This is a genomic window from Kitasatospora sp. NPDC034035 (assembly GCF_055575755.1).
This window is the reverse complement of record NZ_JBVISA010000014.1, coordinates 1-56,403: the sequence shown is the minus strand read 5'-3', so window position 1 is coordinate 56,403 and position 56,403 is coordinate 1. Positions and strand designations below refer to the sequence as shown.

The following is a 56,403-nucleotide window of genomic DNA, read 5'->3' as shown; positions in this document are numbered from 1 at the left end:
GGCTGCCCGGCGGCGGGGCGAGGCCCTCGGTGGGCGGGGTGCGGACGGCGGCAGGCGGGGCGCGCAAGGGCGGCAAGGGCCTGCGCGGCATCCGCGAGCGCGCCACGCTGCTCGGCGGGGAGTCGACGGCTGGGGCGGCGGAGGACGGGAGCGGGGAGTGGGTGCTGACCGTCCGGCTGCCCCTACGCTTGGGCTCGTGACGAACGATCTTGTGGCGGACAGCCCGAGCGGGGGTGCGCGGGGATGGCCGGAGATGTGCGCGGGATGACCGGGGGTGCGCGGGGGATGGCCGGGGGCGCTACGGGGATGACGGACATCCTGCTCGCCGACGACGAGGAGCTGGTCCGGGCCGGCATGCGGGCCGTCCTGGAGGCGCAGGGCGACCTGCGGGTCGTCGGCGAGGCGGCCGACGGCGCGGAGGCGGTCGCCCTGGCGCGTGAACTGCGCCCGCACGTCGTGCTGATGGACGTCCGGATGCCCGTGATGGACGGACTGGCGGCCACCCGTGAGCTGCTGCGCCCCGTCGCCCCGGGGGAGCGGCCGCCGCGGATTCTGGTCGTGACCACCTTCGAGAACGACGACTACGTCTACCAGGCGCTGCGTGCGGGCGCCGACGGCTTCCTGCTCAAGCGCTCCCGCGCGGCCGAGATCGCCCACGCGGTACGGCTGGCGGCGGCGGGTGAGTCGCTGCTGTTCCCGGCCGCGATCCGCCGCCTGGCCGCCGGGCACGGCAACCCGACCGCCCGCGCCGCCATGGAGCGGGCGGCGTTGACCGAGCGGGAGGCGGAGGTGCTGCGGCTGGTCGCCCGGGGCCTCAGCAACGGGGAGATCGCCGAGCAGCTGTTCCTCGGTGTGCAGACGGTGAAGACGCACGTCAGCAGCGTGCTGGCGAAGCTGGGTGCGCGCGACCGCACCCAGGCGGTGATCGCCGCGTACGAGTCGGGGTTCGTCGAGCCGTCGGAGTAGTCCCCGTAGCCCCCCGTAGCACCCGTAGCCCCCATGGTCTTCGGGCCCCGTGGCCTCCGTGGCCTCCGTGGGCCCGGCAGGGGGCGGCGGGTGGCGGCTCAGGCCGGGTAGGCGTGGGTCTGGGTGGCCTTGACCGAGGCCCAGACCGTGACCCCCAGCGCCAGTTCCAGCTCCGCGACGGCGGCCGGGGTGAGGTCGGCGGCCATCGGCAGGTCGCCGGCCAGGTCCGCGCGGACCCGGTCGCCGTGCAGGTCCAGGCCGGTGACCTCGACCTGCCACAGGTTGCGCGCGCTGGACCGCGGCCGCTCCCGGTAGAGGGTCACCGCGGACGGCGGGAAGGCGACGAACGCCGGGCCGTCCAGTTCCTCGGCGGTGGCCAGGACGGTGCCGTCCGGGAGCGTGACATGCGTCCCCTCGGCCCGGCCCTGGTACAGGTTCAGCCCGACCAGGCGGGCGATGTAGTCGGTGCGCGGCCGCCGGGCCACCTCGGCCGGGCTGCCGGACTGCACCTCGTGCCCGTGCTCGATCACCACCAGCCGGTCGGCCAGCACCATCGCGTCCAGCGGGTCGTGTGTCACCAGCACCGCCACCGCGTCGAACTCGGCCAGGTGGCGCCGCAGTTGGGACCGTACGTCGAGGCGGGTGCGGGCGTCCAGGGCGGCCAGCGGCTCGTCCAGCAGGAGCAGTCGGGGGCGGACGGCGAGCGCCCGGGCCAGCGCCACCCGCTGCGCCTGACCGCCGGAGAGCCGGCCGGGGCGGACCGAGGCGTGGTCGGCCAGGCCCATCCGCTCCAGCCAGGCGGCGGCCTCGGCCCGGGCCGCGCGCTTGGGGCGGCCCTGGCAGCGCGGGCCGAACGCGATGTTGTCGAGCGCGCTGAGATGCGGGAAGAGCAGGTAGTCCTGGAACACCACGCCGACCGGCCGCTCCTCGGCGGGGGTGTGCACGCGCCCGGCCGGGTCCTCCAGGGTGTCGCCGTCCAGGCGCAGGTGGCCACCGGAGAGCGGGAGCAGGCCGGCGAGGGCGCGCAGCGCGGTGGACTTGCCGGCACCGTTCGGGCCGAGCAGCGCGATCACCTCGCCGGGGGCGGCGGTGAGGGCGAGGTCGAGGGTGAACGCGGCGCGGTCGACCCGTAGCCGGGCGTCGAGGGCGGCGCTCGGGAGGCGTTCGGTGTGCGCGGGGTTCGAGGTGCTCATCGGGTCGGCGTCCAGGCGTTTCGGGCGTCTCGGGTGTCTCGGGTGTCTCGGGTCGGTGTCCGGGCGTTCACGGGGGCGTCCGAGGAGGCGCGGGCGGGGGCGGGCGGTGTCACGGGGTCGACAGCCAGCGGTCGCGCAGGCCGACCAGGACGGCGACGGAGACCACGAGCAGTACCAGCGACAACGCGATCGCGGCCTGCGGGTCGGACTCCATGGCCAGGTAGACGGCCAGCGGCATGGTCTGGGTGCGTCCCGGGAAGTTGCCCGCGAAGGTGATCGTCGCGCCGAACTCGCCGAGCGCCCGGGCCCAGGCCAGCACGGCCCCGGCGGCGATCCCCGGTGCGATCATCGGCAGGGTGACCCGCCGGAACGCGGTCAGCCGGGAGGCGCCCAGGGTCGCGGCGGCCTCCTCGTAACGGGGGTCGGCGGCCCGCAGCGCGCCCTCGACGCTGATCACCAGGAACGGCATCGCCACGAACGCCTCGGCGATCACGACCCCGGTGGTGGTGAACGGCAGCGTGACGCCGAAGGCTGAGTCCAGCCAGGAGCCGACGATGCCGCGCCGCCCGAGCACCAGCAGCAGCGCCACACCGCCGACCACCGGAGGCAGTACCAGCGGCAGGGTGACCAGCGCCCGGATCACCCGTCGGCCCGGCAGCTCGGTGCGGGCGAGCAGCCAGGCCAGCGGGACCCCGAGGACCAGCGACACGGCGGTCGCCGCCGTCGCGCTGATCAGCGACAGGCGCAGCGCGTCCCAGACGGCGGGGCTGGTGAGCTGCTCGGACAGGGCGCTCCACGGCGCCCGGACCAGGAGGCCGACCAGCGGGAGGATCAGGAACGCCAGCCCGAGCAGCGCCGGGAGCAGCAGGGTGACCGGGACGCGGTGCGTGCGCGACCGGCGCCGGCGGCGCGGCAGGACCTGCGCGGGTCCTGCCGCGTCGCCGGCGGTCCGGTCCCGGCGGTCCTGGGGGCCGCGGCTCGCGCGCTGCTTCCCGGGGCCGGTGGTGCGGTCGCTCACGGTGCCTGGAAGCCCGCCGCGGTCAGCACCTGCTTGGCCTCGGGCGACTGGATGTACGCGACGAAGGCGGCGGCGCCGTCCTTGTTCGGTGCCTTGGCGAGGGCGGCGATCGGGTAGTCGTTCACGGCCTTGTCGGCCTCGGGGAAGTCCACACCGTCGATCTTCGCAGCATCGGCCTGCACGTCGGTCTTGTACACCAGTGAGGCGTCGACCTCGCCCAGTTCGACCTTGGTGAGCGCGCCCTTGACGTCCTGCTCCAGGGTGACCGGGGTGAGGTCGACGCCGGCGGCCTTGAGCGCGGTCTGCGCGGCGGCGCCGCAGGGCACCTCCTTTGCGCACAGCGCGACCTTCACACCGGAGCCGGTGAGGTCCTTGAGGCCCGCGATGTGCTTGGGATTGCCCTTGGGGACGGCGATGGTGAGCGTGTTCTTGACGAAGGTCGCCGGCTGGCCGCTCGCGCCGCCCGCGTCGGTCACGGTCTTCATGGTGGCCGGGCTGGCGGCGGCGAACACGTCCGCCGGGGCACCGGAGTTGATGCTGGTCGCGAGGCTGGAGCTGCCGCCGAAGTTGAAGGTGACCTTGCTGCCGGGGTTGGCCGCCTCGAACTTCTTGCCCAGCTCGGTGAAGCTCTCCTTGAGCGAGGCGGCGGCGAAGACGGTGATGGCGCCGCCGGCCTTCGGCACACCGCCACCCGCGGCGGCGGAGGACCCGGAGGAGGAGGCGGTCGACGCCGCGGAGCCGGAGGACTTGCCGCCGTCGCTGCCGCAGGCGGTGACCCCGAGGCTGAGGGCGAGAGCCGCTGCGGCGACGGCGAGTCTGCGGGTGGTGCCGGTCGTACGGGTGCTCATCGGTGATTCCCCTCCGGGGTGCGCGCCGGAAGGGGCGCGAGGGACTGGCCGCAGCTGCGGCCATTACGGCGATCATAGTGCCGCAAATGCGAGCGATAAATCCTCTGTTGCTTCGCACAGGCGGGGACGGGTGGGGGCCGCGGGCCTGCTGTGGGATGGCTCAAACGGGCGCGGTGGGGGTGGCCGACGGGGTGGTCGACAGGGTGGTTGGCAGTGGTCGACAGGGTGGTTGGCGGGATGGCGCGGGCGTGGGCGGCGGGGCGGCGGGGCGGCGCGGTGATGTCGTGGGCGTGGGGTGATGTCGGGGGCGTGGGGCGGCGTGGGGTGAGGTCGGGGCGTGCGGAAAATGCGTCGCGCCAAGGCGGTCGAGCGGTCAGAGTGGTCGCCGTCCGTACACACGACCGAGCTGCGCGTGCGAGCCACCACGGCCGCGGAAGCGCGCCGCCACGGTCGGACCAAGGGGAGGAGTCCGTCCATGTCCACGCTGCGCGTCACCGTCGAGAAGCTGACCATCCTGGAGCACCCGAACGCCGATGCTCTGGAGCTCGCACAGGTCGGCCTCTACCGGGCGGTGGTCGCGAGGGGCGCGTACCGGACCGGAGACCACGCCGTCTACATTCCCGAACAGTCCGTCCTCCCCGAGGAGTTGATCGCGGAGCTCGGCCTGACCGGCAAGCTGGCCGGCTCCCGGGCGAACCGGGTGAGGGCGGTACGGCTGCGCGGTGAGCTGTCCCAGGGCATCGTCTGCCGGCCCGCCGCACTCGCCGACACCGACCTGGCGGCCGCGGCCGAGCAGGGCGCGGACTTCGCCGAGCTGCTCGGCGTGGTCAAGTGGCAGCCGCCGGTGCCGACCTCGATGAGCGGCGACGTGGTCAGCGCTCCGGACCTGCTGCCCTGGGTGGACATCGAGAACCTCAAGCGCTACCCCGACGTCTTCGAGCCCGGCGAGCCGGTGGTGCTGACCGAGAAGCTGCACGGCAGCTGCTGCCTGGTCACGTACACCGCCGAGACCGGCGAGGTGCAGGTGTCGTCCAAGGGGATCGGTGCGAAGGGGCTGGCGCTGGCCGAGGACGAGCGCAACCTCTACTGGCGGGCGGTGCGCGCGTACGACATCCCGGCGGTGGCGGCCCGGCTGGCGGAGCGGCTCGGCGCCGAGCGGGTCGGTATCTTCGGCGAGGTCTTCGGCGAGGGCGTGCAGGACTTGGCCTACGGGGTCTCCGCGCGCGCCGGGCGGCCCGGGTACGCGGCGTTCGACGTGTCGGCCGTGGTGGACGGGCGGCTGACCTGGCTGTCCGCGCCCGAACTGCTGGACGGTGAGCTGCCGTTGGTGCCCGAGCTGTGGCGCGGGCCGTTCGACCCGGAGACCGTGCTGGCGCACGCCCACGGCAAGGAGACCTGCTCCGGGCGCGAACTCCACCTGCGCGAGGGCGTGGTGGTGCGGCCGGTGACCGAGCGCTGGAGCATGAAGCTCGGCGGGCGGGCGATCGCCAAGGTGGTCAGCGACGCCTACCTGACGCGCAAGGGCGGCACCGAGTACGAGTAGGCCGAGAGGCCGACGGGACCGGCTGCCTTGGCTGTCCCGTCGCCGCGCTGGCCGCGGTGGCTGCGCCGGCCGCGCCGGCTGTCCTGACGGCACTGGTTGCACGATCCTTCCGGCATTGACTACCCGTCAGTAGAGTTGTCGGTGCGCATCCCTGTGCAGAAGGAGTCACCCATGGCCACCGAAACCGTCATACCCGGACCGGTCGGCAATCCGCTGGTCGGGTCGCTGTTCGACCTCACCCGCCGGCCGCTGCGCACCTACCTCGCGGCCCGCCGCGACCACGGCGACGTGGTGCGGCTGCAGGCCGGCCCGCCCGGACTGCGGGTCGAGTTCTACGCGGTGTTCTCCCCGGACGGGGTCCAGAAGGTGCTGGGCGGGGAGGCGGCCAACTTCCGCAAGGAGAGTGCCTTCTACGACGAGCTGCGGACCAGCGTCGGCAATGGCCTGCTGACCAGCCAGGACGAGGACTACCAGCGCCAGCGCCGACTGATCCAGCCGCTGTTCACCCACCGCCGGGTGGACGGCTACGCGGACGTGATCGCGCGGGAGGCGCAGTCGCTCACCGAGCGCTGGCGCGCGGTGCCGGACGGGGTGGTGGACGCGGCGGAGGAGATGTCGCGGTTCGCGATGCGGGCGGTCGCGCGGATCCTCTTCGGCGCGGACGTGGAGGAAGCGGTCGAGGTGGTCCACCACAACTTCCCGCTGCTCGGCGAGTACGTCAAGGAGCGCGGTTTCGCCCCGGTCCGGGTCCCGCGCACCTGGCCGACCCCGGGCAACCGGCGCGGCCTCGGCGCCCAGCGGGCGCTGTACGAGGTCTGTGACCGGATCATCGCGGAGCGCGCCGCGCGCGGGGACAACGAGGACGCGGACGACCTGCTCACGCTGCTGGGGCGGGCGCGCGGCGAGGACGGGGAACGGCTGGACCCGGACGAACTCCGCGACCAGGTCCTGGTGTTCCTGATCGCCGGGCACGAGACCACGGCCACCTCGCTGGCCTTTGCGCTGCACCTGCTGGCCAAGCATCCGGAGCACCGGAAGCTCGCCCAGGAGGAGGCGCGGACCGTCCTGGCCGGGCGGGCGCCGACGGCGGCGGACCTGGAGGCACTGCCCTACATCACCCGGGTGCTGAAGGAGGCGATGCGGCTCTACCCGGCGGCGTCGCTGGTCGGCCGGCGGGCGGTCGACGAGACCGTCATCGACGGGTACGTCATCCCGGCGGGGGCCCAGGTCGTCGTCGCGCCGCTGGTCACCCACCGGCACCCCGGCCACTGGGCGGACCCGGAGCGCTTCGACCCGGACCGCTTCCTGCCGGAGGAGGAGAAGGCCCGGCACCGCTACGCCTGGTTCCCGTTCGGCGGTGGGCCGCGGGCGTGCATCGGGCAGCACTTCTCGATGCTGGAGTCGGTGCTGAGCCTGGCGGTGCTGCTGCGGGACTTCGAGGTGGAGGCGGTGGACCGGCGGGTCGCGCTCGCCCAGGGGATCACGCTGCGGGCGGCGAGCCCGATGCGGATCCGGGTGGCGGCCGCGGGCTGAGCTGGTTCGGCGGTCGGCGGTCGGCGGTCGGCGGTCGGCGGTCGGCGTTCAACTTTCAGCGGACAGATGACAGATGTCAAACTCTGTTATCCGTCCGCTGTTTGTTGTTTGCCGCCTGCCGTCCGGGCATACGACCGGGTCATTCGAACACACCGCCCGTCGCTCGTGGGCAGCTTTTCAGATCTTCGGGTGGCGGTTTCCGGCCCCTCGATAGCGTCCCACGCACCCCAGGCCGAAAGCGCACATGCGAATGGCATATGACGAGACCGGGTCCCCACGGATCTGACAGCGCCTCGCCGCCGATCGCATGGAGTCCGCCCGGCCCGGGGAGCCCGGGCGCACCGCGAACCGCCCCGGGCCCGACCGGTCGACCGGAGGTCCCATGGGCACCCTCAACCCCCTCAGTCTCGGCTGGCTGACCCCCGCCCTCTCGTACCTGATGGCCTGCGCCGGCGCCGCCCTCGGGCTGCGCTGCACGCTGCGCGGTCTGGCCGCGAGCGGTGCCGCCCGGCGGAACTGGCTGGTCACGGCCGCCGCCGCGATCGGCTCCGGCATCTGGACCATGCACTTCGTCGCCATGTTCGGGTTCGCCGTCGACGGCACCGAGCTGCGCTACAACGTCCCGCTGACCGTCCTCAGCCTCGTGGTCGCGGTGCTGGTCACCGGCCTCGGTCTGACCGTGGTCTGCTACGGCGCGCACCGCGGCCTCTCCCTGCTGGCGGGCGGTGTCACCACCGGCCTCGGCGTCGCCGCGATGCACTACCTGGGCATGGCCGCCGTACGAATGCACGGCGCTCTGAGCTACGACGCCGGGACGGTCGCGCTGTCCGTACTGGTCGCGGTCGGCGCCGCCACGGCCGCGCTCTGGGCCGCCGTGACCATCCGCAACGTCTACGCGGCCGGGGCCGCCGCGCTGGCCATGGGCCTCGCCGTCAGCTGCATGCACTACACCGGCATGGCCGCCGTGCACGTCCGGTTGGAGCCGGGCCGGGGCGGCCTCGGCGGGGCCGGCGCGATGGAGTTCGTCTTCCCGCTGGCCGTCGGCCTCGGCTCGTTCCTCTTCCTCGCCTCGGCCTTCGTCGCGCTCTCGCCGACCGCCCAGGAGCGGGCCGGCTACCGGGAGGCGGGCGAGCTGGCCATCGAGGAGCTCCCCGCCACTGCCGCGCCCCCCGTGCCCGAACCGCCCGAGCCCGCTCTCCCCGGAGTCGAGCGCCACGACGCGGAGCACCACGACCGCGCCGCCTGAGCGCGGCAACCTGAGCGCGGCCACCTGAGCGCGGCCACCTGGACACTGCGTGCCCGGGCGCGTCAGGCCTCGTGCGGCTCCCGACCACTCCGCCTCCGCCTCCGCCCGCCCCTGCCCCGCCCGAAAGGCTCCTCATCCATGCGAGAAGACCGCGGTACCGCCCCCGGTGCCCGTCGGGGTGCCCATGCCGGGCCGCCCGCCCGTCCACCGCGGCCCGGCACATGGCTGCACGGGCTGCACGGGCTGCGCCCCCGGACCGTCCGGGCCCGGATCATCGCCCTGCTGATGGTCCCGGTCGTCTCGATCATCGCCCTGTGGGGGTTCGCCACCGTCACCACCGCCCAGGGCGTCTGGGATCTGCTGCGCCAGCGCGACGCCCAGCGCACCGTGCTCACCCCCGTCGCCGGGACCATCGTCGGGCTGCAGGCCGAACGCGCCGCAGCCGGTCAGCTGCTGGCCGCCCCGGCGACCGCCCCCACCGAGGCCCGGGTGAGCGCCCTGCGCGAGGCCTCGGCCACCACCGACCGCGCGATCACCCCGCTGTACCCCGATCCCCGGCACCCCGACCAGGGCTACAACCGCGCCGACGCCCAGGGCCTCGGTGGTGACGCCGCCGCCCGCCTGGACGCCCTCGGCGCCGCCCTCGCGGCCCTGCCCGAGCTGCGCGGGCGCGTGCTGGCCAGGAGCGTCGGCTGGCCCGAGGTGTACGCCGCGTACGGCGAGGCGGTGGACCGGGCGCTTGCCGCGGCCGGCGCCGTCACCCTGCTGCAGGACCATCCGGCCGCCGCCGACAGGAGGGCGCTGCTGGAGCTGGCCCGCTCCCGCGAACTGCTGGCCCGCGAGGACGCGCTGCTGCGAGTCGCCCAGCTCACCGGCGCGCTCGGCGACGACCAGCTGCGCGAGTTCTCCGGCACGGCCTTCGCCCGGCGGGAGTTCGAGCGGAGCTCCGCCGCCGACCTGCGCCCCGCCGACCGGGCGGCGCTGCTCGCCGTCACCGGCGGCCAGGATCATCGCGAGCTGGTCGGGTACGAGGAGAGGGTCCGTGCCGCCGACGGTCGGACGGCCGTCGCCGCGGTGCCGGCGGACCGGTGGGCGGTGGTCGCCGGGAATGTCGTGAGCGGCCTGCGCGCCATCGAGGGCCAGGCCGGACGGGTTGCCTCCGATCGCCAGAGTCCTTACGCCCTGGGCCTGTTCACCCCAGCCGGGATGGCCGTGCTGCTCGGTCTGGTCGGCGTGGTCGCCTCGCTGGTGATCTCGGTGCAGGTCGGGCGCGGACTGGTGACCGACCTGATCGGCCTGCGCAATACGGCGCTTGAGCTGGCCGGTCGCAAACTGCCCGCCACCATCCGGAAGTTGCGGGCGGGCGAGGAGGTGGACATCGAGGCCGAGGCGCCGGGGCCGGTGGGCGGGGGTGACGAGATCGGCCAGGTGCACCGGGCGCTCGGCACCGTCCTGCGGGCGGCCGTCACGGCGGCGGTCGAGCGGGCCGAGGTGTTGTCCGGGGTATCCGGGGTGTTCGTCAACCTCGCGCGGCGCAGCCAGGTCCTGGTGCACCGCCAACTCACCCTGCTGGACGCGATGGAGCGCCGCACCGAGGACCCGTCCGAGCTGGCCGACCTGTTCCGGCTCGACCACCTCACCACCCGCATGCGCCGCCACGCCGAGGGCCTGATCATCCTCTCCGGCGCCGCCCCCGGCCGGGCCTGGCGCAGGCCCGTCCCGCTGGTGGACGTGGTGCGCGCAGCCGTCTCGGAGGTCGAGGAGTACGCCCGGGTCGAGGTGCACCCGCTGCCGCGCGCCGCCGTCGCCGGGCACGCCGTCGCGGACCTCACCCACCTGGTCGCCGAGCTGGTCGAGAACGCCACCGGCTTCTCCCCGCCGCGCACCCGGGTGCACATCCGGGGCGAACAGGTCGGCACCGGCTACGCGTTGGAGATCGAGGACCGCGGCCTCGGCATGGGCCCGGAGGCCCTGGCCGCCGCCAACCGCCGGATCGCCACGGCCGAGCAGACCGACCTCTTCGACAGCGACCGGCTCGGCCTGTTCGTGGTCAGCCGGCTCGCCCGGCGGCAGGACGTCAAGGTCTCGCTGGTGACCTCCGCGTACGGCGGCACCACCGCGGTGGTCCTGCTGCCCACCGCGCTGCTGACCGACGGGGCGGCGGACGGGCTGCGTCAACCGTACGATCCGGTGCCGGAGCCGGGCGTCGCACCGGTCGATCCTGCCGCACCGGTCCCGGTCAAGCGCGCGTACCCGGGTTGGGTCGAGCGGGAGTTCGGCCCGACGGGCGGGGACAGCCTGCGCGATGCGGGGAGTGAAGGACTTCCGGCGGTGGGTGGGCCACCGCCGGAGGATGGGGCACTGCCGCCGTTCGGCGTCCGGGGGAGCGACCCCGGGCCGGCGCGCCGCACCCCCATCCGGGCCTCGAGTGCCCGGGTGGCCGGCCCGGCTGCGGACGGGGGCCCGGGTGCCGCCCTCCGTCCGCAGTCCGGGCCGCCGCAGCCGTACCGAAGGAGCCTGGAGTCGGAGTCGGATCCGCAGCCGGATCAGGTGCCCGCCGATCGCCAACTCGATGCAGGGCGCCAGGAGTTGCCGCGTCGGACCCGTCAGGCGAGCCTCGTTCCGCAGCTGCGCGAGGCCCCGACCGGACCGGGCCCCCGCCCCCGCCGTATGACCGCCGCCACCGCCGGACCGCCCACGGCGCCGGGTACGGGCCCCGAACGTCGCGCCCACGAGGGTGGCGGTCATGAGGGCCGCAGCCCCGAGGCGGCGCGTGCGGCGATGGCGGCCTTCCAGGAAGGGTGGGCGCGCGGCCTGCGCCCCGAGGGCGGACGGTACGACCGTCTCGCGGACCGGCCCGCCGGCCGACCCACCGCTCAGCAGCCCGCCGACCTCCCACCGCCGCAGGGCCCGCGCGGTCCCCTGTTCCCGCCCCGACCCGAAGGAGAGCGCCCGTGATCGGCACCACCCACCGCGCAGGAGAACTGAACTGGCTCCTCGACGAGCTGGTCCGGCGCGCCCCCGAGGTCCGCTTCGCCGTGATGCTCTCCGCCGACGGACTGGCCACGGGCGCCTCGGCCGGCCTGCCGCGCGAGGACGGCGAGCACCTGGCCGCCATCGCCTCCGGCTTCCACAGCCTGGCCAAGGGCGCCGGACGCCACTTCGGCGCGGGCGAAGTCCGGCAGACCATGGTCGAGTTGGAGGGCGGCTACCTGTTGGTCGCGGCCGCCGGGGAGGGCACCTGCCTGGCCGTGTTCGCCACCGCCCGGGCCGACCTCGGTCTGATCGCCTACGAGATGGCCGGACTGGTCCGCCGGGTCGGGGAGCACCTGAGCACCCCGGCGCGCGCGGTGGACGGCTGGTGAGCCCGGTGCCCCGCCCGTCCGCCGAGGGGCCGTCTGCCGAGCGGCCGTCCCGCGAGGGGTGGTCCGCCGAGCGACATCCGGAACACCCGCCGGCCGAGGCCGGGCGACACCCCCGCAACCCGCTCGCTGCCGCCCACCGGGCCCGCTGGTACGACGAGGAGGCCGGCCCGCTGGTCCGCCCGTACGCCATGACGCGGGGGCGCACCGGGGCCGGCGGGCAACAGCTCGACCTGATCGCCGTCGTCGTCAGCGTCCTGCCCGACCCGGCGCTCGTCCCGGACGCGCCCGAGCCGCCGGTCGGTCCCGAACAGGCGCGCATCCACGCGCTGTGCCGGGGCACCCCGCTGTCCGTGGCCGAGCTCGCCGCCGACCTCGACCTGCCGGTGGGCGTCGTACGGGTGCTGCTCGGCGACCTGCTGGCGGCCGGACTCATCCGGGTCAACCGCCCCGTCCCGCCCGCCCTGCTCCCCGACGAGCGCATCCTCCAGGAGGTCATCCATGGACTCCGCGCACTCTGACCACCGATCCGGTCCGTCCGATCCGGCCTGCTGGTCTCACCCGTCCGACCCGTCCGACCCGTCCGACCCGTCCGACCCGTCCGGGGCTTCCGGGTCTTCCGGAGCGTCGGTGGCGGAGGACCCCGACGGCACCGTGCTCGCGCTCAAGATCCTGGTGGCGGGCGGCTTCGGGGTCGGCAAGACGACGCTGGTCGGCGCGGTCAGCGAGATCCGCCCGCTGCGCACCGAGGAGCGGCTGACCGAGGTCGGGCGCGGGGTGGACGACCTCGACGGTGTGGAGCGCAAGAGCACCACGACGGTGGCGATGGACTTCGGGCGGATCACCATCCGGGAGGGTCTGGCGGTCTACCTCTTCGGCACTCCGGGGCAGGACCGCTTCTGGTTCCTCTGGGACGAGTTGGCCCAGGGCGCGCTGGGTGCCGTGGTGCTCGCCGACACCCGCCGCCTGACGGACTGCTTCCCGGCCGTCGACTTCTTCGAGCACCGGGGCATCCCGTTCGTGGTCGCGGTCAACCGGTTCGCCGGGGCCGGGGAGTTCGGCCCGGACGAGGTTGCCCGCGCGCTGGACCTGGACACCGGCACGCCCGTGCTGCTCTGCGACGCGCGCCACCGGTCGTCGGGGAAGGAGGTGCTGATCAACCTGGTCGAGCACGCCGGCCGGGTGCGCGCCGCCCGGCTGCTCGCGGACGCCGCGCCGGCGGGGTTCGGGTGAGGTGGTGTCGGTGTGACGGGCGTCGGCGGTCAGATGACAGCTTTCGGATAACAGCGTTCAGCTGACAGAGTTCAGCCGACAACTGACAGCTGACAGATTTCGAAATCTGTCAGCTGTCAGTTGGTACCTGTTACCTGTCGCCCCTCACCCCGCCGACCGTCGGCCGCCGTCCGCGCCGGGGCCGCCAGGTCGCAGGGGCACGTTCAGCTGTGCCACTGGAAGACGATCTTCGTCCAGGCGGACCCCGGGCAGTTGCCCCAGACGTCCCAGGCCTCCGGCCGCGCGCCGATCCACAGGCCGGTGGTGTGCGTGCCGTTGGCACAGTAGGTGATGGTGCGCAGCCAGCCGGAGTAGATGTTGCAGTAGCCCTCCCAGCGCCAGCCGTAGTTCGCGGTGATGACGCAGTGGTAGGGCGCGGCGGCGACGGTGTTCGACGCCGCGATGGACCCGGGGGTGATGCTCTGGTCCGGGGCGGGCGCCGCCGCGGCCGGCAGGGTGGTGGTCCCGAGCACGCCGAGGGTGGCCGCGGCGGCCATCCCGAACGTGGCGATCTTCCTGGCGATGCAGCCTCGCATGGTGCTTCTCCTTGCTGGACGGTTCTCAATGGGTGGAGCGCCCCGGCCGTCCGGATGCGTGGGCGGGGACGAATTCCCGCTCCCCGTACGGCCGGTGACGTATTGCATACGAATGACTGCGAACAGTGAGACGACGAACTATGATGTGACCTGTGTCACAACGGCTCCGATTGGGCTGCGACCAGGCCCGATCGGGCGTTCGGGGTGCCGATTCCCGGGGAGAGCGGCATGGCGGATTGCGGCGGTCGACGAGTGGGCGGCGGGCCGGAAAAGGGTTTCGGCCCGTGCGAGAACGGCGGTCAACCGGCCGATTTCAACCGGCTGTTCACCGATCTGCTGCCCCGCCTCCAGCAGGCGGCCGCCTCGCTCACCGGAAGTCCGCTCGCCGCCGGGGACGTCGTCCACGACGTCTACCTGCGGATCGCCCGCCGGCCGGAGCGCTTCCTCGGCCATCCGCAGCCGTACGCCTACGCGTTCACCGCGATGGTGAACATCCTGCGCGACCAGTGGCGCCGGGAGCGCCGGAGGGTCCCGATGCCCGAGGTGCCGGAGGCGGGCGAACGGGCCGGGCGGGGCCGCGCGATGCCCGATCCCCGGGCGGGTGGGATGGCCGAGCTGCAGGCGCGCTGGGAGGTGGTCCGGCTGCTGGGCTTCCTGACCGCCAAGCAGGCCCGCGCGGTGGCGCTGGTCGACCTCGACGGCTACAGCGTCGACGAGGCCGCCGAACTGCTCGGGCTGCACCGCAGCACCCTGGCCGTCACCCGCCGCCGGGCCCACGGGCGGCTGCGCGCCGTCCTCGAACGGGAGCGCGAACGGGAGCGTGGGCGGGAGGGTGAGCGGGAGGGTGAGCGGGGCGCGGACTGCGGTCGTCCGCCGCCCGCCGCGCGGCGGCCCGACGCACCGAGCTGACGGCAAGTCAGCTGATGCGCCGCCCCGGCCCGTACGCTCAAATCGTGATCACGTACGAGGACCGCCGCTTGCGTGCCCTGGCCGAGGGCGGCCGCTGGCACGAGCTGCTCGCCGCCTACCGGCAGGGCCGGGCGGCCGCCGTGGTCGAAGCGGGGGAGGAGACCGCGGCGGCCCTGACCGCGCCGCTCGGCCATCTGATCGCCTACGCGGCGCCGCCCGAGCTGGCCGTCCGGTTGTTCGACCGGGACGGCGGCGAGGGGACGGTCGCCGGGGTGGCCGACCACGACGCCGGCCCGCTGTGGGAGGTGCTCGCGACCCGGCACTCCTGGCTGCGGCTGGCGCCGCTGCTCGGCCCGGCCCCGGTGCGCCGGCTGGTCGCGCACACCCGGGTGCTGCTCGGCGAGGACCTCTCGTACGGGGCCGAGCCCGATCCGGAGGGTGTGCCGCTGCGGCTGGAGCCGTGGGAGGCGGCGGGGTGGGAGGAGCCGGCGCGGGTGCGGGAGTACCTGCCCGGCGGAGGCGCGCGGAGCGCGCTGCTGACCCTGCCGGCCAGCCGGGAGGGCCTGGGCGAGGTGGAGCTGCCGGCGCCCGTGGCGCGGGCCGACGGTCGGCCGGTCGGGCAGCGGGTCACCCGGGCGCTGGCCGAGCTGGGCGCGCTGGCGCCGTGGGCGGAGGTGGTCTGTGTCCGCGGCCAGGCCCCGCTGGCGGCCGCGCTGCTGGCCCGTGGCCGCCGGGTGGTCGGCGGGTACCTGCCGTTCGCGCTCGCCTACCCGGCGCTGGTACGGGCCGCCGCCGTCGGACGGGCGCAGGGCTGCGCGCACGGGCGGCTGGGGCTGTGGCGGGCGCTGGCGGCGATGGCCGGGGCGGACGGGCCGGCGCCGGGTGAGGTGAACGCGCTGGTGGCCCGGATGCGCTGCTTCACCTGGCACGAGCCGGCGGCCGGGCTGCACCACCTGCACGTCGCGCTGGAGGATCCGGCCAGCGGGGTGGCCTGGGCGGTCAGCGGCTCGCAGGAGCTGTGACGGGCGGCCCATGGCGTCGGGGCCGGGGGACGGAAGGGCCCCCGGCCCGGCGCCGTTTCCGGGGGATGGGGGAGGCGCCGGACCGGGGGAGTGAAGGGGACGCGCGGTCGCTCAGGCGGCGGCGGGCGCGGCGCCCCGGGCGGGGGCGGTCTCGGGCTCCTCCTCCGGCGCCGGGCCGCCTTCGCCGTGGCCGTCGGTGTCGTGGCCGTCGACCAGGGTCAGCTCGTCGAACGGCACCTCGCCGGCCAGCACCCGGTGGGCGCGCTCGGTGTCGAGCTCACCGGTCCAGTGCCCGATCAGCACGGTGGCGACGGCATTGCCCGCGAAGTTGGTGAGCGCGCGGGCCTCGGACATGAAGCGGTCGATGCCGACGATCAGGCCGACCCCGTCCACCAGCGCGGGCTTGTGCGACTGCAGCCCGCCCGCGAGGGTGGCCAGGCCGGCGCCGGTGACCCCGGCCGCGCCCTTGCTCGCGATCACCATGAACACCAGCAGAGAGAGCTGCTCGCCGATCGACATCGGCTTGTCCATCGCCTCGGAGATGAAGATCGAGGACATGGTGAGGTAGATCGCGGTGCCGTCGAGGTTGAAGCTGTAGCCGGTCGGCACGGTGATGCCGACGACCGGGCGGCTGACGCCCAGGTGCTCCATCTTGGCGATCAGGCGCGGCAGCGCGCTCTCGGAGGAGGAGGTCGAGAGGATGAGCAGGAACTCGCGGCCGAGGTACTTCAGCAGCGCGAACACATTGACCCCGGCGACCAGGCGCAGCAGCGTGCCCAGCACCACGACGACGAACAGCGCGCAGGTCAGGTAGAAGCCGATCATGATGACCGCGAGGCTCTTCAGCGCGGCCGTGCCGGTGGCGCCGACCACGGCGGCCATCGCCCCGAAGGCGCCGATCGGCGCGACCCACATGATCATCGCCATGACGCGGAAGACCAGCCGCTGCACGTGTTCGATCCCGCGCAGCACCGGGGCGCCGACCGGGCCCATCGCCTGCAGGGCGAAGCCGGTGAGCAGGGCGACCAGCAGGGTCTGCAGCACCTTGCCCTGGGTGAGGGCCGAGAACATGGTGTCGGGGATCATCCCGAGCAGGAAGTCGGCAGTCGACTGGGCTCCGCCGGCCGCCGCCTGGGCGTGGCCGGACTTGGCCAGCGCGGCGGTCAGGTGCAGGCCGCCGCCGGGCTCCAGCAGGTTGCCGACGACCAGGCCGATGGCCAGTGCGACGGTCGACATGACGAGGAAGTAGCCGAGGGCCAGGCCGCCGACCTTGCCGACCTTCGCCGCCTTGGTCACCGAGCCGATGCCCAGCACGATGGTGCAGAAGATCACCGGGCTGATCATCATCTTGATCAGATTGACGAACCCGGTGCCGACCGGCTTCAGCTCCACGGCGAAGCCGGGGGCGGCCAGCCCGACCACCACGCCCGCGATCACCGCGGCGATCACGGCGAGGTAGAGGTAGTGGGTCCGGTCCTTGTGTCTGGGTCCCCCCGCCGTTGCGGCTCCAGCGATCGACATCTGCGGCTCCTTCGCCCTGCAGTCCTGGCGGCCCCGGGTGGTGGGCCGCTCCGAACTATGTGCCGAGGCGTGACGGAGGTCACGTTTGCGTTCATAGAGTTCACGATCGGTGCAGCAGGGTCGGCCGAGCGGCCCGTGGTGCACACTGGCTGGCATGTCCGAGCGCACCGCCCCCACCGCCCCGCGCCGACGGCTCTCCCTGCTCCGCCTGCTCCGTCCGTCCCGCCTGCTCCGTCCGTCGAGGTTGCCCCGTCCGTCGGGTGTGCCCCGCAGGTTGCCCCGGCGCCTTCCCCGTCGGCTGGTCCGCAGCCTGGCCGGGCAGCTGTTCGTCGTCCAGGTGGTGATCGTCGCCGCCGTGGTCGCGGGCGGCGCGGTGCTTGCGTACCTCTTCACCGCCGACCGGAACGAGGACGCGGCCCGCCGCCAGGTCACCGCGGTCGCCCACGCCGTCGCCGACTCGCCGTCCGTCCGGGCCGCGGTCACCGGCCCGGACCCGACCACGGTGCTCCAGCCGTACGTCGAGCAGGTGCGGACGGACACCGGGGTCTCCTTCATCACCGTCATGGACACCGACGGCGTGCGCTGGACCCACCCGCTGCCCGAGCAGATCGGCAAGCGCTACCTCGGACACATCGACTGGGCGCTCGCCGGGCAGACCCGCAGCGAGACGTACACCGGCACGCTCGGCCCGTCCGTCCGGGTGGTCACGCCGGTATGGGACGACCGGCACCGGGTGATCGCGCTGGTCAGCGCGGGCCGCACCGTCGAGTCGATCTCCGCGCAGCTCAGCGGCCCGCTGATGGCCCTGGTCGGGGTGGCGGTGGCCGCGCTCGCGCTCGGCGGAGTCGGCACCTATCTCGCCAACTCCCGGCTGCGGCGGCACACTCACGGCATGGGGCCGGACGAGCTCAGCCACCTCTACGAGTACCACCAGGCCACGTTGCGCTCGGTGCGCGAGGGACTGGTCCTGCTGGACCGCTCGCACCGGGTCGTGCTGTGCAACGACGCCGCCCGCGAACTGCTCGGCCTGGCAGGCGACGTGGACGGGCGACCGGTGGCGGAACTGGACCTGCCGGAGGCGCTGGTGGCGGCCGTCCTGGGTGAAGAGCCGGTCCGGGACGAGGTGCACCTGACCGCCGAGCGGGTCGTGGTGCTCAACACCTCCACCATCGGCACTGGCCTCGGCCGGGTGGTCACCCTCCGGGACCACACCGAACTGCAGGCGCTCAGTGGCGAGTTGGACTCCGTCCGCGGCTTCACCGAGGCGCTCGGTGCCCAGGCGCACGAGGCCGCCAACCGGTTGCACGCGGTCGTCTCGCTGATCGAACTCGGCCGCCACGAACAGGCGGTGGAGTTCGCCACCGCCGAACTCGAGCTCGCCCAGCAGCTCACCGACCGGGTGGTCGCCGCGGTGGGCGAGCCGGTGCTCGCCGCGCTGCTGCTCGGCAAGGCCTCCCAAGCCGCCGAGCGGGGCGTGGAGTTGACCCTCACCGAGGACAGCAGGATCGACGACGGGGTGCTCCCGCCCGGGCTCTCCGCCCGGGACCTGATCACCGTCCTCGGCAACCTGATCGACAACGCCGTGGACGCCGCCATCGCCGGAGCCGCGCAGAGCCCCGTCCCGCCGGAGGTCACCGTCACGGCGCGGGTCGATGGCGGTGGGTTCTCGGGCGGTGGCCCCGCGGGCGGCGATGGCTCCTCGGAGGACGGCGGCTCCTCGGGCGGCGGTGGCTCCTCGGACAGCGCTGGTGGTGAGGGCACGGACGGCGACTGTCTGCTGCTGCGGGTCGCCGACACCGGCGCGGGCATCGACCCCTCGGCCGTCGAGGACGTGTTCCGGCGCGGCTGGAGCACCAAGCAGGACGGCCGCGGGCACGGCCTCGGGCTGGCGCTGGTCGCCCAGGCCGCTCGGCGCAACGGCGGCACCGTCGAGGTCGGGCGCGAGCGCGGCGCGGTGCTGACGGTCCGGCTGCCACTGGCCGGCCGACCGGGGGACCCGGGGGAGTCGGGGGAGTCGGAGATGTCGGAGGAACCGCAGGGGTCGGGAGGGCCGAGAGGGCGTGAGCCGGAGGGGCGGGAGCGGCAAGGACGCGAGCCGGAAGGGGTTCGGGCATGACCTCGCGCCACGAAACCGAGCCGCCGGGGATCTCCGTCCTGGTCGTCGAGGACGACCCGGTGGCGGCCGCCGCGCACACCCTGTACGTCGAGCGCGAGCCCGGTTTCCACGCCGTCGGCACCGTCCACAGCTGCGCGGACGCGCTGCGCTTCCTGGACCGGGCCCGCGCCGCCGGGACTCCCGTCGACCTCACCCTGCTCGACCTCTACCTGCCGGACGGCCACGGGCTGCAGCTGTGCCGTACGCTGCGCGCCGCCGGCCACAGTACCGACGTCATCGCGGTGACCTCGGCGCGCGACCTCGCGATGGTCCGGCAGGCGGTCTCGGCCGGGGTCGTGCAGTACCTGCTGAAGCCGTTCAGTGCCGCCGCCCTGCACGACCGGCTGGAGCGTTACGCCCGCTACCGCGACAGTCTGGGGCGCACCGGCGAGGCCACCGGCCAGGACGAGGTCGACCAGGCGTTCGCCCTGCTCCGCACCCCCGAGCGCAGCACCCTGCCGAAGGGGCTGAGCGCGCCCACCCTGGACACCGTCGCCTCGGTGCTGCGGGAGGCCGCGACCGGGCTGTCGGCGGCGGCCGCGGGCGCCGCCGCCGGGGTCTCGCGGATCACCGCGCGGCGCTACCTGGAGCACCTGGTGGACACCGGGCGGGCGGTGCGGGAGCCGCAGTACGGCAACGTCGGGCGGCCGGAACTCTGCTACCGGTGGAAGGCGAAGCCCTGAGGACCGGACGCGAGGCCGGGCGGGCCGGGTGGGGCGTGACCTTTCGGTGCGGCGGTCGTTGAGAACGGCAGGGGGAGTCGGAGGAGGGCGTGGGGCGGAACCGGGGGAGGTTCACCCGCTCGGGTGATTCTGGGTGACCCGCGGGCATTCCGCCAGGTCAGGAGCGATAAAGTTAGGCTTACCTAACTTCTTCTGGGGGTTGTCGTGTCGCTCGCTGCCGTACCTGCCCAGGCCGCCTCCGGAGCCCCGGCTCAGACCCCGCCCCCGGCCACCGGTGAGGCCATCCTGCGCCGTCAGCGCGTCCGCGAATCCGCCGCCAGAACGTACGCCCGCTCCTTCCCGATCGTCCCGGTCCGCGCCAACGGCATGACCGTCGAGGGCGCCGACGGGCGGCGCTACCTGGACTGCCTCTCCGGCGCCGGCACGCTCGCCCTCGGCCACAACCACCCGGTGGTGCTGGAAGCCATCCGCCGCACCCTCGACAGCGGCGCCCCGCTGCACCTGCTCGACCTCGCCACCGCCGAGAAGGACGACTTCACCAGCGCTCTGTTCGAGAGCCTGCCCGCCGAGTTCGCCACCCGCGCCCGGGTGCACTTCTGCGGCCCGGCCGGGACGGACGCCGTCGAGGCCGCGCTCAAGCTGATGCAGACCGCCACCGGCCGCCCCGGCGCGCTCGCCTTCACCGGCGCGTACCACGGCATGACCGCCGGCGCCCTCGCGCTCACCGGCAACGTCGCCGTCAAGGAGCCGCTGCCGAGCGGCGGCGAGGTCGTCCGACTGCCCTACCCGTACGGCTACCGCTGCCCGTTCGGGGTCGGCGGCGAAGCGGGCGCCGACCTCGCCGCGACGTACGTCGAGCGGCTGCTGGACGACCCGGCGGGCGGTGTGGTGCCGCCCGCCGCGATGATCCTGGAGGCCGTCCAGGGCGAGGGCGGCGTCGTTCCCGCCCCCGACGGCTGGCTGCGCGAGATGCGCCGGATCACCACCGAGCGCGGCATCCCGCTGATCGTGGACGAGGTGCAGACCGGCGTCGGCCGGACCGGCGCAATGTGGGCGGTCGAGCACAGCGGAATCGTCCCGGACGCGATGGTGCTCTCCAAGGCCATCGGCGGCAGCCTGCCGCTCGCCGTCGTCGTCTACCGCGAGGACTACGACGGCTGGCGGCCCGGCGCCCACACCGGCACCTTCCGCGGCAACACCCTCGCCATGGCCGCCGGAGCCGCGACCCTGCGGTACGTCGCGGCGCACGGCCTGGCCGAACGGGCGGCCGTCGTCGGCGAGCGGATGACGGCCCGGCTGCGCGAACTCGCGGGCGAACTGCCGGTGATCGGCGACGTGCGCGGGCGGGGGCTGATGCTGGGGGTCGAACTGGTCGACCCGACGGCCGAGGCCGACGCCTGCGGGGCCCACCCGGCGGACCCGGCGCTCGCCGTCCGGGTGCGGGAGGCGTGCCTGGCGCGGGGGCTGATCGTCGAACTCGGCGGGCGCCACGACGCGGTACTTCGGCTGCTCCCGCCGCTCACCATCACGGACGAGCAGGTGGCGGCGGTACTGGAGCGGCTCGCGGACGCGATCGCGGCGGCTTCTTCTTCTTTGGTGGAGGCTCCTGGGGCTGGGGCTGGGGCTGGGGCTGGGGCTGGGGCTGGGGCTGGGGCTGCGGCGGCGTCGCCGTCGGCGCGTGGTGCGGGGAAGGCCGAGCGGTGAGCGGGCCCGGAACCGGACCGGTCGGGCTGCCGGGGGGCGAGGTCGCGCCGGACGCCCTGTCCGGCGGTGCGGCCGGGCCCGGTGCGCTCGGGCCACTGCTGGCCACCGTCCTCGACGCCCTGGACACCGGCACCGCCATGCGCTCCGGACCACTGCCGGCCGGCAGCCCCGCCGAGATCGCCGCGCTGGTCGGCGACGCCCTGGCCGCCGCCCGCGGCCGCGACGCGCTCGCCCGCCTCACCGAACTCCTCGCCTACGGCGCCGCCGACCCCGCCGACCCCGCCTGCGCCGCCCACCTGCACTGCCCGCCGCTCGCCGTCGCCGCCGCGGCCGACCTCGCCGTGAGCGCCCTCAACCCGTCACAGGACTCCTGGGACCAGGCCCCCGCCGCCACGGCGCTCGAGACCGCGCTGCTCGCGGAACTCGCCGAACTGGTCGGCTACGACCCCCGGCGCTCCACCGGGGTCCTCACCTCCGGCGGCACCGAGTCCAACCTGATGGGGCTCATGCTCGCGCGCGACCAGAAACTCGACGGCATCGTGGAGCTGGACGGGATCCCGGCGGGCGCCCGGCCGTGCATCTTCGCCTCCGAAGCCGCGCACTTCTCCGTCCAGCGCGCCGCCGCACTCCTCGGACTCGGCGAACGGGCCGTCGTCCCCGTCCCCGTCGACCGTCAACTCCGGATGCGGGAAGACGAGTTGGAGCGGGCACTGGCCGAGGCCGGCTGGGCGGGACGGACCCCGATCGCCGTCGTCGCCACCGCCGGCACCACCGACACCGGAGCCGTCGACCCGCTGGCCGCCGCCGCCGACCTCGCCGGACGGTACGGCGCCTGGCTGCACGTCGACGCCGCGTACGGCGGCGGGGCGCTGCTCTCCGACCGGCTCGCCCCGCTGCTCGACGGCATCGCCCGCGCCGACTCGGTCTCCCTCGACTGGCACAAGCTCGGCTGGCAACCGGCCGCCGCCGGGATCTTCCTGGTCCGCCGCGCCGAAACGTACGTCTCACTCGCCCGCCGTGCCGAATACCTCAACCCCGTCGACGACGAACAGGCCGGCTACCCCAGCCTGCTCGGCCGCTCCCTGCGCACCACCCGCCGCGCCGACGCCTTCAAACTCGCCGTCACCCTGCGCACCCTCGGGCGAGAGGGCCTCGGCCGCCTCGTCGACACCTGCCACGACCTCGCCCACGTCGCCGCCGACGCCATCCGCGCCGACCCCTCCCTCGAACTGCACGCCGACCCCGTCCTCACCGCTGTCCTCTTCCGCTACCGCCCGCAGGGTGTGACGGACGGGGAGGCACTCGACGAGCTGAACGGCCGACTGCGGCGGCTGTTGCTGCGCAGCGGGCGGGCGGTGGTCGGGCGCACGGAACTGCCGGGGGCGGGGCCGGGCCGAGTGCGGTTGAAGCTGACGCTGCTCAACCCGCACACGACAGCCGGGGAGGTCGGGACGCTGCTGCGGGAGGTGGTGGGCGCGGGTCGCAAGGTGGCGGGCGAACGGGCGGGGTAGCGGCTCCTCCAGAGGCGCCGTGCTCCACTCGTCGTGCTTCAAGCGTCGCGGTTCGGGCGTCGTGGTTCACGTATCGCGGCTCGGGCGTCACACGGTTCGTGTGGCGCCCTTTCTTCTGTTCCCAAATCAGAAGCCTTTTTCCGGAGCGGTGTTGGAGGAAGTGACACTGGCGTGGGAGGCTGTTCGGGGCTATCGGACCGTGCCCTGACAATGTCCGTGGACATAGCTTCGCGAGGGTGTACAGGCTGTTTCCGGCCGCCCGGTGATCACATTCCGCCAACCCCCGGGTAGGGCTTGCGGAGATCCCGAAGAGCGGCGGTAACTTCATGTGGCCGCAGCCCCACCATGCGCACACGGCACCCCGGGGTAGGTCGCCTGATCAGGCACTCGTCGCCCAGGCGCGGTGATCACTCCCTGGCATCCGGGTGAACTCCGCCTATCCGCCGTGCATTTCTGTGAACCCCGGTAAATCCACGTGAACCCCCGTCCTGTGACCATGCTGTGAAGCGGAGGCAAGGCATGCGCGAAACCATCCCGGACGACGAGCCGATAACCACCCCGGCGGGCCTGTACGAGGCCCTCCCGTACTCCCGTCGGTGCCGGGAGATCTGGCAGCGGGGCGAGCACCTGCTCATCGGTGTCAGTCCGGGGAACAGCTATTTCAGTCACCGCCGGATCGCCGAACTCATCGGGTGGGGGCTGGAGTTCTTCGAGCGCATCGACATCGTGTACGCCGACCTCCATGTCGCGACCCAGTTCGAGGCCTTCGGCCACACCCCCGAGCACGCGCAGCGGCGGGCCGCCAAGGAGGTCAAGGCCACCGCCCGCCGGATCGACCGGGGCGTGGCGGATTCCGGCTCCCAGAGTGCCGTACGGGTGCACGCCCTGTCCGACTTCACCGCCGACGACGCCTACCGGCGGCTGCATCGCCAGGCCGTCGACGGCCTGCGGACCGACCCGGTGTACCGGGCCGCTGCGGAGGGCATGGCGCGCGGCTTCCTGACCGCCCGGCTGGACGAGGGACTGGCTCCCAACGAGCCCCAACTCGCCGCCGGACTGCGCTACATCACGGCCGAGCTGCCGTTCTTCCTGGACACCCCGGCGCTACTCGGGGTGTCGTCCTCGGTCAGCTGCTACCACCTGCAGCTGCCGCTCACGCCAGTCCTGTTCGGGCGGGACGAGGGGATGCGGGCGGCGGCGGGCCAGGCCTACGCGGTGGTCCGGCCGGCCCACGTGCCCTCGGTTCCGGCCGTCCTCGCGTCCGAGCTGCCGGCGGCGGGGCGCGAACCGGTCGTGACCGGAGCCGCGCCGGTCGGAGCCGGTCCCGCCCGGGCCGCATAGCCAACTCCCTGTCCCTCTCCGGGCTTACCGCCGCTTCACCCAAGGAGCCACACGTGACGGAACTGCTGACGACCGACCTGACCTTCCCGCTCTCCAGGCGGGGCGACGTGCTCCCCGAGGAGGCCAACCGGCTGCGCGAGCAGCAACCGATCGCCCGGGTCCGCACCATGACCGGCGACCCCGCCTGGCTGGTCAGCAGCTACGAGCTGGCCGAGCAGGTGTTGGAGGACGAACGGTTCAGCCTCAAGGACACCGCCAACCCCGGTGTCCCGCGCCAGTACGCGCTGACCATCCCGCCGGAGGTGGTCAACAACATGGGCAACATCAACAGCGCCGGGCTGCGCAACGCCGTCATGAAGACGCTCTCCCCGCGTGCCGACAAGGAACTCGACGGCTGGCTGCAGGCCGAAGCCCACCGCCTGATCGACGCATTGGACATGCAGGGCGCGCCCGGCGAACTGCGCGACGGCTTCACCGAGCCGTACTCGGCCGCGCTGCACTGCCGACTGCTCGGCATCCCGTCCGACGACTGGCGGCGGCTGATGTCCGGAATCGACGTGGCCTTCCTGACCAGCCCGGTGCCCTTCGAGGGGGCAACGCCCAACTGGTACAGGGATCTCGGCTACATGCTGGGGAAGCTCAACGCCGATCCGGAGCCGGTGGACGGGCTGCTCGGGCGGTTCGCCTGGCTGCGCCGCTCCCCGGACGTCTCGGACCGGGTGAGCGACGAACTGCTCGCCACCGTCGCCCTGTCGCTGTTCGGCGCGGGCGCGGTGTCCACCTCGGCCTTCCTGCTGAACGCCGTCATCTATCTGTGTGAACAGCCCGAACTCGCCGAGCGGTTGCGGCGGGAGCCCGCGCTGATCGGCCGCGCGGTGGACGAGCTGCTGCGGGTCAACCTGTCGATCGGTGACGCGCTGCCGCGGCTGGCGCTCGCGGACGTCCAGGTGGGCGATGTCCTGGTGCGGGAGGGCGAGTTGGTGCTCGTCCTGGTCGAGGGTGCCAACCACGACCCGGCGGTCTTCCCGGACCCGGAGCGGATCGACTTCGACCGGACGGAGAACCCGCACCTCGCCTTCGGGGCCGGCCGCCACTTCTGCCCGGCCTCGGCGCTCGGCCGTACGCACGCCGAGATCGCCGTTACCGCCCTGGTCGAGCGGCTGCCGAAGCTGCGGCTCGCCCTGCCCGTCGAGCAGCTGGCCTGGCGGCCGGGGTTCATCAAGCGCATGCCGGAGCGGCTGCCGGTGGTGTGGTGACGCGGTGCTGCCGGTGGCTGCGCGGGGTCAGGCGCCCATGAGGACGTCGCGGGCCAGCTCCCACGTGGCCGGGTCGGCGGCGACGAGGAGGCCGTCCTCGCAGCCGGGGGCCTCGGGGCGGTAGGGGCTGCCGTCCAGCCGGGCGGACACGCCGCCGGCCTCGGTGACGAGCAGGGAGCCGGGGGCGTGGTCCCAGGGGAGGGTGCGCCAGTACAGGATGAAGTCGAACCGGCCCTCGGCGATGTCCGGGTACTCGACCCCGGCGGCGTTCCGGCCGGGGCGGATCTCGCCGAACACGGAGCAGTTGGCTTCGAGGCGGTGGCGGTGGTCCGGTTCGAGGAAGCGGCTCTTCAGGACGCCGGTCAGCTTGGCGGGGTCGGCCGGTGCCGGCGGGCGGGTGAGGCGCCCGCCGTCGCGCCAGGCTCCGGCGCCCAGTTCGGCGCGGTAGGCGGTGGCGGTCGCGGGCTGCCAGATCCAGGAGGCCACGGTCTGGCCGGCGCGGACGAGGGAGCACATCACGGCGTAATCGGGGCGGCCGGCGACGAAGTTGGAGGTGCCGTCGACCGGGTCGACCAGCCAGGCGGCGGGCTCGTCGTGGAGGGCGCGGGCGAGCGAGGGGTCGGCGGCGACGGCCTCCTCGCCGACCACGGGCACCGGCAGCAGCTCGTACAGGCGGCGGGCGATGATGGCCTCGGCCTCACGGTCGGCGATCGTCACGACCTCGCCGGGTGCCTTCTCCATCACCTCGCCGGCGGCCAGCGCCCGGAAGCGCGGTTCCACCGCCTCGGCCGATGCCTCGGCGAGTATCTCCGCCACCTTGTCCATCAGCACGTTCGCGCTCCCTTCGCTGCTTACCACTGTCGCACGAGTGTGCGGAGGGGGCTGCGGCGGACGGGGGAGGCGAACAGCTGACAGCTGACGGATGACAGATGTTGAAATCTGTTATCTGTTATCTGTCAGCCGTTATCTGTCGTCTGTCGACTGAACTCCGTCAGCCGTCAGCCGTCAGCCGTCAGCCGTCAGCCGTCAGCCGCCAGCCGCCAGCCGCCAGCCGTCGCCCGTTCGCCCTCACCCGCCCAGGTAGTGGAAGCCCGGGCGCGGGTGCATCAGGAACTCGTGGTGCGAGATGTTCCACGCGTACGCGCCCGCCATGGCGAACAGCACCCGGTCCGCCGCCCGCAGCCCCTCCGCGCCGTCGGCCGCCTGGGCGAGGACGTCCTTCGGGGTGCAGAGCTGCCCGGCCAGGGTGGCGCGGCCGGTGGTGACGGCGGGGCGTGGCCACGGGTGCGGCCAGGCGTCCACCGCAAGCACCTCGAAGGGCTGGGAGTGCCCCCGGGTTGCCGGGGTGCGCAGGTGGTGGGTGCCGCCGCGGACCACCGCGAAGTCCTCGCCGTGGCTCTGCTTCACGTCCAGCACCTCGGTCGCGTACCAGCCGCAGTAGGCGGTGAGCGCCCGGCCCGGTTCGATCCGCAGGGTGAGGCCGGGGTGGTCGTCGAGCAGCTTGGCCAGGCCCTCTCCGAAGGCCGTCCAGTCGAAGCGCGCCGCCGGGTCCTGGTAGTCCACGGCCATCCCGCCGCCGATGTTGACCTCCTCGAGCGGGAAGCCGTGCCGCTCGGCGAGCGCGGCCGACCAGGCGACGATCTGCGACGCGACCGACAGCTGTTCCGCTGCCGCGAGCCCGCTCGCCAGGTGGGCGTGCACGCCGCGCAGGCGCAACTGTCGCGCCGACGGGCCGCCGTCGGTGAGCAGCCGGACGCACCGTTCGGCCTGCTCCGGGTCCAGGCCGAACGGTGTCGGCCGTCCGCCCATCGCCAGCGGCACGGCGTCGAGCGCGTCCGTGGTGACGGCCAGGTTGACCCGCAGCAGTACGTCCACGACCGTTTCCGGCCGGTCCGCGAGCGCGGCGGCGAGGCGGTGCAGTTCCTGCTCGCTCTCGATGTGCCAGCGGTGCACCCCGGCCGCCACCGCGGCGGCGATCTCGGCCGGGGTCTTGCCCGGTCCGCCGAACGCCAGTGGGGCGTCCGGCACGGCGGCCCGCACGTGCGCCAACTCGCCGCCGCTGGAGACCTCGTAGCCGTCGACCGCGTCGCGCAGCGCGATGAGCAGCGGCGCCTCCGGGTTGGCCTTGGCGGCGTAGTACAGCTCGACCCGCTCGGGCAGCGCGGCCCGGACGGCGGCGGCGTGCTCGCGCAGTGCGGCCAGGTCGTAGACGTAGGCGGGCAGTTCGTCGGGCACGAGGGCGGCGACGTGGCTGCGGACGGTTTCGGCGGCGCGGTCGGTCTCGGTGGCGCGGACGGTCTCGGTCATCGGGCGATGCTCCCGGCGGGAAGGCGGACGGGCATGCGGGCGGCCTCGGCGAGGACGGAGCCGGCCAGCGGGGAGGGCATCCGGACGTAGCCGGCCTCGCGGTCGGCCTTGCGCTCCCAGCGGGTCAGCAGGTTGGCCTTGGCGGGCAGTGGGACGCCGGCGAGCAGGGCGCGCAGCCGGGGCGGGCAGCCGTGGGCGGTGCCGTACTCCTCCAGGGTGTCCCGGACGGCCTGCCAGAGCGCGCATTCCAGCTCGGGGTGCCGGTCGGCGAGGGCGGCGAGCAGCTCGGATACGTGGTTGACGAGCAGGCAGTAGACCACCCGGTCCCAGCCGCGCTCGGCGTCGTACGTCATCGGTCCGGCCACCTCGGGCGGGAGGGCGGCGAGGATGTCGGCGTTGTGCTCGGGGACGAGCTTGGTGCCTTCCAGGTCGCGGAGGAGCACCTGGACCGGGTGCCCGGTGGCGTCCACGCCGATGAGCACGTTCTGCAGGTGCGGCTCCAGCACCACGCCGTGGTCGAAGTAGGCGGCCAGGACCGGCGGGAGGAGCAGCCGCAGGTAGGCGCGCCACCATTCCAGCGCCGCCGCGCCGTCCGGAACCATGTCCGAACTGCCGCCCAGCAGGCGGGAGATGTGCGCGGAGCTGGTCGGGTGCTCGTCGGCGACGGCGGCCGCGAGCAGTGGGGTGACGCCGGGGCGCAGCACGCCGCCGAAGCCCTCGCGGACGATCAGGCCGAAGCCCTCGTACAGCGCCCGGTCGGGGTGGCCGTCGGCGCCGGGCAGGGCGAGGGTGCGGAAGGCCGGTTCGCGGAGCATCGCCGCGTCGGGGAAGCGCCGGGCGAGGTCGGCGAGCGCCGGGGCGAGCAGTCGGGTGAGCGCGACGGCGCCGGTGAGCTCGTAAGCGGCGTTCTTGCGCAGGCAGTTGGTGATGCGGACGTTGAGGCTGAACTTCAGGAAGGCGTCGGCACCGTGCAGGGTTCGCACGGACGCGGTGGCGGTGAACCGCTCGCCGCGCGGGCCGAGGTCGAGGACATCGCCTCGGGCCATGGCGTCGGGCAACAGCGGGTGGTCGCCGATGAGTTGGTACTGCCAGGGATGGACGGGCAGCAGCCGGTAGCCGTCCGGCACCTCGCCGAGGCCGTCCAGCAGCGCGCTGACGCTCCCGTCCAGCGACTCCTCGGCCAGCAGTTCGGGGCGGACGGCGAGGTGGCGCAGGGGGAAGTCCGCGCGGGACTCCGGGGCGTACCGGCGCCAGTCGCCGCGGGCGGCGGAGCGGGACTTGGGGGCCGGGTGGAAACGGTGTCCGAACAGCAGGGCCTGCTCGGACTCCAGGTAGCGGTCGGCGCCGGCGGCCGGACGGCGGGCGAGGCCCTGGCGGACCCCGTCGTGGCTGGACGCCACCTGGTCGAGGAACTCCTCGTTGACCGTGCCGGTGCGCAGCTCCAGCTCGTCCTGGACGTACCCGGCCAGCTCCTGCCAACCCAACTCGGCCCAGTCGCCATCCCGTTCGACCTCGACCGGCCCGGTGAAGCGGTGTGCGCCGAGCAGCGAGGTACGGCGCAGGGCGACCCGCAGCAGGGCGCCGCGGCGGGGCAGCCGCAGCAGCAGACGGCCGTCGTCGGCGGCGGTCTGGTGCTCGGGCGCGGAGACCTCGCGCAGCAGGCAGTTCAGCAGGGTGTGGGCCACCGCCTCGTCGGCGGTGGGCAGTTCGCCGGTGCTCGGGCCCGCACCGATGCGGTGCGCGTGGGTGATCGGTGCGTGGGCGATCGGTGCGTGGGTGATCGGTGCGTCGGCGATCGGCGCGGGGGCGGTCGGCTCGTGGGCCGTCGGCTTGTCGGTCATCTGCTCGGCGGTCATCGGCGACTCCAGCGCTGGCGGAGGGACGGGAGGGTGAGTGCGGTGGCCGCGACGGCGGCCAGCAGGGCGGCGGCGGTTCCGGCCACCACGGGGGCGGCGGCGCCGAATCGCCCGTTGGCCAGCGCGGCGACGGCGCCGGCGGCGACGGCGCCACCCTTGGAGACGAGTTCGAGGGTGCCGAACATCCGGCCGGGCGCGCGCCCCTTGGCGGCCCCGGCGGCGAGCACGGCGAGGCACACGAGGCCCAGGGTGAGCCCGGCCCCGAGCAGCAGTCGGACGGCGATGAACACGGGCAGCGAGTACGCGACGGCGTGTCCGGCCAGGCCGAGCGCGACGAAGCCGAAGCCGAGCGCGATGCCGGTGCGCGGACGGGAGCCGAACACGGTGTGGGTGCGGGCGGCGAACACCAGGTAGCACAGGTGCGGCAGGGCGAAGAGCACGCCGGTGGTGATGCCGTCCACACCGGGCAGGCGCTGTTCGGCGAGGGCGATGAGGTACGGGAAGGAGATGACCGTCGCGAAGACGAAGGCGAACTCGAAGACGTAGAGCGTCAGGAGCGATGCCGAGACGGTCTTCTCGGACGCCCGGCCCGCGGTGGCCTCCGGGGCCTCGGGGCACTCGGGTTCGGGCAGCAGCGAGAGGAACACCGCGGCCGTGAGCGGGAGCACGGCCATCACCAGGTACTGGCGGTGCGGGTTGATCCACGGGGAGAGTGCCCCGACCAGGATCGGCGCGGCCACCAGGGCCGCCCGCGCGCTGCCCTGCATGAGGGTGAGCGCGCGGGAGAGTCGACTCCCGTCGAGTGCGGCGGCCAGGTAGCCGTTGGTGGCGGCGAAGGTGCCGCCGAGGAAGCCCTGGAGGACCAGTGCGAGGGTGAAGGCGGGCAGGCTGTCGGCGGCTCCGGCCAGCAGGAAGGAGACGGTGAGCCCGAGTTGGGCGCGCAGCAGCAGCCGCTTGCGGCCGAAGCGGTCGGCCAGCCGGCCCCACAGCGGCGCGCCGATCCCGCTGAACACCGTCGGCACGATGTACAGCACGCCGGCCCAGCGGGCCTGGGGGTCGCCGAGTCCGGGCAGGATCGCGGTCAGGTACGGCGGCAGGCCGAGCGCAGCGAAGGATGCGACGAAGTAGCAGGCCGCGACGGCGTGCACCTGGCGTCGGCCGAGCCCGCCGGACTGCGCGGCCGAGGGCTGCGACTGCTGCGGCAGGGTCTCCACGGTCATCGGGTGGTCCCGTCGGCGTGCGCGGCGTCGCGTACGGCACCCCGCGCGGGGTCGCGTGCGGCGTCGCGCAGGTGGTCGCCCGGCTGGTCGCGCAGGTAGTTGGGGCCGCTGGTGTAGTGCTTGTTGATGTCGGCGGCGCCCGAGCGCTTCTTGCTGAGCAGCGTGCCGGCGGTGACCATGGCCTTGACCGGCAGACGCTCGGCGTCCAGCAGTGCCGCCCGCAGCGGCTCGCCCACCGGCCCGAGCCGTTCGATGGCCTCCGCCGTGCGCTTGCGCAACAGGGCAAGGGCGTCCGGGAGTTCGGCTCGGCCGTGGTCGGCGAGGCCGAAGGCGAGCGAGCCGGTGCAGAGGTGGCCGGTGATGGTGGCGAACAGGTCGGTGAGGGCCCGGTCGTCGTCGCCGAAGATCCGCTGGTCGTCGAACTCGGCTGCGGAAGGGGCGAGTTCACCGAGGGCCGCGGTCATCCGGGCGGTGTGCACGCGCGGGCCGTCGTCGTCCTTGTAGAGCAACCGCAGGCCGTCCCGGTCGAGCACCAGCGAGGTGTTCTGCTGGTGCGACTCCAGGGCGATGCCGTAGCCGAACAGCGTGGTCTGCCAGTCCAGCAGCACCTCCAGCAGGGCGTCGTAGCAGGCCAGGACGTCGCCGCCGTGGTAGCGGTCGGCGAGGTGGTCGATGACCAGGCGGCCGTCCGGTGCGGGGGCCGACAAGGCGGCCAGCGGGAGGGTCGACGCCCCCTCCAACCCGGCCGGGTAGCGGCGCAGCAGGACGGCCAGCAGCTCGTGCCCGGCGTGCGCCCAGGTCTGCTCGTCGGCGTGCAGGATCCGGCCGGCGAACCGAGGCTCGCGCTCCAGGACGGCCTCGAACAGCCGCTGGCCGGCCGCGCCGTCGACCAGTGTGCCGGGCTTGATCGTGCGGCGGTTGAGGCGGCCCAGGGTGGCGGTGGCGAGCGGGAGTTTGAGGTGGCAGGCGGGGTCGTCGGCGACGGCGACGGTGCGCATGGACAGGGTCGGAACGACGGTCAGGTACGGCCGTTCGGCGAGCACCGCGCGGTCGGCCAGGCCGGTGGCCGCCAGTGCCTCGTCCAGCGGCGCGCCGACGGTGAGCGGGTGGACCGGCAGGGTGGTCCAGCCGTCGCCGGGGCACTGGTCGGCGAGGCCGAGCCAGGCCGGGGTGGGCCACCAGCTGGGCAGTGGCCGCTCGCCGTGGACGGTCAGCGCGTCGGTTGGCACGGCCAGCCAGCGCAGTTCGAAAGCCGAGTGGAACTCGGGTGCGTAGGAACGCAGTTGGGGATCAGTGAGGCCGGAGCGGCCGCGCGCGGTCGGGTAGACCGGGTGATCGAGGTAGGCGGCCAGGGTGTCGTAGCCGAGGGCGGCGGCGAGGCCGGTCCAGTCGGTCGGGTCGGCGCCGTACAGGTCGGTCAGCCGGTCGTGCACCTCGGCGCGGGCCCGCTCGTGCAGCTCCATGGTGGTCAGGGTCTGCCGGCACTCCTCGGCAAAGTCCGCCCAGCCGGGCCGGTCCTCGGCCTCGGCCAGCCCGGCGAGGGCCGCCACGACGGTGTCCGGGCCGGTGATCCGGTGCCCGTCGAGCTCCAGCATCGGCAGTCGGGCGGCGTACTCGCACTGGAAGCCCTCCGGGGCCACCGGCAGGGCGAGTCGCAGCTCGGCGACGGTCAGCCAGGGGCCGTCCGGACGCCCCTCGACGGCGCCGCTGGTTCGCAGGCCGAGGACGTCCTCGCGGAGCAGGGCGGAGAGCACCCGCAGGGTGAGCTGCTCGGCGGCGGTGGTGGGACGGCCCTGGCTCGTGGCGCGGGGGTCGCTCATCGGGCGGGCGTCGCTGGTGGGGTGGACGTCGCTCATCGGGTGGACGTCGCCGGTGGGGTGGACGTCGCTCATCGGGTGGACGTCGCCGGTGGGGCGGGCCTCGGCGGCTGCGGGCCGGTCTCCGGCGGTCACGGGGTGATCTCCCACCGGTTGGCGGCGAGGAAACGGGCGACGGCGGCGTCCACCGCGCCCTGGTCGGCGCCGACGGCCCAGATGACGCCCAGGTAGTCGCGGTTGGTGCGGTAGTGCTCGTGGCGTTCGCCGAGCGCGCGCAGCGGGCAGTATGCGAGCCGGACGCCGTCGTGCACCTCGTCGGACGGACCGGGGGCGGCGGTCAGGACGCCGGCGCGGGCGGCGAACACCGCCTCGTTACGGGCCCGGCGGGGGGTGGCGGCGCACCGCTCGGCCAGGTCGGCGGGCAGTTCGCGGCCCAGGTGGACGCCGAGGATGAGCTCGAACAGGGGTATGTCGAGGATCTCGGCGAGCATCAGGTCGCACTGGTCGCCGATGGCGCGGTAGTTGACCTCGATGATGCGGGCGCGGCCGTCCGGCTGGAGGACGAACTCGGTGTGGCAGGCGCCGAGTCCCACACCGAGCGCGTCGAGTTGGGCGAACACCTGGTCGACCACCGGCTGAGGGTGCGCCGGGACGAAGGTGAGCACCTCCTCGATGAAGTCCGGCGGCGGGGAGAGCCGGGTGCGGAAGCCGCCGAGGACGTGTCGGCGGCGGCCGTCGCCGAGGGTCTCCAGGGTGTACAGCTGCCCGTCCAGGAACTCCTCGACCACCAGGGTCGCTCCGGCCCTGCGGTGCTGGATCTCCTGGCAGCGCTGGGCGAGTTCGGCGGCGTCGGCGACCAGGGTGACGTCCTCGCTGGCCACCCCTTCGCGCGGTTTGACCACGCAGGGGAACGGCGGGTCCAGCTCGGCCGGGTCCTGCCCGGGGGCCAACTCGGCGGACCAGACGGTGTCCTGGCCGGTCAGCGCGAGGTGGCGGCGCAGCTGGCCCTTGTCCTTGGCGCGCAGCGCGGCCTTCCAGTCCTTGGCCGGGAGGCCGAAGTACTCGGCGGCCAGGGCGGTCTGGGTCTGCAGGTGGTCGCTGTTGCTGAACACCGCGTCGGGCGCGTGGTCGGGGGAGGCCAGGGCACGGCGGGAGACCAGGCTGACGACGGCGCGGAAGTCGCGCACGTCGCACTCCAGGACTTCGGGCGCCGCGAAGGGGAGCGCGGCGTAGGCCTGCCGGTGGGGTTCGGCGCAGTCGGTGAGGACGGTGACGTCGAGCCCGAGCCGGGCGGCGGCGGGCAGGAAGCCGGCGGTGACCGAGTCGGTGGGGTTCAGGGCGAGCAGGTAGAGCCGCATGGAGAGTCCTCGGAGGGATGGCGGAGGAGGGTGGGCGAACGGATGACAGCTGACAACTTTCGAAATCTGTTACATGTCATCTGTCGGCTGCCAGCTGTTGTCGGTCAGCTGTCGGTTGTCAGCTGTCATCCGTTCGCCGGCGTTCGCGGGACGACTACTGGGGCGCGTCCACACCCGCGGCCTTGGCGATGTCGACGAGCATCGCGTCGGCGGCCTGGACGCCGATGCCGGACATCCAGGTCTCGTCCGGGACGTTGAACACCTTGTTGTTCTTGACGGCGTTCAGGCCCTGCCAGACCGGGGTCTGCTGGACCTCGCTCTCCTTGGTCTTGGTCGGGTCGTCGGCGGTGGTGACGAACACCAGGTCGGCGTCGGCCTGGTTGATCTGCTCGGCGCTGACCTCGACGATGTTCTGGTCCACGTCCTGCGAGGCCGGGCGGGCCAGGCCGACGTCCTTGAGCACCACGCCGCTGTAGGAGGACTTGGCGTACAGGCGGGTGGGCCCGGCCACGAAGCGGACCACCGACGCGGTCGGCATGGTCCCGTTGAACTTGGCCTTGATCTCCTCGCCGAGCTTCTTCGCCCGCGCCTCGTAGTCCGCGAGCGCCTTCTTGGCCTCTTCCTCCTTGCCGAGCGCCTGGGCGTACAGCGCCAGGTTCTCCTTCCACGGGAACCCGGTGGTCTCGGCCAGCACGGTCGGGGCGATCGCGTTCAGCTGGGAGTACACCTTGGCGTGGCGGACCTTGGAGGAGAGGATCAGGTCGGGCTTGAGGGAGGCGATCAGCTCCAGGTTCGGCTCGTTCATCGGGCCGACGTCCTTGGTGTCCTTGATCTTGTCCTTGAGGTAATTGGGGAACCCGCCCTCGGTCTTCATGTGCGGGGACACCGCGCCGACCGGCGTGATGCCGAGCAGGGTGACGTCGTCCAGCTCGCCGCTGTCCAGGACGACGACGCGCTTGGGCCGACTCTTGAGCTCGGCGGTGCCGGCGGCGTGCTTGACGCTGCGCGGGAACCCGGCGGCGGTGCCGGCCGAGGCGGAGGCCGCGGAGTCGCCGCCGGACTTGGCACCGTCCCCGCTGCTGCCGCAGGCGGCGAGCAGGGTGGTCGAGAGGGCGACGGCGAGGGCGGCGACGGGGAGTCGGCGGTTCATCGGGGTTCCTTGGATCGGGTCGAACGGGGGGACGGGTGAGGGAAGTTCAGGGCGCCACGGAGTCAGCGGACGCAGCGGAAGCAGTTGAAGCAGCGGAGGAAGTGGAGCCGGTGGAGGCAGCGGGGGCGGCAGCGGAGGCGGCACCGGAGCACCGTGCCCGATTCCGTGCCCGATTCCGCGCCCGCGGCACGACCAGAGGCGTGCCGGTCTCCGGGTCGGGCACGATCCGGCACGGCACCTGGAAGACGGTCTCCACCAGCTCGGCCGTCAGCACCTCCGACGGCGGACCGGCGGCCGCGAGCCGCCCGTCCTTGAGCACCACCAGGTGGTCGGCGTACCGGGCGGCCTGCCCGAGGTCGTGCAGCACCATGACGACGGTGCGTCCGGCCTCGGCGTGCAGGTCGGCGACCAGGTCGAGCACGTCGAGCTGGTGACGCAGGTCCAGGAAGGTGGTCGGCTCGTCGAGCAGCAGCAGGTCGGTCTCCTGGGCGAGCGCGAGCGCGATCCAAACCCGCTGACGCTGCCCGCCGGAGAGTCGGTCGACCTGCCGGTCGCGCAGCTCGGCGGTGCCGGTGCGCTCCAGCGCCTCCTCGACGGCGGCCTGGTCGGCCTTGGACCACGGGCTGAGCATCCGCTGGTGCGGGTACCGTCCGAGCCGTACCAGCGCCTCGACGGTGACTGCCTCCGGTGTGACCGGTTGCTGCGGAAGCAGGCCCATCCGCTTGGCGAGTGCCCGGGCGGGCATCCGGTGGATGTCCGCGCCGTCCAGGGTGACGGTGCCGGCGGCCGGGTCGAGCAGTCGGACGAGCCCGCGCAGCAGCGTCGACTTGCCGCAGGCGTTCGGTCCGACGATCGCGGTGACGGCGTTGCCGGGCAGTTCGAGGTCGAGCCCCTCGACGATGGTGCGGTCGCCGTAGCGCAGGCCGAGGCCCCGGGCGGCCAGCCGGTTCGCGGGCACAGCGGCGGGCACGGCGGCGGCCACAGCGGAGGTCGCGGGGGAGGTCCCGGCAGCGGGCACGGCGGAGGTCTCCGGGGACGTTGCGGCGGCGGGCACGGCGATGGCCGCGGTGGAGGTCTCGACGGAGGTCATCAGCTGCTCCTCTGGGGAAGCCGGCCCTGGCGGATCATCAGCACCAGGAGCCAGGGCGCGCCGAGGGTGGCGGTGACGGCACCGACCGGCAGGCCGTGGACGGGGATCACGTGGAGCACCAGGAGGTCGGCGGAGAGCAGCAGCACGGCGCCGGTGAGCGCGGTGAGGCCGAGCGTGCCGAGGGTGGGCGGCCCGGCGAGCAGCCGGACGAGGTGCGGGACGGCGAGCGCGACGAAGGCGACCGGCCCGGTGAGGGCGGCGGCCAGCGAGGCGAGGGTGATGGTGAGCAGCAGCAGCCAGAGCCGGTCGCGGGCCGGGTTGAGGCCGAGGCTGCCGGCGGAGTCGTCGCCGAGGTCGAGCACGGCGATCCGCCGCTGACAGAGCAGGGCGCCGACGGCGGTCAGCGCGATGGCGGAGCCGCCGATCCACACCTCGGTCCAGTTGCGGCCGTAGAGCGAGCCAGTGGTCCACTGCAGCGCCGAGGAGGCCAGCTCGGCCGGGAACCGTACGATCATCAGGTTCACGGCGGCGGCCAGGCCCTGCTGCACCGCCAGGCCGACCAGCACCAGCCGGGTGACGGCCATCTTCGAGCGCCAGGCGAAGCCGCCGAGCAGCAGCGCCGCGAGCAGCCCGCCGCCGACCGCGGCCAGCGGGATCAGCTGCTGGGAGGCACCGGTGGCGAGCATCAGCACCGCGCCGAAGGAGGCGCCGCCGGTGATGCCGATGGTGTCGGGGGCGGCCAGCGGGTTGCGGAACAGCCGCTGCAGCATCGAGCCGGCCATCGCCAGTCCGGCGCCCGCGATCAGGGCGGAGACGACGCGGGGCGCGCGGAACTGCTGCACCACCAGGACGTTGCCGGGATCGCCCTGTCCGACGAGCGCGCGCAGCGCGTCCCAGACGGGGATGCCGACCTGCCCGGTGCCGAGCGCGACCCCGGTCAGCAGCACCAGCAGCGCGGCGGCGACCAGCGACCAGACGGCGGTACGGGTCCGGCGGCGGGAGAGGGCCCGGGCGGGGAGGAGGAGCGCGGTCACCGGGCCACCTTCCGGGCCAGCACCGCGAGCAGCGGTGCGCCGAGGAAGGCCGTGACGATGCCGACCTCGATCTCGGACGGGCGGACCACCAGTCGGCCGAGCACGTCGGCGGTGAGCAGCAGCAACGGACCGGCGATCAGACAGCCGGGCAGTAGCCAGCGGTGGTCGTTGCCGAGCAGCGGGCGGACCAGGTGCGGGGCGGCCAGTCCGATGAACGCCACCGGCCCGGCGACGGCCACCGCACTGCCCGCGAGCAGGACGACGGCGAGCCCCCCGGCCACCCGGATCCGGGCCACCGGCACGCCCAGCGACTGCGCGGTCTCGTCACCGAGGGCCAGCGCGTTGAGCGCGGGCGAGATGGCGAGGGCGCCGACCAGACCGAGCGCGAGGAAGGGCAGGACGGGGGTGAGGGCGTCCAGGTGCCGCCCGGCGATCGAGCCGACCAGCCAGAACCGGGCCTCGTCCAGAGTGCGGTGACTGGCCAGCATCAGCGCCGAGGTCCAGGAGGTGAGCACCACGGTGAGTACGGTGCCGCCGAGCGCGAGCCGGACCGGGTCCAGGTCCCCGCCGCGCCGGGACATCGCGTACGCGGCGACGGCGGCGACAGCCGCGCCGGCGAAGGCGAACCAGACGTACTCGACCGGCCGGGAGAGGTCCAGCACGTAGATCGCGGCGACCACGGCGAGGCTCGCGCCCGCGTTGATGCCGAGGGTGACCGGGGAGGCCAACGGGTTGCGGGTGACGCCCTGGGCGACCGCCCCGGCGACGCCGAGCGCGGCCCCGACGGCCAGCCCGATGAGCGTGCGCGGGACCCGAAGGCCCGTCACCACATCGGCGTCACCGCCGTGGGCGGCGCCGGTGAGGGCGTCGACGACGGCGGACAGCGGAATGGATCGGGAGCCCAGGGCCAGGCTCAGGGCCGCACACAGCACGAGCGCGCACACGCCGGCGGCCAGCAGCAAGGGCTGCCGGACCGCCGAGGCACGAGGCGTCGCCGGGGCTGTGGAGGCCGACGGTTCGGTTCTCAGCACGAGGCGATATCTTAGGTTAGGTTTACCTAAGTTCGTCAAGGCGGGGTTCGTTTGCCCCCGACCGGTCCCGATTGACCCCCCGACTGCCCCCCGACCGATCCGGCGTGCCGGATCAATGTGTCGATCGGCGAGGTCCTGCGTGGTCGCCGAGCGACATGAGGCATTGTAAGGTGAGCCTCACCTTAATCGATCATACGGAATCGATCTCGGGAGTGTCGATGGTTCCCGGAACACCCCTGCCCGTCGTGCCTCGCGGCGCCCTGCCGCTCGCGGCGTCCACCGCGCTCGTCGGCGACTACCGGCGGCTGCTGGAGCTGTGCCCGGTGCTGGAGCTGCGCCTGCTCGACGCTGCCGAGCCCGCCCCGCGCGCCGCCGACGGCTGGTACTCCGGAGCCGAACTCGCCACCGACGAACGGGCGCTGGCCGCCGTCCTGGCCGGCGAGGAGGACCGCATCGCCGCCGAGCACGGCCGCGCCCCGCGACCGCACGTCACCGCCTCCCGGCTGCTGCACCACTACGTCTGGTCGACCTGCCTGATCGTCGCCGGCCCCTGGCACCTCGCCCGGCGGGTCCCCGTCGTCGACCCCGCCGACCTCTGGCTGCACGCCCCCACCGGCGCGCTCGCGCTGCGTCCACGCGGTCACGTGACCCTCCCTGGCGACGACGAGCTCCGTGCCGAACTGCGGGCCGCCGTGGTCGCGCACGTCGAGCCGGTGCTCGCGGCGCTCGCCGGGCCCACCCGGCGCCGCGACCGGGCGCTCTGGGGCATGGTGACGGACGATCTGGCCTCCGCCATCTGGTACCTCGGCCGGATGCTCGGCGAGGCGGACAGCGCCGCCTCGAAGGACACTGCCTCGAAGGAAGCCGCTGCGGAGGACGCCGCCGTCGCCGCCGCCGAGGCCGTCCTGCCCGGCGGCACCCAGCCGCTCCCGGGCGCCGCCGACTTCCGCCGCCTGCGCACCCCCGACGGGCGGGCCCACCACACCCGCACCCGGCTCGGCTGCTGCCTCTACTACGCGGTCAAGCCCGAGGCCGTCGCCTGCCTGACCTGCCCGCGCACCACCGACGAGGAACGGCTGCAACGGCTCTGACGGCCCGGCCGTATCCCTGGCGGCCCTGACGGACCGTCCGCAACCGTGCGGCGCACCGGGGTTCGTTGTCAGTGGCATCGGCTATGGTCACCCGCATGATCGATTCCACCATGCGGGTCCGGATCGCCCGCCCCTCGCGCGACCTCGCGGCGGCCGAGCGCTTCCATGTCGGCGGCCTCGGTCTCGACGTGCTGTGGCGCACCACCGAGCGGGTGTCCGGCGAGCACGACCTGCTCATGGTCGGCCCGCCCGGCGGCTCCTGGCACTTCGAACTCACCCACGACCCGGAGCGGCCGCTGGAGCCCACCCCGACGCCGGACGACCTGTTCGTCGTCTACCTCGGCACGCCGGTGGACGAGGCCCTGGTCGCCCGGCTGGAGGCGGCCGGCGGCACCCGGGTCAAGGCCCACAACCCGTACTGGGACGAGTTCGGCGTGACGATAGCCGACCCGGACGGCTACCGGCTGGTGCTCTGCTCCCGCACCTGGGGGAGTTGACCGGTCGGGCCCGTTCAGCTCCCGTCGCGCGGCGCCGGGCCGGGCGCAGGGTCTCCGGTCCCGCCGGGCAGCACCGCCACGCCCCGGTCCAGGTCCACGCCGAAGTGCGGCGGTGATCCGGCCTGCGCGTCGTCCCGCAGCGCCAGTTGCTCCTTCTTCTGCTCGACCTGTATCCGCTTTCCCGGGCTGAACAGCGCGTGCAACTCGTCCATCCCGCCGACGCCGAAGCCCACCCCGGGCCCGCGCTGCCGCTGACGCGGTGACGCCTCGTCCCGGATCTGCCACGCCGCCAGCACGGCCAGTCCCAGCACTGCCGCCACTGCCGCCACCACACCCACGATCAACCCCATGTCCGCTCAACGCCGCACCGGGGCAGGGGCGTTCCCCGAAGGCCCGTTCGGATCGGGTGCCGCGCCGACCGGTTACGCTGCCGCACGAACGGAAGGAGCGCCCTCACCATGACCGTGCGCGGAACCCTCGTGAACATCCGGACGGCGGACGGCACTGCCGACGCCTACCTCGCCCACCCCGACGACGATCGGGCCCACCCGGGCGTCCTCCTCTACATGGACGCCTTCGGGCTCCGGCCGCATCTGAAGAGCACGGCCGACCGCCTGGCCGCGGCCGGGTACACCGTGCTCGTCCCCAACGCCTACTACCGGAACGGCCGCGCGCCGGTCGTCGAACTGCCCGAGTTCATCGACCCGGAGCGCGACGACGCGCTCTTCGACCGGCTCATCCCGCTGCTCGCCACCCTCACCCCCGACGTGACCGAGCGCGACGCGGACGCCTACCTGCGCTGGTTCGCCGAGTCCCCGCTGGTCCAGGACGGCCCGGTCGGCCTCACCGGCTACTGCCGCGGCGCCCTCCTCGCCCTGCGCACCGCCGCCAGCCACCCGGACCGGATCGCTGTGGCGGCCGGCTTCCACGGCGGCAACCTCGCCACCGAGCGCCCTGACAGCCCGCACCTGGGCGCCCACCGGATCACCGCCGAGCTGTACTTCGGCCACGCCGGCCAGGACGAGTCGCTGCCGCCCGAGCAGATCGACCGGCTCGCCGAGGCCCTCACCGCCGCCGGCGTCCGGTACCGGGCCGAGGTGTACACCGGCGCCCTGCACGGATACACCCAGGCCGACACCATCCGCTACGACGCGGCCGCCGACGAACGGCACTGGGAGGCGCTGCTCGGCCTGCTGAAGCGCGTCCTGCCGGCCTGAGGCCCGTCCGCGGGTCCGCCCATGTCCGGTTTCCGCCGACCTGCCCGCCGGCTCGCCTGCCCGCCCCGGCCGCGTCCGGCCCCGCCGGCACGGTCCGCGCCCGATCTGTTGGCCTCCGGTTCATTGCCCGGACCGACGGAGTTCGGGCGTCGGAGCGGACCGGCGGGCAACGTCGGGTGCCTGACGAGGAGTCGGGTCGCGTCGCGCTGGGCATCGGGGTAACGACCGCGGGCATCGGGGGAACGGGACCGAGCGACGGATCCAGGGGGCCGTACGTGCACATCATGCAAGGCAAGCGGGGGACGCAGAGCGGGCCGGGCCTGCGGAGCGTCCAGGACACCATCGCGCGGGCATTCGCCGAGTGCACGCCCGGCGGGGTGCGGCCGGGCGAACTCGACTGCGGCGGAAGGGCGTTGCGCTGGGTCGAGGCCGGGCAGGGCGGCGGCGCGCCGGTGGTCCTGATCGCAGGCTGCGGCACCCCGTCGCTCACCTGGACGCCCGTCCTGCCCGAACTCGCCCGGCACGGGCGGGTGGTGGCGTACGACCGGGCCGGACTCGGCGCCAGCGAGCCCCACCGCGCGACAGGCCGCGCGACAGGCGGTGCGACAGGTGGCGCCACAGGGCGCGCCACCGGCCTGGCCGTGGCCCGGGCCGCAGCTCCGACCCTGGACGGTCAGCTCGAGGACCTCGCCGCCCTGGTGCGGCACCTGGACGCAGGGCCGGCGGTCCTGGTCGGCCACAGCTGGGGCGGCCAGCTGGCCCAACTCCTCGCCTGGCAGCGGCCGGAGCTGGTGGCCGGGCTGGTCCTGGTGGACCCGGCGCACGAGGAGTTCCAGCCGCCGGCCATCCGCGTCGCCGAAGCCGCGCTGAACCGGATGTGGCTGCTCCGTGCGGCGCTGGCGCCCTCCTCGCCCGGAGCGGCGGATCCGATCGCCCGGGCCGAGGCGGCCGTGGTCGCGCACCACCACCAGCGGTGGACCGTCCTCGCCGAGAACCGGCTGACGACCGTCGCCGCCCCCGAGATCCGGCGCCGCCGCTCCACGGCGCGGCTGCCCGAGGTGCCGGTGGCCGTGCTGAGCGCGACCGAGGGGCTGCCCGGGGTGCTGCGCTCCCGGTGGACCGCCCTGCAGTCGCAGATCGCGTCCGGTGCCATCAGGGGAACGCACATCGTGGTGCGCGGCGCCGGTCATGCCGTCCACGCCGACCGGCCCAGGGCGGTCATCGCGGCCGCGCTGGAGGTGTCCGACCACGCCCGATACATCCGGAAGGTCTGACAAGGCTCTGGCAGTTGTGCTCAATTCCTTTGCACATCCGAGCGGCTGAGGACACGACACGCTCTGGCACACTGTGTGCCGACGACCCGTCGGGGAGGGTCACGACACACGGGGGGACAGGGGCATGAGCGGGGCGGGCACCGTGCTCGGCGGGCGGTACAGGCTGGTCGAGAAGATCGGCGGCGGCGCGATGGGCTCGGTCTGGCGGGCCGAGGACACCGTGCTGGCGCGACAGGTGGCGGTCAAGATCCTCCGCTCGGAGCTGTTCGAGGACGGCACCGCCGCCCAGCGCTTCCGCCGGGAGGCCCAGCTGGTCGCCGCGATCGACCACCCCGGCGTCGTGCACGTCCACGACTACGGCGAGAGCGGTGCGGACGGTGACGAGCGCTGCGCCTACATCGTCATGGAGCTGATCGACGGCCGTCCGCTGGACCAGGTGCTCGAGGACACCGGCCCGATGACCGTGAAGCGCGCCCTCGGCCTGGTGGCCGGCGCCCTGGACGCGCTGCACGCCGCGCACCGGCGGGACATCGTGCACCGGGACATCAAGCCGTCCAACCTGATGGTGCGTACCGACGGCCGGGTGGCCGTCACCGACTTCGGCATCGCCCGGGCGATCGCCAGCACCAAGCTCACCGCCCCGTTCGCGATCATCGGCACCGCGCTCTACATGTCCCCGGAGCAGGCCGAGGGATTGTCCCTCGGGCCGGCCACCGACCTCTACTCGATCGGCGTGGTCTGCTACGAACTGCTGGTGGGCAAGCCGCCGTACTCCGGTGACGGGCCGCTGCAGATCGCGCTCAAGCACGTCAACCAGCCGGTGCCGGAGCTGCCGGAGGCCTTCCCTGCGGCGGTCCGGGTGCTGGTCGCCAGGGCGTTGGCCAAGAAGCCCGAGGAGCGGTTCGCGGACGCCGCCGCGATGGCGGCCGCGGCCCGCGCGGCGCTCGGCGGCGTCGGATCCGGGAGCGCCACGGGCGACAGCCGGACGATCGCCCTCCGGCCCGGCACCGGCTCGGCGGCAGAGGGGGAGGCCAAGCGAGAAGCCGAGGCGGCACCCAAGGAACGAGCCGAGCGAGAGACGCCCGCGGGCGCGTCGGCCGAGGGCGAGCCGGGCAAGGGCGCGTCGGACAAGGGCGACCCGGCCAAGGGCGCGTCGGACAAGGGCGACCCGGCCAAGGGCGGGTCGGCGAAGGCCGGCGCCGTGGTCGCTCCCGCCATGCGTGACACCCCTTCGCCGGACGAGGTCGCGAAGGTGCAGTCGCAGGCGCAGACCGAGCCCGGCAAGCGCCGGTCCCGGCGCGCCCTGCTGGTGCCCGTGATCATCCCCGTCGTCATCTCGATGGGCACCGCCACCGCCCTGTTGGTCGACCGCAGCCCCGGCGACTCCGGTGCGGCCGTGCCGCCCGCCGCCCAGCCGACGGTCGTGGTCACCGTCTCCGCGAACCCGGTCACCGGCAGCCCGGCCGCCGCGACCACCACCGGGCCCGCCACCCCGCCGCCGACCGACACCCCGGCGGCCACCCCGACCCCCGACCAGCCGGCGCCCGGCACCCCGAACCAGCAGCAGGCCCCCGTCCCGGTTCCGGGCCAGGCCGGAAACGCCGGCGGCGCCTCGGGCGGCAGCCGGGCCGGCGGTGCGGGCACGGCCTCAGGCGGTGGTACCTCCGGCAACGTGGCCGGTGGCAACGGGTCCGGTGGCACGTCCGGCAACGGGTCCGGTGGCGGCCAGGCGAACCAGCCCGGCGGCGGTGCCAACCCGCCCGCCCCGCCTGCCAACCAGAACCCGCAGCCGCCGGCCCAGACCACGGGCGGCGGCACCACCGCGGCCCCGCAGAGCCCGAGCCGGCCCCCGTCCTGCGGCGGCAACAGCTGGAGCACCATCGTCAGCGTCAAGGACGGCCGTTCGATCGGGATGCGCGACGACAACCTGAACGGCGACAACCCGATCGTGCTCGGCGGTGCCGCGCAGTACGGCTGGGTGCGGTCGACCAACCCCGGCTCGTGGATCCTCTTCAACGCCTGCAACAACGGCGGCCCGCAGCTCGTCCAGACCACGGACGGGAAGGTCGCGTTGAGCAACGGGTTCAGCTACCTCACCAACTGGACCGTCCGCAACGGCTCCACCGCGGGCTCGTACACGCTGGCCGACTACATGAACTCGGTCTGCATGACCAACAACGGTCCGGGCAACGCGGTCACCATGGTGACCTGTACCCCCGGCAATACGGCCCAGGAGTGGCGGCTCCAGTGAAGGCGTCCGAGGAGTCCTAGCAGTCGTCAGGCGCGCGGACAAGGGTGCGGGGTGGCGGACCCTCGCCACCCGGGTGTCAAGGGACCGTGTGGAAAGTTCTACACAGATGTAAAAGTCGATCGCAGGTCGATCGAATCCGCCCGCCGGACGGCCGTTCGGCGGGCGAAGGGCTGCCGCGCAGGCGGTCGGACATGGTTCGAGTGGAAACGAATCGCAGGATGCGGTGAATCGCCCCGATTCGCCTGCCACTTGAACACCCTTTACCCCGTGGCGGGACCTGGCCAATCCTTGAGGCAGACCTGTCATTTCATCTGTTGGATTGTCATGCTTGTGGTCATCCCCAGCGGTAGCCCCCACCCCCACCCTTGGTGGCGAGCCGCTCGACTGCACGGGATTTCAGCACGTCAGCGCCCGTTCCGCCCCACAGGTGCCGACCCGGCCCCCCGGGACGTGGCGTGACCGCGCCCAGACGCGGTTTCCCGGAAGGACTCCCACGTGAAGCGAAAGCTCGCGGCTGTCGCCGTACTCTCGGCCACCGCCCTGCTGACCGGTGTGATCCAGGTGAGCACCGCCGCCCAGGCCGCCCCCGCCTCCTCGCCCTCGCCGCAGGCCCAGGCCGCCCAGCAGCACGCGACCGTGCTCGCGGTGGCGAGCGGCCAGGCCGGCCCGCTCGCCAAGGCGCTCGGCCTCGGCGACAAGGAGCAACTGGTCGCCAAGGACGCCGTGGTGGACAAGGACGGCACCCGTCACCTGCGCTTCGAGCGCACCTACGCCGGCCTGCCGGTGATCGGCGGCGACCTGGTCGTCCACCAGAAGGCCGACGGTGCCGTGAAGTCGGTCTCCAAGGCGGTCTCCGCGCGGATCGACCTGCCGAGCGTCACCCCGAAGGTCCCGGCCGACCAGGCCGCCGCACAGGCCACCGGCGCGGTCAAGGCCACCGTCGGGGCGACCCTCGACGCCGACCAGTCGCCGCTGGCCGACGTCCACCAGACCGGCAAGGCCCAACTGGTGGTCTGGGCCACCGACGGCAACCCCCGCCTCGCCTACCGCACCACCGTCGAAGGCGTGCGCGCCGACGGCACCCCGAGCAGCCAGGTCCTGGTCACCGACGCGGCGAGCGGCCAGGTGCTGTCCACCCACGAGAAGGTGCAGACCGCCGCCGGCACCGGCAAGGGCGTCTTCGTCGGCCAGGTCGCGCTGACCACCGCGGAGAGCGGCGGGCAGTACCAGCTCAAGGACGGCACCCGTGGCGGCCAGTCCACCACCGACATGAGTAACGGCACCTCGGGCAGCGGCTCGCTGTTCGCCAACACCACCGACACCTTCGGTGACGGTACCGCCGCCAACCGCGAATCCGCCGCCGTGGACGCCCAGTTCGGCGCCGCCACCACCTGGGACTTCTACAAGAACACCTTCAGCCGCAACGGCATCCGCAACGACGGCGTCGGCGCCCTCAGTCGGGTGCACTACGGCTCCAACTACGTCAACGCGTTCTGGAGCGACGACTGCTTCTGCATGTCGTACGGCGACGGCAGCGGCGACGCCGCCCCGCTCACCGAACTCGACGTGGCCGGCCACGAGATGACCCACGGCGTGACCGCCGCGACCGCCAACCTCAACTACGCGGGCGAGTCCGGCGGCCTCAACGAGGCCACCTCCGACATCATGGGCACGATGGTCGAGTTCTACGCCAACCTGACCTCCAACCCCCCGAACTACTGGGTCGGCGAACTGATCAACCTGAACGGCGACGGCAGCCCGCTGCGCTACATGGACCAGCCGAGCAGGGACGGCCAGTCCGCCGACTACTGGGACGCCAACGTCGGCAACCTGGACGTCCATTACTCGTCCGGCGTGGCCAACCACTTCTTCTACCTGCTGTCCGAGGGCAGCGGCGCGAAGAGCATCAACGGGTTCAACTACAACAGCCCGACGTACGACAACTCGACGCTCGCCGGCATCGGCCGGGACAAGGCCGCGCAGATCTGGTACAAGGCGCTGACCACGTACTTCACGTCCACCACCGACTACGCGGCGGCCCGTGCGGCCACCCTCAGCGCGGCGACCGACCTGTACGGCGCGGGCAGCACGGAGTACAACGCCGTCGCCGCCACCTGGACGGCGGTCAACGTCAACTGAGGTGGGGCGACCGGGTCGGACTGATCGAGTCGGGTTGACCTGACTCGGGCGAAACCGAGGCCCTGCCGGGCCGTGGGTGCCGGCCGGAAGGGCCAAGGGCGGCGGGGGCGACGGGGTGCGGACCACCGTCGCCCCCGCCGCTTCTTGTCGTTTGACGACACGTCAGGACCGGCCGATGTCGTGCAGCTCCTGCGCGGCGAGGACGGCGTCGCCGTGCTCGACGGCCCAGGAGCCGAGTGCGCGGATCGGGCCGAGCAGGGCCGCGCCCGCCTCGGTGAGGGCGTAGTCGACCCGTGGCGGGGCCTCGGCGTAACGGCGGTGCTCCACCAGGCCGTTGTACTCCAGTCGCCGTAGCGCCTCGTTGAGGACCTTCGGGCTGATCCCGCCGATCCGGTCGAGCAGCGCCCGCGGGCGCATCGGTCCCCGCTCGCCGAGGACGTAGACGACAACGCTGTCCCAGCGGTTGGCGATCACCTCGAAGGCCAGCCGGGCGCGGCAGTCGGCCGCGAAGGCGCCGCCGCCCAGGTCGTCGGCCTCCTCGCCGTCCCCCTTCTCGATCTCGCCGCTGCGGCTCGTGGTGTCCATGCGGCCATCCTGCCCGAACCGATGCGTACCGGGCGGTGTGCATCGGGCCGCCTAGCGTGCCGGGTACGGAAGTTCGCACCGACTGCGGTCGGGCACCGATGGCGAGGAGTGGACATGCGGATCGGCATTCTGGGGACGGGCGCCATGGCGGCGGCCCTCGGTGGGGCCTGGGTGCGGGCCGGGCACGAGGTACTGGTGGGCGGCCGCGACCCGGAGGCGGCGAAGCAACTGGCTGCAGCGATGGGCGCGGTGGACGGCGGCGACCCGGCGCAGGCAGCGAGGTTCGGGGAGGCCGTACTGGTCGCGGTACCGGCCGCGGCGGCGGTGGCGGTGGTCGCCCCGCTGGCGGCCGAACTGGCCGGGCGGACCCTCCTGGACTGCACCGTGCCGATGGCCCCGGGCGCGGACGGCCCGCACCTGACCACGACGGGAACCGCCGACTCCATCGCCGCGCGGCTCGCCTCGACGGCTCCGGCGGCCCGGGTGGCCAAGGTGTTCGGCATCTGCCACGAGAGCATCTGGACCCTGCCGCGGCCCGCTTTCGAGGGCGGCACCCCGCTCGGCGTCCCGTACTGCGCGGACGACCCGGTGGCCGCCGCGCTGGTCGCCGACCTGGTGGCTTCCATGGGCTGCCTGCCGGTGCACTGCGGCGGGCTCGACCGGGCCGGACTGCTGGAGGCGACGGCCGTCTTCGCGATCGGCGTCTGGTGGTCGGGCGGCGAGGCGCGCCGGGTCTTCCCGTCGCCGGCCCTGGCGCCGGGAGCGACCGACGACGAGGGCTAGCAGGGCCGGCAGGCCGCCGTGGCCCCCAGAACCTGCGGCCGTCGCGGTACGGCCGGGGGCGGAGGGGCGGCGGGATGACAGCTGACAGCGGACAGATTTCAACATCTGTCCGCTGTCAGCTGTTGTCTGTTATCTGTCGCCTGTCCGCCGTCACCTGTTCGCCGAGCCCTGGGTGAGGCCCGCGCGGATCCCGTCCAGGATCAGCCCCGCGCCGGTGTAGCCGATGCCGAGCATCCACAGGCTGTCGACCACCTGGAACACCCGGCCGTTCCGGACGGCATCCAGGTTCTTCCACAGCGCGCCCGCGGTGACCCTGCCCACGTCGGACTTGTCCGCGTCCCCGTACACCGAGTAGAAGATGACGTCGGCCGCCGCCTGGTCGACCTGCTCCGGGCTGATCTCGATCGAGAAGCCGGGCTTGTCCTGGTTGGCGGGTCGACCGAGCCCGAGGTCCTTGAACAGTGAGCCGACGAAGGTGTCGTTGAGGTACAGCCTGGTCGGCGCGCCCGCCAGGAAGCGGGCCATCTCGACCCGGGTGGCGGCGGCCTTGGCCGGTCCGCCGAGTGCGGTGACCAGGTCCCGCAGCTTCGTCCGGTACGCGGTGTCCGCAGCCTCGGCCTCGGCCTGGCGGCCCAGCGCCTCCGCGTGCAGCCGGGCGTTCTCCTTCCAGGTCGGTCCGGTGGTCTTGGAGAGCACGGTCGGTGCGATCTTGGACAGCTCGTCGTACCGCTTGTCGTCGCGGACCTGGTTGCTCAGGATCAGGTCCGGCCGCAGCGCCGCGATCGCCTCCAGGCTGGGCTGGCCGATGGCGCCGACGGCCTTCGTCCCGGTCAGCCGGTCAGCGGGGAGGTAGGTCGGGAAGGGTGCGCCGGCGCTGACGGTGGTGGCGCCGACCGGGACGAGACCGAGGGTGACCACCGAGTCCAGGGCGTCGGTGTCCAGCGCCACCACCCGAGCCGCCCGCGCCGGTACGGTGCTCTCGCCGCGTGCGTGCCGGACGGTCCTGGTGCCGCCGCTGCCGGACGAACCGGCTGCCGGGGCAGGTGAGTCGGAGGTGCAGGCGGCGAGCGTCAGGCCCGGGGGGAGCCCGGCGACGAGGCCGAGTACGGCGCGGCGGCTGAGGGGTCTGGGCATCGACGGCACCTCCGACGTACGGGCAGGGCGCGGGAATCCCTGCCCGCACAGCAGCCCGGGTACGCCTCGGAACCGCGCCGGCCCGCCTGCACCTCGGAACCGCCGCGGCCCGCTACGCCTCGGAGCCGTTCTCCCGTCGCTGGCGCAGCAGTTCGTCGTACTCGGCGTGCACCCGGCGGTCCATGGCGAGGGCGAACTGGGCGTCGGCGACGGTCCGGGCGAGTGGCCGCACCCGCAGGATGCGTTCGGTGAGCCGGGCCGCCTCGCCGGGTGGCAGCGGGGTGTCGGCGGACAGTGCGCTGAGCAGGTGCTCGCTGACGACCTCGATGAAGATCTCGGCGATGGCGTCCACGTGTTCCCGGGTGCGCCGGCTGGCGTCCAGCACCGCCGAGAGCGGCACGCCCTCCGCCACCAGCTCGGTGGTGGCGTCCATCAGGCGGCGGCTGACGTGGGTGATCCCGTCCTCCTCGACGGTGATGTAGCCCTGGGCGATCGATTCGGCGGTGTTCTCCTCGGTGAGCTGGTCTCCGAAGGCGGCCTTCAGTTCCTCCCAGTCCAGATGTACCGGGGCCTCGTCCGACCAGGGTGCGACGATCGCCGCCTCCAGTCCGATGAGGTCCGCGACGTCCCGGCCGCTCTCGCCGGCGCCGATCAGTTCGACGATGCCGCCGAGGGTGTGGCCGCGTTCCAGCAGTTCGCCGATCATCCGCAGCCGGGCCAGGTGCTCCTCGCCGTACCAGGCGATCCGGCCCTCCTTGCGGGGCGGTTGGAGCAGTTTGCGCTCGCGGTAGAAGCGCAGGGTGCGGGTGGTGATGCCGGCCGCTTCGGCCAGTTCCTCCACCCGGTACTCGCGTTTTCTGTCGCCCGCAGCAGCTCTGACCTTGTCCACGGCGATCAGCATAGGTCCGTCGGCCGGAAAGGCTCCCGGAACGCGGAAGGGAAGCTCCCGGAACCCGGAAGACTCCCGGAACCGGGGCTGTCGCGCTTCTTCCATCCGGTGTCAGCAAGGGCTACCCTGCCAACCATGCCAGTGATTACTGGCGCGATTGGCAGGGTTCCGGGGCAAGCCCCCCGGAGAGCGCGACGATCACCGCCCCACCCTCAGGAGGAGGCCGCATGGCATCCAGCAGCAAGCGCCCCCGATCCGGCGCGTCCGAGACGTCCGCGGTGCCGGACCAGGCCGTACCGCACGTCCGGGTGGCGGTGATCGGCTCCGGCTTCGGCGGCCTCGGCGCCGCGGTCCGGCTGCGCCGCGCCGGGATCACCGACTTCGTGGTCCTGGAACGCGCGGACTCCGTCGGCGGCACCTGGCGCGACAACAGCTACCCCGGCTGCGCCTGCGACGTGCCCTCGCACCTCTACTCCTTCTCCTTCGCCCCCAACCCCGACTGGCCGCGCAGCTTCTCCGGCCAGCCGGACATCCGCGCCTACCTGGAGAAGGTCGCCACCGTCTTCGGTCTCCGCCCCCACCTGCGGTTCAACACCGAGGTGCTGGAGGCGCGTTGGGAGAGCGACGAGACCCGCTGGCGGATCACCACCTCGGCCGGTCAGTGGACCGCCGACGCTGTCGTCTCCGCCGCCGGACCGCTCGCCGACCCGCAGATCCCCGACCTGCCCGGGCTGAGCGGCTTCACCGGCAAGGTGTTCCACTCCTCGCGCTGGGACCACGACTTCGACCTGACCGGCAAGCGCGTCGCCATGGTCGGCACCGGCGCCTCCGCCGCCCAGATCATCCCGTCGATCCAGCCCAAGGTCGGCAAGCTGACCGTCTTCCAGCGCACCCCGGCCTGGGTCCTGCCGCGCCGCGACCGCGAGATCACCCAGCTGGAGAAGTGGCTGCACGGCCGCCTGCCGGTCACCGCGGCGATCCGCCGCGGCACCCTGTTCGCCCTCCGCGAGCTCCAGGTCGACGCCTTCGTCCGCCGCCCCGGAATGCTGCGCCTGGTCCAGCAGCTCGCCGAACGCCACATCGCCCAGGGCATCCAGGACCCGGCGCTGCGCGCCAAGCTCACCCCGGACTACCGGATCGGCTGCAAGCGCATCCTGCTCAGCAACACCTACTACCCGGCGCTCGCTGCGGCCAACACCGAGGTCGTCTCCTCCGGCCTGCGCGAACTGCGCGGCTCCACGCTGGTCGCGGCCGACGGCAGCGAGCACGAGGTGGACGCCATCGTCTTCGGCACCGGCTTCCACGTCACCGACATGCCCATCGGGGACCGGGTGTTCGGCGTCGACGGCACCAGCCTGGCCGAGGAGTGGAAGGACGGCATGGAGGCGCTGCGCGGCTCGACCGTGCGCGGCTTCCCGAACCTCTTCTTCGTCATCGGGCCCAACACCGGCCTCGGCAACAGCTCGATGATTCTCATGATCGAATCCCAACTGAACTACATGATCGACGCGTTGACCACGCTCGGCTCGATCGGCGCCGCCGCCATGCAGCCGACCGCGCGCGCCCAGCGGCAGTGGAACCTCGAACTGCAGCACCGGATGGACCGCACCGTCTGGACCACCGGCGGCTGCCGCAGCTGGTACCTCGACCCGAGCGGCAAGAACACGGTGCTCTGGCCCGGCTCCACCACCTCGTTCCGCCGCGCCACCCGCAAGGTGGACCTCGGCGAATACGAGCTGATCATGCGGGCGGTGCCGACTGCCGCCCGCACCGTCCAGGAGGTCACCGCGTGAGTTCCGTCCATCTGCCTGCCGAGTACGAACCACCCCTTCCCGTCGAGGAGTTGAGCGTCCGCTCGGCGGACGGCATCCGGCTGCACGTCGAGGTGCACGGCCAACCCGGCGCTCCCACCGTGGTGCTGGCGCACGGCTGGACCTGTTCGACCGCCTTCTGGGCCCCGGTGATCCGCGAACTCTCCGACCGCTACCGGGTGGTGGTCTACGACCAGCGCGGCCACGGACACAGCGAGATCCCGCCGAGCCGGGCCCGCTACTCGACCCGGGCGCTCGCCGAGGACCTGTCCGCCGTGCTCGCCCGGACCGTCCCGGCGGGGGAGCGGGCCGTCCTGGCCGGGCACAGCATGGGCGGAATGACCATCATGGCCGCCGGTGGCCGCCCCGACGTCGCCGAGCGCACCGCCGCCGCCGTCCTGATCTCCACCGGGCCGAGCGAGTTGGTGGCCGAGCTCACCGTCCTGCCCCCGGGCGTTCGCTCCCCGGGCCTGCGCCGCTTCCTGCACCGGCAGCTGCTGCGCTCCCGGATGCCGCTCGGACCGGTCTCGCCGCTCAGCCGGGTGGCGCTCAAGTACGCGACCATGGGGCCGAGTTCGCCCGCCGGTCAGGTCGAGGCGACGGCCCGGATCGTGCACGCCTGCCCGACCGCCGTCCGCGCCAACTGGGCCGCGGTGCTCGACCGGCTGGACGTCCACGCGGGGCTGGCCCGGCTCACCGCGCCCACGGCGGTGGTGGTCGGCACCAACGACCGGCTGACCCCGCCGGTGCACGCACACCGGATGGTCGCCGAACTCAAGGATCCGCAGGGGCTGTTGCTGCTGCCCGGGGTCGGGCACATGTCGCCGCTGGAGCGGCCGTCGGAGGTCGCCGCCGAGATCCACCGGATGGCCGCCGAGCACCTGGTCGGCGCGCCCGCCGGCGCTGATCCCGTCCCGGCCGCAGCCGCCGACTCCACTGCAGAACCCGCCGGGGACACCGCCGTCTCCCTCGCCCACTCCGCCCTTGCCCTCGCCACCGCGGACTCCACTGTGGAGTCCACCAGCGACTCCACCGACGAAAGGACCGCCGTCGCATGAACGCCATCCCGCCGTTGTCCGCGCAGGTCGTCGTCGTCACCGGGGCCGCCCGCGGGGTCGGCGCGTCGCTGGCCCGCAAGCTCGCCCGGCGCGGAGCCAAGGTCGCCCTGCTGGGGCTCGAGCCGGAGGAGCTGAAGGCCGTCGCCACCCAGTGCGGGCCCGACGCGACCAGCTGGGAGGTGGACGTCACCGACCTCGACGCGCTCGACGACACCGCCCGCCGGATCAAGGAGCACTACGGGCGGATCGACACGGTCGTCGCCAACGCCGGGATCGCCATCGGCGGACCGCTGACGGACAGCGACCACCGGGCCTTCAGCCGGGTCATCGAGGTGAACCTGCTCGGCAGCGTCGCCACCGCGCGGGCCTTCCTGCCGGCGCTCACCGAGAGCCGCGGCTACCTGCTGCAGATCGCCTCGCTCGCCGCGCTGACGCCGGCGCCGCTGATGAGCGCGTACTGCGCCAGCAAGGCCGGGGTGGAGGCCTTCGCCCACTCGATCCGCGCCGAGGTCGCCCACCAGGGGGTGAAGGTCGGCGTCGGATACCTGAGCTGGACCGACACCGACATGGTGCGCGGCGCCGACGAGGACACCGTGCTGAAGCAGATGCGGTCCCGGCTGCCGTGGCCGGCGAACAAGACGTACCCGCTGGAGCCCGCGGTGGACCGGATCGTCGCGGGGATCGCCCGCCGGTCCGCCCACGTCTACGCCCAGGCCTGGCTGCGCGGCATGCAGCCGGTCCGCTGGGTGCTGCCGAGCCTGATCGCGGTGGTCGGCTCCCGGGACGTCGCCCGGCTCGCCCCCCAGCTCGCGGCCACCGCCGCGAGCCGCCTGCGCGCCGTCGGCGCCGGAGGTGCGGCGGACACGGCAGCCCGGGGGAGCCACAGCGGCTCGGGCAGCTGACCCCGGGCGGGGTCACAGAGGACAGCTGGCGGACGGCAGTCGACAGATGACAGCTGACAGATTTCGAAATCCGTCAGCTGTCATCTGTCAGCTGTTCGCAATCCGCGCCAGCGTCTCCAGCGCCCGCGCCAGCACCGGCAACGGCGGCGACGCGAGCCCGACCCGGACGGCGGACGGCGAGCGCCGCGGATCCACCGCGAACGCCGTCGCGGGCGTGACCGAGACCCCGGCCCGTGCGGCCGCCGCGACGAAGGTCTCCGCCCGCCACGCCCCCGGCAGCTCCCACCACAGGTAGTACGAGCACGGGTCGGCCCGCAGCCGCTGCCCCGCCAGCACCTCGCGCGCCAGCAGCTGCCGGGCCGCCGCGTCGGCCCGCTTCGCCGCCTCGACCACGGCCAGCGTGCCGTCCCCGATCCAGCGCACCGCGGCCTCCAGCGCGAACCCGCTCGGCGTCCACCCGCCCGACCGCAGCGTGCCCGCCACCGGATCGCGCAGCGCGGCCGGCACGACCGCGAACCCGGTGGTCAGCCCGGGGGCCAGCCGCTTGGAGAGGCTGTCCACCAGGACGGTGCGCTCCGGTGCCAGCGCGGCCAGGGGTGTCAGCTCGGGTCGCAGGAAGGACCAGATGGCGTCCTCGACCACCGGCAGGTCGAGCCGTCGCAGCTCCTCCGCGAGCGCCACCGCCCGCTCGCGCGGCAGGCTCACTCCGAGCGGGTTCTGCAGCCGGGGCTGCAGGTACACGGCACGCAGCGGCGCCGCCCGGTGGGCGGCCGCAACGGCGTCCGGCAGCAGCCCGTCCTCGTCCACCGCCAGCGGCACCAGCCTGATGCCCAGCCGTTCCGCCACCGCCTTGACCACCGGATAGGTCAGCGCCTCCACCCCGAGCCGCTGCCCGGGCGGCACCAGCGCGGAGAGCGCCCCTGCGACGGCCTGTCGCCCGTTGCCCGCGAACAGCAGGTCCGCGGCGTCGAACTCCCGGGAACCGGTCGACAGGAGACCCGCGAAGGCCCGCCGCGCCGCGCCCGTCCCGGCCGCGCCGATCGGCCGCAGAGCCTCCCCGAGCGCGTCCGCGCGCAGCAGCGGTGCCAGTCCACCCGCCAGCAGTTCGGACTGCCCGGGGACGACCGGGTAGTTGAGCTCCAGGTCCACGGGCGCGGCGGTGGGCTCGGCGAGCGGGACGAGGCCGCCGTCCGCACCGCGCCCGGCCCGGACGAAGGTCCCGCGCCCGACCTCTCCGACGGTCAGGCCGCGTCGGGCCAGTTCCCGGTAGACCCGCCCCGCCGTCGAGTTGGCGATGCCCCGGCTGCGGGCGAAAGCGCGCTGGGTGGGCAGCTGCTGGCCGGGCCGCAGCCGTCCGCCCGCAATGTCGGCGGCGACCAGGTCGGCGATCAGGCGGTAGTCGTCCATCGGCGTCGATCCCCTCATGCCCTGACCATCATTGCACCGAGTGCAAAGTCATCATTGCATTGAGCCGTCCACCCGTCCTAGCCTCCTCGCATGGACCACCTGGACCGCCTGCACCTGGATCACATGGACGCGTTGACATTCGCCGTGGACGGCCACGCCGTGCTCGGCATCGCTGCCGTGGCACTGGGCATGGTGCTGTCGCCGGGACCCAACATGATCTACCTGGTCTCGCGCTCGATCGCGCAGGGCCGCCGCGCCGGGCTGATCTCGCTGCTCGGGGTCGCGACCGGCTTCCTGGTCTACCTCGTCGCCGTGACGGCGGGGGTGGCCGCGGTGTTCTCGGTGGTGCCCGCCCTCTACACCGCGATCAAGCTGGCCGGCGCCGGCTACCTGCTCTGGCTGGCCTGGAAGGCGGTCAAGCCGGGCGGTACGGCGGTCTTCGCCCCGCAGGAGCTGCCGCCGGACCCGCCGCGCCGCCTCTTCGCGATGGGCTTCCTGACCTGCCTGCTCAACCCCAAGATCGCGATCATGTACATCTCGCTGCTGCCCCAGTTCGTGGCACCGGAGCGCGGCCACGTCGCCCTGCAGAGCCTGCTGCTGGGCCTGACCCAGATCGCGATCGCGATCACCGTCAACGGCCTGATCGCGATGAGCGCGGGCAGCATCGCCGCCTTCCTCAACCGCCGCCCCGCCTGGCTGCGCATCCAGCGCTACGTGATGGGCACCGTCCTCGCCGGCCTCGCCGTGCACATCGCCGCCGACCGCGCCAAGGCAGTCGTGGCCTAGGACCAATGCCGGTGATTTAAGGTCCTGCCCGGTCCGGCGATCGTGACGATGGCCGGAGCGGGTGGTGGCCAGTCGCGGTGTTCGGCCCGTTTGAGGG

Annotated in this window: 48 protein-coding genes (1 of these 48 only partly in view); 28 read left to right on the top strand and 20 right to left on the bottom strand. The window is 73.7% G+C overall.

The genetic code is table 11. From position 1 onward, the window contains the following. Together ACZ52J_RS20955 and ACZ52J_RS20950 are read left to right on the top strand one after the other, a co-directional pair. Window positions 1-200, top strand: partial view of a sensor histidine kinase gene (locus tag ACZ52J_RS20955; protein ID WP_465620680.1) — the end only. It extends 1,072 nt beyond the left edge of the window; 200 of the gene's 1,272 nt are visible here — the last part of the coding sequence; its start codon lies off the left edge, out of view; the stop codon is at window positions 198-200. A gap of 106 nt (window positions 201-306) precedes the next feature. Next, window positions 307-966, top strand: a complete 660-nt coding sequence (locus ACZ52J_RS20950; protein ID WP_465620678.1) for a response regulator transcription factor — start codon at window positions 307-309, stop codon at window positions 964-966. Between the two features lie 98 nt (window positions 967-1,064). On the opposite strand, the gene ACZ52J_RS20945 is transcribed toward ACZ52J_RS20950, so the two are convergent. The 3 genes from ACZ52J_RS20945 to modA form a co-directional block, all read right to left on the bottom strand. Continuing rightward, on the bottom strand, window positions 1,065-2,159 hold the full coding sequence (locus ACZ52J_RS20945) for an ABC transporter ATP-binding protein (RefSeq protein ID WP_465620676.1): 1,095 nt from the start codon (window positions 2,157-2,159) through the stop codon (window positions 1,065-1,067). A gap of 109 nt (window positions 2,160-2,268) precedes the next feature. Then, a complete protein-coding gene (locus ACZ52J_RS20940; protein WP_465620890.1) occupies window positions 2,269-3,075 on the bottom strand; it encodes an ABC transporter permease in 807 nt (268 codons plus the stop codon). Window positions 3,076-3,173: 98 nt separating this feature from the next. After that, window positions 3,174-4,025, bottom strand: coding sequence for a molybdate ABC transporter substrate-binding protein (modA, locus tag ACZ52J_RS20935; protein WP_465620675.1), 852 nt, complete (start codon window positions 4,023-4,025; stop codon window positions 3,174-3,176). 475 nt (window positions 4,026-4,500) lie between these two features. On the opposite strand from modA, the gene ACZ52J_RS20930 reads away from it, so the two are divergent. The 7 genes from ACZ52J_RS20930 to ACZ52J_RS20900 all read left to right on the top strand — a co-directional run bounded on the left by ACZ52J_RS20930 (window position 4,501) and on the right by ACZ52J_RS20900 (window position 12,942). Next, window positions 4,501-5,568 (top strand): RNA ligase (ATP), encoded by a 1,068-nt coding sequence (locus ACZ52J_RS20930; RefSeq protein WP_465620673.1) that lies wholly within the window; start codon window positions 4,501-4,503, stop codon window positions 5,566-5,568. 171 nt (window positions 5,569-5,739) lie between these two features. After that, window positions 5,740-7,101 (top strand): cytochrome P450, encoded by a 1,362-nt coding sequence (locus ACZ52J_RS20925; protein WP_465620671.1) that lies wholly within the window; start codon window positions 5,740-5,742, stop codon window positions 7,099-7,101. 382 nt (window positions 7,102-7,483) lie between these two features. Then, entirely contained in the window at window positions 7,484-8,347 is an 864-nt protein-coding gene (locus ACZ52J_RS20920) for an MHYT domain-containing protein (protein WP_465620670.1), read from the top strand. A gap of 138 nt (window positions 8,348-8,485) precedes the next feature. After that, window positions 8,486-11,305 carry a sensor histidine kinase gene (locus ACZ52J_RS20915; protein WP_465620668.1) on the top strand — a complete coding sequence of 940 codons (2,820 nt, stop codon included), beginning with the start codon at window positions 8,486-8,488 and terminating at the stop codon, window positions 11,303-11,305. Further along, window positions 11,302-11,712: a roadblock/LC7 domain-containing protein gene (locus tag ACZ52J_RS20910; protein WP_465620666.1), complete on the top strand. Its 411-nt coding sequence runs from the start codon at window positions 11,302-11,304 to the stop codon at window positions 11,710-11,712. Before ACZ52J_RS20915 ends, ACZ52J_RS20910 begins: the two co-directional genes overlap by 4 nt. Before the next feature lie 5 nt (window positions 11,713-11,717). Further along, entirely contained in the window at window positions 11,718-12,230 is a 513-nt protein-coding gene (locus ACZ52J_RS20905; RefSeq protein WP_465620888.1) for a DUF742 domain-containing protein, read from the top strand. A gap of 109 nt (window positions 12,231-12,339) precedes the next feature. Continuing rightward, window positions 12,340-12,942 (top strand): GTP-binding protein, encoded by a 603-nt coding sequence (locus tag ACZ52J_RS20900; RefSeq protein WP_360490152.1) that lies wholly within the window; start codon window positions 12,340-12,342, stop codon window positions 12,940-12,942. 203 nt (window positions 12,943-13,145) lie between these two features. Here ACZ52J_RS20900 and ACZ52J_RS20895 read toward each other — a convergent pair whose 3' ends face one another. After that, window positions 13,146-13,517 (bottom strand): hypothetical protein, encoded by a 372-nt coding sequence (locus ACZ52J_RS20895; RefSeq protein WP_360490150.1) that lies wholly within the window; start codon window positions 13,515-13,517, stop codon window positions 13,146-13,148. Between the two features lie 228 nt (window positions 13,518-13,745). Between ACZ52J_RS20895 and ACZ52J_RS20890 the strand changes: the two genes are divergently transcribed. Next, window positions 13,746-14,426, top strand: a complete 681-nt coding sequence (locus tag ACZ52J_RS20890; protein ID WP_465620665.1) for an RNA polymerase sigma factor — start codon at window positions 13,746-13,748, stop codon at window positions 14,424-14,426. A 44-nt stretch (window positions 14,427-14,470) separates the two neighbouring features. Continuing rightward, window positions 14,471-15,448 (top strand): hypothetical protein, encoded by a 978-nt coding sequence (locus ACZ52J_RS20885; RefSeq protein ID WP_465620663.1) that lies wholly within the window; start codon window positions 14,471-14,473, stop codon window positions 15,446-15,448. 111 nt (window positions 15,449-15,559) lie between these two features. Here ACZ52J_RS20885 and ACZ52J_RS20880 read toward each other — a convergent pair whose 3' ends face one another. Then, window positions 15,560-16,969 (bottom strand): cation:dicarboxylate symporter family transporter, encoded by a 1,410-nt coding sequence (locus ACZ52J_RS20880; RefSeq protein WP_465620661.1) that lies wholly within the window; start codon window positions 16,967-16,969, stop codon window positions 15,560-15,562. A 154-nt stretch (window positions 16,970-17,123) separates the two neighbouring features. Here ACZ52J_RS20880 and ACZ52J_RS20875 point away from each other — a divergent pair, with 154 nt between their 5' ends. From ACZ52J_RS20875 to ACZ52J_RS20850, 6 genes are all read left to right on the top strand, one after another. Beyond that, a complete protein-coding gene (locus ACZ52J_RS20875; protein ID WP_465620659.1) occupies window positions 17,124-19,085 on the top strand; it encodes a sensor histidine kinase in 1,962 nt (653 codons plus the stop codon). Further along, window positions 19,082-19,807: a response regulator gene (locus tag ACZ52J_RS20870; protein ID WP_465620657.1), complete on the top strand. Its 726-nt coding sequence runs from the start codon at window positions 19,082-19,084 to the stop codon at window positions 19,805-19,807. Before ACZ52J_RS20875 ends, ACZ52J_RS20870 begins: the two co-directional genes overlap by 4 nt. Before the next feature lie 204 nt (window positions 19,808-20,011). Beyond that, a complete protein-coding gene (locus ACZ52J_RS20865; RefSeq protein ID WP_465620655.1) occupies window positions 20,012-21,511 on the top strand; it encodes a diaminobutyrate--2-oxoglutarate transaminase in 1,500 nt (499 codons plus the stop codon). Then, window positions 21,508-23,022 carry a pyridoxal phosphate-dependent decarboxylase family protein gene (locus ACZ52J_RS20860; protein ID WP_465620654.1) on the top strand — a complete coding sequence of 505 codons (1,515 nt, stop codon included), beginning with the start codon at window positions 21,508-21,510 and terminating at the stop codon, window positions 23,020-23,022. Before ACZ52J_RS20865 ends, ACZ52J_RS20860 begins: the two co-directional genes overlap by 4 nt. Window positions 23,023-23,541: 519 nt before the next feature. Further along, window positions 23,542-24,363, top strand: coding sequence for a tRNA-dependent cyclodipeptide synthase (locus tag ACZ52J_RS20855; protein WP_465620652.1), 822 nt, complete (start codon window positions 23,542-23,544; stop codon window positions 24,361-24,363). A 53-nt stretch (window positions 24,364-24,416) separates the two neighbouring features. Further along, the gene (locus ACZ52J_RS20850) at window positions 24,417-25,619 is read left to right on the top strand and encodes a cytochrome P450 (RefSeq protein ID WP_465620650.1); all 1,203 of its coding nucleotides are present in this window, start codon (window positions 24,417-24,419) and stop codon (window positions 25,617-25,619) included. Between the two features lie 27 nt (window positions 25,620-25,646). Here ACZ52J_RS20850 and ACZ52J_RS20845 read toward each other — a convergent pair whose 3' ends face one another. The 10 genes from ACZ52J_RS20845 to ACZ52J_RS20800 all read right to left on the bottom strand — a co-directional run bounded on the left by ACZ52J_RS20845 (window position 25,647) and on the right by ACZ52J_RS20800 (window position 38,413). Further along, window positions 25,647-26,444: an inositol monophosphatase family protein gene (locus ACZ52J_RS20845; protein WP_465620887.1), complete on the bottom strand. Its 798-nt coding sequence runs from the start codon at window positions 26,442-26,444 to the stop codon at window positions 25,647-25,649. Between the two features lie 243 nt (window positions 26,445-26,687). Continuing rightward, entirely contained in the window at window positions 26,688-27,926 is a 1,239-nt protein-coding gene (locus ACZ52J_RS20840; RefSeq protein ID WP_465620648.1) for a type III PLP-dependent enzyme, read from the bottom strand. Continuing rightward, window positions 27,923-29,782, bottom strand: coding sequence for an IucA/IucC family protein (locus ACZ52J_RS20835; RefSeq protein WP_465620646.1), 1,860 nt, complete (start codon window positions 29,780-29,782; stop codon window positions 27,923-27,925). The genes ACZ52J_RS20840 and ACZ52J_RS20835 overlap by 4 nt, the downstream gene beginning before the upstream one ends. After that, window positions 29,779-31,002: an MFS transporter gene (locus tag ACZ52J_RS20830; protein ID WP_465620644.1), complete on the bottom strand. Its 1,224-nt coding sequence runs from the start codon at window positions 31,000-31,002 to the stop codon at window positions 29,779-29,781. Before ACZ52J_RS20830 ends, ACZ52J_RS20835 begins: the two co-directional genes overlap by 4 nt. Further along, complete coding sequence (locus ACZ52J_RS20825) at window positions 30,999-32,822, bottom strand: IucA/IucC family protein (protein ID WP_465620885.1); 1,824 nt, start codon at window positions 32,820-32,822, stop codon at window positions 30,999-31,001. Before ACZ52J_RS20825 ends, ACZ52J_RS20830 begins: the two co-directional genes overlap by 4 nt. A 128-nt stretch (window positions 32,823-32,950) precedes the next feature. Next, window positions 32,951-34,177: an ATP-grasp domain-containing protein gene (locus ACZ52J_RS20820; protein WP_465620642.1), complete on the bottom strand. Its 1,227-nt coding sequence runs from the start codon at window positions 34,175-34,177 to the stop codon at window positions 32,951-32,953. A gap of 154 nt (window positions 34,178-34,331) precedes the next feature. Next, entirely contained in the window at window positions 34,332-35,327 is a 996-nt protein-coding gene (locus ACZ52J_RS20815; protein ID WP_465620640.1) for an ABC transporter substrate-binding protein, read from the bottom strand. A 46-nt stretch (window positions 35,328-35,373) separates the two neighbouring features. Further along, window positions 35,374-36,417, bottom strand: coding sequence for an ABC transporter ATP-binding protein (locus tag ACZ52J_RS20810; protein WP_465620638.1), 1,044 nt, complete (start codon window positions 36,415-36,417; stop codon window positions 35,374-35,376). After that, the gene (locus tag ACZ52J_RS20805) at window positions 36,417-37,451 is read right to left on the bottom strand and encodes a FecCD family ABC transporter permease (RefSeq protein WP_465620637.1); all 1,035 of its coding nucleotides are present in this window, start codon (window positions 37,449-37,451) and stop codon (window positions 36,417-36,419) included. Before ACZ52J_RS20805 ends, ACZ52J_RS20810 begins: the two co-directional genes overlap by 1 nt. Next, window positions 37,448-38,413 (bottom strand): FecCD family ABC transporter permease, encoded by a 966-nt coding sequence (locus ACZ52J_RS20800; protein ID WP_465620883.1) that lies wholly within the window; start codon window positions 38,411-38,413, stop codon window positions 37,448-37,450. The genes ACZ52J_RS20805 and ACZ52J_RS20800 overlap by 4 nt, the downstream gene beginning before the upstream one ends. A 287-nt stretch (window positions 38,414-38,700) precedes the next feature. Between ACZ52J_RS20800 and ACZ52J_RS20795 the strand changes: the two genes are divergently transcribed. After that, window positions 38,701-39,573: a (2Fe-2S)-binding protein gene (locus ACZ52J_RS20795; protein ID WP_465620635.1), complete on the top strand. Its 873-nt coding sequence runs from the start codon at window positions 38,701-38,703 to the stop codon at window positions 39,571-39,573. A gap of 95 nt (window positions 39,574-39,668) precedes the next feature. Further along, the gene (locus ACZ52J_RS20790; protein WP_360490120.1) at window positions 39,669-40,070 is read left to right on the top strand and encodes a VOC family protein; all 402 of its coding nucleotides are present in this window, start codon (window positions 39,669-39,671) and stop codon (window positions 40,068-40,070) included. Window positions 40,071-40,084: 14 nt separating this feature from the next. On the opposite strand, the gene ACZ52J_RS20785 is transcribed toward ACZ52J_RS20790, so the two are convergent. Continuing rightward, a complete protein-coding gene (locus ACZ52J_RS20785) occupies window positions 40,085-40,420 on the bottom strand; it encodes a DUF6191 domain-containing protein (RefSeq protein ID WP_465620633.1) in 336 nt (111 codons plus the stop codon). 108 nt (window positions 40,421-40,528) lie between these two features. Between ACZ52J_RS20785 and ACZ52J_RS20780 the strand changes: the two genes are divergently transcribed. The 4 genes from ACZ52J_RS20780 (at window position 40,529) to ACZ52J_RS20765 (ending at window position 46,951) form a co-directional block, all read left to right on the top strand. Next, entirely contained in the window at window positions 40,529-41,287 is a 759-nt protein-coding gene (locus ACZ52J_RS20780) for a dienelactone hydrolase family protein (protein ID WP_465620631.1), read from the top strand. 284 nt (window positions 41,288-41,571) lie between these two features. Next, complete coding sequence (locus ACZ52J_RS20775; protein WP_465620881.1) at window positions 41,572-42,561, top strand: alpha/beta fold hydrolase; 990 nt, start codon at window positions 41,572-41,574, stop codon at window positions 42,559-42,561. Between the two features lie 124 nt (window positions 42,562-42,685). Then, window positions 42,686-44,812 (top strand): protein kinase domain-containing protein, encoded by a 2,127-nt coding sequence (locus ACZ52J_RS20770; protein ID WP_465620629.1) that lies wholly within the window; start codon window positions 42,686-42,688, stop codon window positions 44,810-44,812. Window positions 44,813-45,307: 495 nt separating this feature from the next. After that, a complete protein-coding gene (locus ACZ52J_RS20765) occupies window positions 45,308-46,951 on the top strand; it encodes a M4 family metallopeptidase (RefSeq protein WP_465620627.1) in 1,644 nt (547 codons plus the stop codon). A gap of 162 nt (window positions 46,952-47,113) precedes the next feature. On the opposite strand, the gene ACZ52J_RS20760 is transcribed toward ACZ52J_RS20765, so the two are convergent. Continuing rightward, the gene (locus ACZ52J_RS20760; RefSeq protein WP_465620625.1) at window positions 47,114-47,536 is read right to left on the bottom strand and encodes a winged helix-turn-helix transcriptional regulator; all 423 of its coding nucleotides are present in this window, start codon (window positions 47,534-47,536) and stop codon (window positions 47,114-47,116) included. Window positions 47,537-47,650: 114 nt separating this feature from the next. Here ACZ52J_RS20760 and ACZ52J_RS20755 point away from each other — a divergent pair, with 114 nt between their 5' ends. After that, on the top strand, window positions 47,651-48,319 hold the full coding sequence (locus ACZ52J_RS20755; RefSeq protein ID WP_465620624.1) for an NADPH-dependent F420 reductase: 669 nt from the start codon (window positions 47,651-47,653) through the stop codon (window positions 48,317-48,319). Between the two features lie 150 nt (window positions 48,320-48,469). On the opposite strand, the gene ACZ52J_RS20750 is transcribed toward ACZ52J_RS20755, so the two are convergent. Beyond that, complete coding sequence (locus tag ACZ52J_RS20750) at window positions 48,470-49,453, bottom strand: ABC transporter substrate-binding protein (protein ID WP_465620622.1); 984 nt, start codon at window positions 49,451-49,453, stop codon at window positions 48,470-48,472. Between the two features lie 112 nt (window positions 49,454-49,565). After that, window positions 49,566-50,342 carry a MerR family transcriptional regulator gene (locus ACZ52J_RS20745; RefSeq protein ID WP_465620621.1) on the bottom strand — a complete coding sequence of 259 codons (777 nt, stop codon included), beginning with the start codon at window positions 50,340-50,342 and terminating at the stop codon, window positions 49,566-49,568. Between the two features lie 227 nt (window positions 50,343-50,569). Between ACZ52J_RS20745 and ACZ52J_RS20740 the strand changes: the two genes are divergently transcribed. From ACZ52J_RS20740 to ACZ52J_RS20730, 3 genes are read left to right on the top strand one after another with little or no spacing between them, the layout of a single operon-like run. Next, complete coding sequence (locus ACZ52J_RS20740) at window positions 50,570-52,135, top strand: flavin-containing monooxygenase (protein WP_465620619.1); 1,566 nt, start codon at window positions 50,570-50,572, stop codon at window positions 52,133-52,135. After that, complete coding sequence (locus tag ACZ52J_RS20735) at window positions 52,132-53,211, top strand: alpha/beta fold hydrolase (protein ID WP_465620618.1); 1,080 nt, start codon at window positions 52,132-52,134, stop codon at window positions 53,209-53,211. Before ACZ52J_RS20740 ends, ACZ52J_RS20735 begins: the two co-directional genes overlap by 4 nt. Further along, entirely contained in the window at window positions 53,208-54,113 is a 906-nt protein-coding gene (locus tag ACZ52J_RS20730) for an SDR family oxidoreductase (protein WP_465620616.1), read from the top strand. The genes ACZ52J_RS20735 and ACZ52J_RS20730 overlap by 4 nt, the downstream gene beginning before the upstream one ends. Before the next feature lie 87 nt (window positions 54,114-54,200). Here the strand turns inward: ACZ52J_RS20730 and ACZ52J_RS20725 are convergent, their stop codons facing one another. Beyond that, the gene (locus ACZ52J_RS20725) at window positions 54,201-55,520 is read right to left on the bottom strand and encodes an aminotransferase-like domain-containing protein (protein WP_465620879.1); all 1,320 of its coding nucleotides are present in this window, start codon (window positions 55,518-55,520) and stop codon (window positions 54,201-54,203) included. Between the two features lie 123 nt (window positions 55,521-55,643). On the opposite strand from ACZ52J_RS20725, the gene ACZ52J_RS20720 reads away from it, so the two are divergent. Further along, complete coding sequence (locus ACZ52J_RS20720) at window positions 55,644-56,306, top strand: LysE family translocator (protein ID WP_465620877.1); 663 nt, start codon at window positions 55,644-55,646, stop codon at window positions 56,304-56,306. Window positions 56,307-56,403 lie beyond the last annotated feature (97 nt).

Excerpts from the sequence above, each read along its gene's own strand:
- ACZ52J_RS20950 (WP_465620678.1), top strand. The coding sequence starts at position 307 with ATGACGGACATCCTGCTCGCCGACGACGAGGAGCTGGTCCGGGCCGGC.
- ACZ52J_RS20945 (WP_465620676.1), bottom strand. The coding sequence starts at position 2,159 with ATGAGCACCTCGAACCCCGCGCACACCGAACGCCTCCCGAGCGCCGCC.
- modA (WP_465620675.1), bottom strand. The coding sequence starts at position 4,025 with ATGAGCACCCGTACGACCGGCACCACCCGCAGACTCGCCGTCGCCGCA.
- ACZ52J_RS20930 (WP_465620673.1), top strand. The coding sequence starts at position 4,501 with ATGTCCACGCTGCGCGTCACCGTCGAGAAGCTGACCATCCTGGAGCAC.
- ACZ52J_RS20925 (WP_465620671.1), top strand. The coding sequence starts at position 5,740 with ATGGCCACCGAAACCGTCATACCCGGACCGGTCGGCAATCCGCTGGTC.
- ACZ52J_RS20920 (WP_465620670.1), top strand. The coding sequence starts at position 7,484 with ATGGGCACCCTCAACCCCCTCAGTCTCGGCTGGCTGACCCCCGCCCTC.
- ACZ52J_RS20915 (WP_465620668.1), top strand. The coding sequence starts at position 8,486 with ATGCGAGAAGACCGCGGTACCGCCCCCGGTGCCCGTCGGGGTGCCCAT.
- ACZ52J_RS20895 (WP_360490150.1), bottom strand. The coding sequence starts at position 13,517 with ATGCGAGGCTGCATCGCCAGGAAGATCGCCACGTTCGGGATGGCCGCC.
- ACZ52J_RS20890 (WP_465620665.1), top strand. The coding sequence starts at position 13,746 with ATGGCGGATTGCGGCGGTCGACGAGTGGGCGGCGGGCCGGAAAAGGGT.
- ACZ52J_RS20880 (WP_465620661.1), bottom strand. The coding sequence starts at position 16,969 with ATGTCGATCGCTGGAGCCGCAACGGCGGGGGGACCCAGACACAAGGAC.
- ACZ52J_RS20875 (WP_465620659.1), top strand. The coding sequence starts at position 17,124 with ATGTCCGAGCGCACCGCCCCCACCGCCCCGCGCCGACGGCTCTCCCTG.
- ACZ52J_RS20870 (WP_465620657.1), top strand. The coding sequence starts at position 19,082 with ATGACCTCGCGCCACGAAACCGAGCCGCCGGGGATCTCCGTCCTGGTC.
- ACZ52J_RS20855 (WP_465620652.1), top strand. The coding sequence starts at position 23,542 with ATGCGCGAAACCATCCCGGACGACGAGCCGATAACCACCCCGGCGGGC.
- ACZ52J_RS20845 (WP_465620887.1), bottom strand. The coding sequence starts at position 26,444 with ATGGACAAGGTGGCGGAGATACTCGCCGAGGCATCGGCCGAGGCGGTG.
- ACZ52J_RS20840 (WP_465620648.1), bottom strand. The coding sequence starts at position 27,926 with ATGACCGAGACCGTCCGCGCCACCGAGACCGACCGCGCCGCCGAAACC.
- ACZ52J_RS20835 (WP_465620646.1), bottom strand. The coding sequence starts at position 29,782 with ATGACCGCCGAGCAGATGACCGACAAGCCGACGGCCCACGAGCCGACC.
- ACZ52J_RS20830 (WP_465620644.1), bottom strand. The coding sequence starts at position 31,002 with ATGACCGTGGAGACCCTGCCGCAGCAGTCGCAGCCCTCGGCCGCGCAG.
- ACZ52J_RS20825 (WP_465620885.1), bottom strand. The coding sequence starts at position 32,822 with ATGAGCGACCCCCGCGCCACGAGCCAGGGCCGTCCCACCACCGCCGCC.
- ACZ52J_RS20820 (WP_465620642.1), bottom strand. The coding sequence starts at position 34,177 with ATGCGGCTCTACCTGCTCGCCCTGAACCCCACCGACTCGGTCACCGCC.
- ACZ52J_RS20815 (WP_465620640.1), bottom strand. The coding sequence starts at position 35,327 with ATGAACCGCCGACTCCCCGTCGCCGCCCTCGCCGTCGCCCTCTCGACC.
- ACZ52J_RS20810 (WP_465620638.1), bottom strand. The coding sequence starts at position 36,417 with ATGACCTCCGTCGAGACCTCCACCGCGGCCATCGCCGTGCCCGCCGCC.
- ACZ52J_RS20795 (WP_465620635.1), top strand. The coding sequence starts at position 38,701 with ATGGTTCCCGGAACACCCCTGCCCGTCGTGCCTCGCGGCGCCCTGCCG.
- ACZ52J_RS20790 (WP_360490120.1), top strand. The coding sequence starts at position 39,669 with ATGATCGATTCCACCATGCGGGTCCGGATCGCCCGCCCCTCGCGCGAC.
- ACZ52J_RS20785 (WP_465620633.1), bottom strand. The coding sequence starts at position 40,420 with ATGGGGTTGATCGTGGGTGTGGTGGCGGCAGTGGCGGCAGTGCTGGGA.
- ACZ52J_RS20780 (WP_465620631.1), top strand. The coding sequence starts at position 40,529 with ATGACCGTGCGCGGAACCCTCGTGAACATCCGGACGGCGGACGGCACT.
- ACZ52J_RS20775 (WP_465620881.1), top strand. The coding sequence starts at position 41,572 with ATGCAAGGCAAGCGGGGGACGCAGAGCGGGCCGGGCCTGCGGAGCGTC.
- ACZ52J_RS20770 (WP_465620629.1), top strand. The coding sequence starts at position 42,686 with ATGAGCGGGGCGGGCACCGTGCTCGGCGGGCGGTACAGGCTGGTCGAG.
- ACZ52J_RS20760 (WP_465620625.1), bottom strand. The coding sequence starts at position 47,536 with ATGGACACCACGAGCCGCAGCGGCGAGATCGAGAAGGGGGACGGCGAG.
- ACZ52J_RS20755 (WP_465620624.1), top strand. The coding sequence starts at position 47,651 with ATGCGGATCGGCATTCTGGGGACGGGCGCCATGGCGGCGGCCCTCGGT.
- ACZ52J_RS20750 (WP_465620622.1), bottom strand. The coding sequence starts at position 49,453 with ATGCCCAGACCCCTCAGCCGCCGCGCCGTACTCGGCCTCGTCGCCGGG.
- ACZ52J_RS20740 (WP_465620619.1), top strand. The coding sequence starts at position 50,570 with ATGGCATCCAGCAGCAAGCGCCCCCGATCCGGCGCGTCCGAGACGTCC.
- ACZ52J_RS20730 (WP_465620616.1), top strand. The coding sequence starts at position 53,208 with ATGAACGCCATCCCGCCGTTGTCCGCGCAGGTCGTCGTCGTCACCGGG.
- ACZ52J_RS20725 (WP_465620879.1), bottom strand. The coding sequence starts at position 55,520 with ATGGACGACTACCGCCTGATCGCCGACCTGGTCGCCGCCGACATTGCG.
- ACZ52J_RS20720 (WP_465620877.1), top strand. The coding sequence starts at position 55,644 with ATGGACGCGTTGACATTCGCCGTGGACGGCCACGCCGTGCTCGGCATC.